This is a genomic window from Methylotenera sp. E1MeOHC1, assembly GCF_058745595.1.
In genome coordinates this window covers 2,476,719-2,533,112 of record NZ_CP196025.1, presented here as the reverse complement: position 1 = coordinate 2,533,112, position 56,394 = coordinate 2,476,719, and the positions used below count along the sequence as shown (strand labels likewise).

Annotated in this window: 64 protein-coding genes and 2 tRNA genes (2 of these 66 running past the window's edge); 54 read left to right on the top strand and 12 right to left on the bottom strand. The window is 44.6% G+C overall.

Translation table 11 applies throughout. The features are described 5' to 3' along the window. The 10 genes from ACSSU7_RS11990 to ACSSU7_RS11945 all read left to right on the top strand — a co-directional run. Positions 1-450, top strand: partial view of a deoxyguanosinetriphosphate triphosphohydrolase family protein gene (locus tag ACSSU7_RS11990; RefSeq protein WP_492516693.1) — the 3' portion only. The gene continues 999 nt to the left of window position 1, outside the view; 450 of the gene's 1,449 nt are visible here — the last part of the coding sequence; its start codon lies beyond the left edge, outside the window; its stop codon occupies positions 448-450. After that, positions 443-1,165, top strand: coding sequence for a hypothetical protein (locus ACSSU7_RS11985; protein ID WP_492516692.1), 723 nt, complete (start codon positions 443-445; stop codon positions 1,163-1,165). The genes ACSSU7_RS11990 and ACSSU7_RS11985 overlap by 8 nt, the downstream gene beginning before the upstream one ends. 334 nt (positions 1,166-1,499) lie before the next feature. Continuing rightward, positions 1,500-3,275, top strand: a complete 1,776-nt coding sequence (locus ACSSU7_RS11980) for a P-loop ATPase, Sll1717 family (RefSeq protein WP_492516691.1) — start codon at positions 1,500-1,502, stop codon at positions 3,273-3,275. Between the two features lie 211 nt (positions 3,276-3,486). Next, positions 3,487-3,876 carry a hypothetical protein gene (locus ACSSU7_RS11975; RefSeq protein WP_492516690.1) on the top strand — a complete coding sequence of 130 codons (390 nt, stop codon included), beginning with the start codon at positions 3,487-3,489 and terminating at the stop codon, positions 3,874-3,876. A 65-nt stretch (positions 3,877-3,941) separates the two neighbouring features. After that, positions 3,942-4,613, top strand: a complete 672-nt coding sequence (locus ACSSU7_RS11970) for a hypothetical protein (protein WP_492516689.1) — start codon at positions 3,942-3,944, stop codon at positions 4,611-4,613. A 20-nt stretch (positions 4,614-4,633) separates the two neighbouring features. Further along, positions 4,634-4,963, top strand: a complete 330-nt coding sequence (locus ACSSU7_RS11965) for a heavy-metal-associated domain-containing protein (RefSeq protein WP_492516688.1) — start codon at positions 4,634-4,636, stop codon at positions 4,961-4,963. After that, a complete protein-coding gene (locus ACSSU7_RS11960) occupies positions 4,964-5,374 on the top strand; it encodes a hypothetical protein (protein ID WP_492516687.1) in 411 nt (136 codons plus the stop codon). Between the two features lie 716 nt (positions 5,375-6,090). After that, positions 6,091-6,408, top strand: coding sequence for a flagellar transcriptional regulator FlhD (gene flhD / locus ACSSU7_RS11955; RefSeq protein ID WP_019897544.1), 318 nt, complete (start codon positions 6,091-6,093; stop codon positions 6,406-6,408). A 12-nt stretch (positions 6,409-6,420) separates the two neighbouring features. After that, positions 6,421-7,788, top strand: coding sequence for a flagellar biosynthesis GTPase FlhF (gene flhF, locus ACSSU7_RS11950; RefSeq protein ID WP_492516686.1), 1,368 nt, complete (start codon positions 6,421-6,423; stop codon positions 7,786-7,788). Beyond that, positions 7,781-8,614 carry a MinD/ParA family ATP-binding protein gene (locus ACSSU7_RS11945; RefSeq protein WP_492516685.1) on the top strand — a complete coding sequence of 278 codons (834 nt, stop codon included), beginning with the start codon at positions 7,781-7,783 and terminating at the stop codon, positions 8,612-8,614. Before flhF ends, ACSSU7_RS11945 begins: the two co-directional genes overlap by 8 nt. Before the next feature lie 105 nt (positions 8,615-8,719). Here ACSSU7_RS11945 and ACSSU7_RS11940 read toward each other — a convergent pair whose 3' ends face one another. Then, complete coding sequence (locus ACSSU7_RS11940; RefSeq protein ID WP_492516684.1) at positions 8,720-9,136, bottom strand: BLUF domain-containing protein; 417 nt, start codon at positions 9,134-9,136, stop codon at positions 8,720-8,722. Between the two features lie 225 nt (positions 9,137-9,361). On the opposite strand from ACSSU7_RS11940, the gene ACSSU7_RS11935 reads away from it, so the two are divergent. Further along, positions 9,362-9,649 (top strand): EF-hand domain-containing protein, encoded by a 288-nt coding sequence (locus tag ACSSU7_RS11935; protein WP_492516683.1) that lies wholly within the window; start codon positions 9,362-9,364, stop codon positions 9,647-9,649. Between the two features lie 180 nt (positions 9,650-9,829). Here ACSSU7_RS11935 and nhaA read toward each other — a convergent pair whose 3' ends face one another. The 3 genes from nhaA to ACSSU7_RS11920 form a co-directional block, all read right to left on the bottom strand. Continuing rightward, positions 9,830-10,996, bottom strand: coding sequence for a Na+/H+ antiporter NhaA (gene nhaA, locus ACSSU7_RS11930; RefSeq protein WP_492516682.1), 1,167 nt, complete (start codon positions 10,994-10,996; stop codon positions 9,830-9,832). Positions 10,997-11,058: 62 nt separating this feature from the next. Beyond that, on the bottom strand, positions 11,059-12,186 hold the full coding sequence (locus ACSSU7_RS11925) for a GNAT family N-acetyltransferase (RefSeq protein WP_492516681.1): 1,128 nt from the start codon (positions 12,184-12,186) through the stop codon (positions 11,059-11,061). Between the two features lie 202 nt (positions 12,187-12,388). After that, entirely contained in the window at positions 12,389-12,946 is a 558-nt protein-coding gene (locus ACSSU7_RS11920; protein WP_492516680.1) for an EF-hand domain-containing protein, read from the bottom strand. A gap of 328 nt (positions 12,947-13,274) precedes the next feature. On the opposite strand from ACSSU7_RS11920, the gene ompR reads away from it, so the two are divergent. Both ompR and ACSSU7_RS11910 read left to right on the top strand, forming a co-directional pair. Further along, positions 13,275-14,003: an osmolarity response regulator transcription factor OmpR gene (gene ompR / locus ACSSU7_RS11915; protein ID WP_492516679.1), complete on the top strand. Its 729-nt coding sequence runs from the start codon at positions 13,275-13,277 to the stop codon at positions 14,001-14,003. Between the two features lie 75 nt (positions 14,004-14,078). Further along, complete coding sequence (locus ACSSU7_RS11910) at positions 14,079-15,386, top strand: ATP-binding protein (RefSeq protein ID WP_492516678.1); 1,308 nt, start codon at positions 14,079-14,081, stop codon at positions 15,384-15,386. 11 nt (positions 15,387-15,397) lie between these two features. Here ACSSU7_RS11910 and cysG read toward each other — a convergent pair whose 3' ends face one another. Then, positions 15,398-16,786, bottom strand: coding sequence for a siroheme synthase CysG (gene cysG / locus ACSSU7_RS11905; RefSeq protein WP_492516677.1), 1,389 nt, complete (start codon positions 16,784-16,786; stop codon positions 15,398-15,400). Positions 16,787-16,947: 161 nt separating this feature from the next. Between cysG and miaB the strand changes: the two genes are divergently transcribed. The 6 genes from miaB (at position 16,948) to ACSSU7_RS11875 (ending at position 21,541) form a co-directional block, all read left to right on the top strand. Beyond that, the gene (miaB, locus tag ACSSU7_RS11900) at positions 16,948-18,231 is read left to right on the top strand and encodes a tRNA (N6-isopentenyl adenosine(37)-C2)-methylthiotransferase MiaB (RefSeq protein ID WP_492517800.1); all 1,284 of its coding nucleotides are present in this window, start codon (positions 16,948-16,950) and stop codon (positions 18,229-18,231) included. A 2-nt stretch (positions 18,232-18,233) separates the two neighbouring features. Further along, positions 18,234-19,181 (top strand): PhoH family protein, encoded by a 948-nt coding sequence (locus ACSSU7_RS11895; protein ID WP_492516676.1) that lies wholly within the window; start codon positions 18,234-18,236, stop codon positions 19,179-19,181. Positions 19,182-19,273: 92 nt separating this feature from the next. Continuing rightward, positions 19,274-19,693, top strand: a complete 420-nt coding sequence (locus tag ACSSU7_RS11890; protein ID WP_135278511.1) for a phosphate-starvation-inducible protein PsiE — start codon at positions 19,274-19,276, stop codon at positions 19,691-19,693. 8 nt (positions 19,694-19,701) lie between these two features. Beyond that, entirely contained in the window at positions 19,702-20,139 is a 438-nt protein-coding gene (ybeY, locus tag ACSSU7_RS11885) for an rRNA maturation RNase YbeY (RefSeq protein ID WP_492516675.1), read from the top strand. Positions 20,140-20,150: 11 nt separating this feature from the next. Next, on the top strand, positions 20,151-21,023 hold the full coding sequence (locus tag ACSSU7_RS11880; protein WP_492516674.1) for a CorC family transporter: 873 nt from the start codon (positions 20,151-20,153) through the stop codon (positions 21,021-21,023). 131 nt (positions 21,024-21,154) lie between these two features. After that, on the top strand, positions 21,155-21,541 hold the full coding sequence (locus ACSSU7_RS11875; RefSeq protein ID WP_492516673.1) for a hypothetical protein: 387 nt from the start codon (positions 21,155-21,157) through the stop codon (positions 21,539-21,541). A gap of 64 nt (positions 21,542-21,605) precedes the next feature. On the opposite strand, the gene mscL is transcribed toward ACSSU7_RS11875, so the two are convergent. After that, the gene (gene mscL, locus ACSSU7_RS11870; RefSeq protein WP_492516672.1) at positions 21,606-22,028 is read right to left on the bottom strand and encodes a large conductance mechanosensitive channel protein MscL; all 423 of its coding nucleotides are present in this window, start codon (positions 22,026-22,028) and stop codon (positions 21,606-21,608) included. Positions 22,029-22,223: 195 nt separating this feature from the next. Here mscL and lnt point away from each other — a divergent pair, with 195 nt between their 5' ends. The 4 genes from lnt (at position 22,224) to gmhB (ending at position 27,505) form a co-directional block, all read left to right on the top strand. Next, positions 22,224-23,732, top strand: coding sequence for an apolipoprotein N-acyltransferase (lnt, locus tag ACSSU7_RS11865; protein ID WP_492516671.1), 1,509 nt, complete (start codon positions 22,224-22,226; stop codon positions 23,730-23,732). Positions 23,733-23,796: 64 nt separating this feature from the next. Then, entirely contained in the window at positions 23,797-24,753 is a 957-nt protein-coding gene (gene glyQ, locus ACSSU7_RS11860) for a glycine--tRNA ligase subunit alpha (protein ID WP_492516670.1), read from the top strand. Between the two features lie 3 nt (positions 24,754-24,756). After that, on the top strand, positions 24,757-26,868 hold the full coding sequence (gene glyS / locus ACSSU7_RS11855; protein ID WP_492516669.1) for a glycine--tRNA ligase subunit beta: 2,112 nt from the start codon (positions 24,757-24,759) through the stop codon (positions 26,866-26,868). 94 nt (positions 26,869-26,962) lie between these two features. Beyond that, a complete protein-coding gene (gene gmhB / locus ACSSU7_RS11850) occupies positions 26,963-27,505 on the top strand; it encodes a D-glycero-beta-D-manno-heptose 1,7-bisphosphate 7-phosphatase (protein ID WP_492516668.1) in 543 nt (180 codons plus the stop codon). A gap of 19 nt (positions 27,506-27,524) precedes the next feature. On the opposite strand, the gene ACSSU7_RS11845 is transcribed toward gmhB, so the two are convergent. Then, positions 27,525-27,680 carry a hypothetical protein gene (locus ACSSU7_RS11845; protein WP_492516667.1) on the bottom strand — a complete coding sequence of 52 codons (156 nt, stop codon included), beginning with the start codon at positions 27,678-27,680 and terminating at the stop codon, positions 27,525-27,527. Here ACSSU7_RS11845 and ACSSU7_RS11840 point away from each other — a divergent pair. Together ACSSU7_RS11840 and ACSSU7_RS11835 are read left to right on the top strand one after the other, a co-directional pair. Then, entirely contained in the window at positions 27,679-28,251 is a 573-nt protein-coding gene (locus ACSSU7_RS11840) for a lysophospholipid acyltransferase family protein (RefSeq protein ID WP_492516666.1), read from the top strand. The two genes, ACSSU7_RS11845 and ACSSU7_RS11840, sit on opposite strands and share 2 nt — an antisense overlap. After that, a complete protein-coding gene (locus ACSSU7_RS11835; protein WP_492516665.1) occupies positions 28,248-28,955 on the top strand; it encodes a M48 family metallopeptidase in 708 nt (235 codons plus the stop codon). Before ACSSU7_RS11840 ends, ACSSU7_RS11835 begins: the two co-directional genes overlap by 4 nt. A 70-nt stretch (positions 28,956-29,025) precedes the next feature. On the opposite strand, the gene ACSSU7_RS11830 is transcribed toward ACSSU7_RS11835, so the two are convergent. Continuing rightward, complete coding sequence (locus tag ACSSU7_RS11830; protein WP_492516664.1) at positions 29,026-29,601, bottom strand: SCO family protein; 576 nt, start codon at positions 29,599-29,601, stop codon at positions 29,026-29,028. A 182-nt stretch (positions 29,602-29,783) separates the two neighbouring features. On the opposite strand from ACSSU7_RS11830, the gene ACSSU7_RS11825 reads away from it, so the two are divergent. Genes ACSSU7_RS11825 through ACSSU7_RS11815 form a run of 3 tightly spaced genes read left to right on the top strand, consistent with a single transcriptional unit; the run spans position 29,784 to position 31,459 of the window. Next, positions 29,784-30,728: a branched-chain amino acid transaminase gene (locus ACSSU7_RS11825; protein ID WP_135278522.1), complete on the top strand. Its 945-nt coding sequence runs from the start codon at positions 29,784-29,786 to the stop codon at positions 30,726-30,728. Between the two features lie 54 nt (positions 30,729-30,782). Next, positions 30,783-30,974 (top strand): zinc-finger domain-containing protein, encoded by a 192-nt coding sequence (locus ACSSU7_RS11820; RefSeq protein WP_492516663.1) that lies wholly within the window; start codon positions 30,783-30,785, stop codon positions 30,972-30,974. Between the two features lie 41 nt (positions 30,975-31,015). Further along, on the top strand, positions 31,016-31,459 hold the full coding sequence (locus tag ACSSU7_RS11815) for a GNAT family N-acetyltransferase (protein ID WP_492516662.1): 444 nt from the start codon (positions 31,016-31,018) through the stop codon (positions 31,457-31,459). Here ACSSU7_RS11815 and murI read toward each other — a convergent pair. Further along, positions 31,454-32,266 (bottom strand): glutamate racemase, encoded by an 813-nt coding sequence (gene murI, locus ACSSU7_RS11810; RefSeq protein ID WP_492517799.1) that lies wholly within the window; start codon positions 32,264-32,266, stop codon positions 31,454-31,456. The genes ACSSU7_RS11815 and murI overlap by 6 nt on opposite strands. A gap of 121 nt (positions 32,267-32,387) precedes the next feature. Between murI and ACSSU7_RS11805 the strand changes: the two genes are divergently transcribed. The 12 genes from ACSSU7_RS11805 (at position 32,388) to ACSSU7_RS11750 (ending at position 41,606) form a co-directional block, all read left to right on the top strand. Next, entirely contained in the window at positions 32,388-32,936 is a 549-nt protein-coding gene (locus ACSSU7_RS11805) for a cob(I)yrinic acid a,c-diamide adenosyltransferase (protein WP_492516661.1), read from the top strand. Positions 32,937-33,052: 116 nt separating this feature from the next. After that, positions 33,053-34,495, top strand: a complete 1,443-nt coding sequence (pcnB, locus tag ACSSU7_RS11800; RefSeq protein ID WP_492516660.1) for a polynucleotide adenylyltransferase PcnB — start codon at positions 33,053-33,055, stop codon at positions 34,493-34,495. Next, positions 34,492-34,998, top strand: coding sequence for a 2-amino-4-hydroxy-6-hydroxymethyldihydropteridine diphosphokinase (folK, locus tag ACSSU7_RS11795; protein ID WP_492516659.1), 507 nt, complete (start codon positions 34,492-34,494; stop codon positions 34,996-34,998). The genes pcnB and folK overlap by 4 nt, the downstream gene beginning before the upstream one ends. Positions 34,999-35,006: 8 nt before the next feature. Next, complete coding sequence (locus tag ACSSU7_RS11790; protein ID WP_492516658.1) at positions 35,007-35,654, top strand: deoxynucleoside kinase; 648 nt, start codon at positions 35,007-35,009, stop codon at positions 35,652-35,654. A 17-nt stretch (positions 35,655-35,671) separates the two neighbouring features. Then, positions 35,672-36,484 carry a 3-methyl-2-oxobutanoate hydroxymethyltransferase gene (panB, locus tag ACSSU7_RS11785; RefSeq protein WP_492516657.1) on the top strand — a complete coding sequence of 271 codons (813 nt, stop codon included), beginning with the start codon at positions 35,672-35,674 and terminating at the stop codon, positions 36,482-36,484. 20 nt (positions 36,485-36,504) lie between these two features. Then, positions 36,505-37,356, top strand: a complete 852-nt coding sequence (gene panC / locus ACSSU7_RS11780; protein ID WP_492516656.1) for a pantoate--beta-alanine ligase — start codon at positions 36,505-36,507, stop codon at positions 37,354-37,356. Positions 37,357-37,401: 45 nt separating this feature from the next. Continuing rightward, positions 37,402-37,782 carry an aspartate 1-decarboxylase gene (panD, locus tag ACSSU7_RS11775; protein WP_492516655.1) on the top strand — a complete coding sequence of 127 codons (381 nt, stop codon included), beginning with the start codon at positions 37,402-37,404 and terminating at the stop codon, positions 37,780-37,782. Next, positions 37,783-38,172, top strand: a complete 390-nt coding sequence (gene rsfS, locus ACSSU7_RS11770; protein WP_492516654.1) for a ribosome silencing factor — start codon at positions 37,783-37,785, stop codon at positions 38,170-38,172. Between the two features lie 81 nt (positions 38,173-38,253). Further along, on the top strand, positions 38,254-38,721 hold the full coding sequence (gene rlmH, locus ACSSU7_RS11765) for a 23S rRNA (pseudouridine(1915)-N(3))-methyltransferase RlmH (RefSeq protein ID WP_492516653.1): 468 nt from the start codon (positions 38,254-38,256) through the stop codon (positions 38,719-38,721). 137 nt (positions 38,722-38,858) lie between these two features. Then, complete coding sequence (locus tag ACSSU7_RS11760) at positions 38,859-39,119, top strand: hypothetical protein (protein WP_492516652.1); 261 nt, start codon at positions 38,859-38,861, stop codon at positions 39,117-39,119. 88 nt (positions 39,120-39,207) lie between these two features. Further along, positions 39,208-40,629: a cryptochrome/photolyase family protein gene (locus ACSSU7_RS11755; RefSeq protein WP_492516651.1), complete on the top strand. Its 1,422-nt coding sequence runs from the start codon at positions 39,208-39,210 to the stop codon at positions 40,627-40,629. A 224-nt stretch (positions 40,630-40,853) separates the two neighbouring features. After that, on the top strand, positions 40,854-41,606 hold the full coding sequence (locus ACSSU7_RS11750) for an MlaA family lipoprotein (RefSeq protein WP_492516650.1): 753 nt from the start codon (positions 40,854-40,856) through the stop codon (positions 41,604-41,606). A gap of 203 nt (positions 41,607-41,809) precedes the next feature. Here ACSSU7_RS11750 and pmbA read toward each other — a convergent pair whose 3' ends face one another. Then, positions 41,810-43,150, bottom strand: a complete 1,341-nt coding sequence (gene pmbA, locus ACSSU7_RS11745) for a metalloprotease PmbA (RefSeq protein WP_492516649.1) — start codon at positions 43,148-43,150, stop codon at positions 41,810-41,812. A 66-nt stretch (positions 43,151-43,216) separates the two neighbouring features. Here pmbA and yjgA point away from each other — a divergent pair, with 66 nt between their 5' ends. Next, entirely contained in the window at positions 43,217-43,807 is a 591-nt protein-coding gene (gene yjgA / locus ACSSU7_RS11740; protein WP_492516648.1) for a ribosome biogenesis factor YjgA, read from the top strand. 138 nt (positions 43,808-43,945) lie between these two features. Beyond that, positions 43,946-44,176 carry a sulfurtransferase TusA family protein gene (locus tag ACSSU7_RS11735; RefSeq protein WP_492516647.1) on the top strand — a complete coding sequence of 77 codons (231 nt, stop codon included), beginning with the start codon at positions 43,946-43,948 and terminating at the stop codon, positions 44,174-44,176. 174 nt (positions 44,177-44,350) lie between these two features. Here ACSSU7_RS11735 and ACSSU7_RS11730 read toward each other — a convergent pair whose 3' ends face one another. After that, a complete protein-coding gene (locus tag ACSSU7_RS11730) occupies positions 44,351-45,085 on the bottom strand; it encodes a PDZ domain-containing protein (RefSeq protein WP_492516646.1) in 735 nt (244 codons plus the stop codon). A gap of 111 nt (positions 45,086-45,196) precedes the next feature. Between ACSSU7_RS11730 and mog the strand changes: the two genes are divergently transcribed. The 4 genes from mog to ACSSU7_RS11710 are packed head-to-tail and all read left to right on the top strand — an operon-like array spanning position 45,197 to position 47,727. Continuing rightward, entirely contained in the window at positions 45,197-45,796 is a 600-nt protein-coding gene (gene mog, locus ACSSU7_RS11725) for a molybdopterin adenylyltransferase (protein WP_492516645.1), read from the top strand. 11 nt (positions 45,797-45,807) lie between these two features. Continuing rightward, entirely contained in the window at positions 45,808-46,758 is a 951-nt protein-coding gene (thiL, locus tag ACSSU7_RS11720) for a thiamine-phosphate kinase (RefSeq protein ID WP_492516644.1), read from the top strand. After that, positions 46,751-47,248 carry a phosphatidylglycerophosphatase A family protein gene (locus tag ACSSU7_RS11715; RefSeq protein WP_492516643.1) on the top strand — a complete coding sequence of 166 codons (498 nt, stop codon included), beginning with the start codon at positions 46,751-46,753 and terminating at the stop codon, positions 47,246-47,248. Before thiL ends, ACSSU7_RS11715 begins: the two co-directional genes overlap by 8 nt. Beyond that, complete coding sequence (locus tag ACSSU7_RS11710; protein WP_492516642.1) at positions 47,227-47,727, top strand: CinA family protein; 501 nt, start codon at positions 47,227-47,229, stop codon at positions 47,725-47,727. Before ACSSU7_RS11715 ends, ACSSU7_RS11710 begins: the two co-directional genes overlap by 22 nt. Positions 47,728-47,743: 16 nt before the next feature. Here ACSSU7_RS11710 and ACSSU7_RS11705 read toward each other — a convergent pair whose 3' ends face one another. Continuing rightward, the gene (locus ACSSU7_RS11705) at positions 47,744-48,058 is read right to left on the bottom strand and encodes a hypothetical protein (RefSeq protein ID WP_492516641.1); all 315 of its coding nucleotides are present in this window, start codon (positions 48,056-48,058) and stop codon (positions 47,744-47,746) included. A gap of 203 nt (positions 48,059-48,261) precedes the next feature. Here ACSSU7_RS11705 and recA point away from each other — a divergent pair, with 203 nt between their 5' ends. The 8 genes from recA to ACSSU7_RS11665 all read left to right on the top strand — a co-directional run. After that, positions 48,262-49,290, top strand: coding sequence for a recombinase RecA (recA, locus tag ACSSU7_RS11700; RefSeq protein WP_492516640.1), 1,029 nt, complete (start codon positions 48,262-48,264; stop codon positions 49,288-49,290). Continuing rightward, complete coding sequence (gene recX / locus ACSSU7_RS11695) at positions 49,283-49,738, top strand: recombination regulator RecX (RefSeq protein ID WP_492516639.1); 456 nt, start codon at positions 49,283-49,285, stop codon at positions 49,736-49,738. Before recA ends, recX begins: the two co-directional genes overlap by 8 nt. A 23-nt stretch (positions 49,739-49,761) precedes the next feature. Then, on the top strand, positions 49,762-52,398 hold the full coding sequence (alaS, locus tag ACSSU7_RS11690; RefSeq protein WP_492516638.1) for an alanine--tRNA ligase: 2,637 nt from the start codon (positions 49,762-49,764) through the stop codon (positions 52,396-52,398). 132 nt (positions 52,399-52,530) lie between these two features. Then, positions 52,531-53,757, top strand: a complete 1,227-nt coding sequence (locus ACSSU7_RS11685) for an aspartate kinase (protein ID WP_492516637.1) — start codon at positions 52,531-52,533, stop codon at positions 53,755-53,757. A 75-nt stretch (positions 53,758-53,832) separates the two neighbouring features. Next, positions 53,833-53,926, top strand: a tRNA-Ser gene (locus ACSSU7_RS11680). 72 nt (positions 53,927-53,998) lie between these two features. Then, positions 53,999-54,075 (top strand) — tRNA-Arg (locus tag ACSSU7_RS11675). A gap of 333 nt (positions 54,076-54,408) precedes the next feature. Next, on the top strand, positions 54,409-55,617 hold the full coding sequence (locus tag ACSSU7_RS11670; protein ID WP_492516636.1) for an NAD-dependent formate dehydrogenase: 1,209 nt from the start codon (positions 54,409-54,411) through the stop codon (positions 55,615-55,617). Between the two features lie 399 nt (positions 55,618-56,016). Next, a protein-coding gene (locus tag ACSSU7_RS11665) for a hypothetical protein (RefSeq protein WP_492516635.1) crosses the window boundary here: on the top strand, positions 56,017-56,394 show its 5' portion. 138 nt of this gene lie beyond the right edge of the window; 378 of the gene's 516 nt are visible here — the first part of the coding sequence; its start codon is at positions 56,017-56,019; its stop codon lies off the right edge, out of view.

Below are 56,394 nucleotides of genomic sequence, written 5' to 3'. Positions count from 1 at the left end.
AGTAATATTAACATTTTCATTGATGGCTCATCAGATAAAGGACTTTTAGAAATTAGTGAAGGTGAAAACCTTAGAAAGCACTTAAAAGACTTTGCTAAAAAAAATGCTTATAAGAATAAAGAAGTGTTAAAAGTCGAATTAGGGGGATACAATGTAATCCGAGGATTGATGTATATATTCTGGGCAGCTATTGTTGATCGTAAGAAAGAAGATGATGTAAGCTCTCCACGCAATAACCCATTTACAAAATTTGTTTATGGACGAATTTCAGAAAACTATCGCAGAGTATTTGAGGACAATAAAAATACTATGCCAACTCGTTATAAAGAATGTCAGCTTTTAACGGATATGATTTCTGGTATGACCGACTCTTATGCAACTAATCTTTTTGAAGAGCTTTCTGCAATAAAAGGCGATTTTGATCCTAAATCTATGCTAAAAAATGATTAAACATAGTAAATTAACTAATCAGATAACTAATTATCTTAATTATGACTCGCCCGAGAGACATCTAATTAAGTCTACACTTCTCGAAATTTCAACAAAATTACCTGAAACCGCTATTTTTGGTGGCATGCTTAGGGAGTTCGCCTTAGGAAAAGCAAGAGAATTTTCATCAGATATTGATTTGGTATCGTATGCTAGTCAATATGAAATTTATTCAGCAATCAAGCAATACAACCCTAAAAAAAATAAATTTGGTGGCTACAGATTTGCAGTTGAACACCGTATGTATGATATTTGGTCGTTAGATGACACGTGGGCTTTCCGCGAGGGTATTATCAAAGGCACTCAGTTTAAGGATTTATTAAATACTACTTTCTTCAATTTAGATTCGGCAATATTTCATTTGGGTAAAGAAGAGTGTTATGTACCCGATGGCTATAAGGAATGGATTGAAAAATACTTATTAGAAATAAATATGCAGGAAAATCCTTCTCCTGCAAATATGGCAAGACGTGCTATAAATATGGCAACAAATAAGCAACTCAATATTGGGCCAAAACTTAGTTCATTTATATTTAGTCAAGAAGCTGACTTATCCAAAGATTTAATTACTAAATTATTTATCAAGGGGCTTAAAATTCACCTGGATAAAACTCCAGAAGCAAAATATGTCTTTCAACCACAAGAGTCAATTTTTTCTACTCTACATAAACTCTAAAAAATACTACTAGCAATAGTAATTGACGGTATATTTGACGGTATATGTAATTTTAAATATCAAAAGACATATATTCAACAAGGAATATAGGGAGATGTTTGGTTGACTCTTTCCCACCAATAAAGACGCCTCATTCGAAAGAATGGGGCGTTTTTCTTTTCTGCATTTTCTCGATTAGTAGCCATCTAGTAGCCAGTAGGAACATTATAAAGCTAATTTTAAGGCGTTTGATAGAGCTACTGAGCACGAATAAATAGCATTCTAAATCTCTACATCTCACGATAAATGAAATAATTAAAATTATCAGTATTATTTAGTCACAGTACATCATAAAATGATATTAGCAACTAACAATATCAAAGAACCAATAATTAAGATGTTTTATAAAAAAACAATTAAACCCGTCCACTTCGATACACAAAAATTATCTGACTTTCACTTTGGAACAGCCGATGCGCAATCTGATGAAGTTTTATCTTATTGCTTCCAAAAAATAAGCGGCGTCACTGAGTTCCTTGGCGGAACTAAAAGTATAGTACTAGGCGAAAGAGGGGCTGGTAAGTCAGCACTTTTCAAGTTAATTTCTGATAATACAATCCAATTCAACACTAAAAGAAGTAACTCAAGAATAGATTTAATAGTACCTTTAAATGATGATCTTGATTACATTTCAATATCTCAGGCAATTGATACAAGATTTATTGGAAAATCAGTAAAACCTCATTCTAAATATAGATTTTTATGGGAGCTCTACATTTTAGATAGAGTAATTAAACGCCTTGAAGAATCGAAAGTAGAAAAGAATTTAGAGTTTGAAGAGCTCAAGAATGATGTCGAAAGAGCTCTAGGGTCAGCCAATCAAAAGAAAGGGTTTTTTGAATCTATCAAAAATACTAAATTTACCGCATCCACAAAATATGACCCTGTCACGGCATCAATCACTCCATCTTTCAGTGCTGAGCCTTCTGCAAATGCAACAACAAATGGCATCGAAATTAGCGATAAAGACATTTCCCAAATAAGCAAACGGTTGCGAAAGTTTATCGACAAAAACACAAACTATGCAGTAACAGTCTTAATCGACAAGATTGATGATTTTGTTGTCGATATTGAATATGAAGAACAACTTAAGAACGTACAAGCTATTGTTGAATGCGCAAACGACTACCGATTCCCTCAAATCAAAGTCAAATTATTTTTACGATTAGATTTATTCAACAGGTTAAATTTTGAAAGAATCGGATATGACAAAATATACAGCCAAACAACAACTCTCGAATGGTCAAAAGAGGACATATGTGAGTTTGTAGCAAGACGTCTAATCTACAACTTTTTCGAAAATGAAGTTCCCATCAAACTTGATATAGACTTCAAGGCTTTAGATTTGGACTTAACATTACGAAACCAATTAATTAATTTAGCGCAATCAAGCGATAAAGATTTTTTTTCAAAAATAAAAACTAATACCGAACAAATAATCTTAAAAGTGAAAGCTCAATGGGCTATCTTCAGGAAGACCTCTCACACTGCTAGAAAAACAAACTTAGCACAGGAAATGTCTCTTACTGTAATTTCAAAAATATTTCCTAGAAAAACAAATCATTTCACTGTTAAATGTAAAAAAGAGCTTTTAAATATAGATGATTTTTTTGCTAGTCATTTTAAATTTGGGAGCAACAACCCAAACCCTAGATTGGTTCTGATGTTCCTTAACAACGTATTTGAATTAGCAAATCGGTATTATTACAACAATTCAGACTTAAGGATACTTGAGCTTAATTCGGACAATGGTTATGAGTTGATACTCAAAGATCACATTGATGAAGCTTATAAAATTTTACAAACCACTAGCAGAAAAACAGTTGCAAATTTCAACACCTCTTGGAAAAGAAATATTGATCAATTTTTTTCCAATCTTGGGGCTCCAATCAAATGCTCAGGCTTAACTATTGATGATATAAAAGAAAAGGCTGGACTCGAAGATGATGAAAACGAAATAAGAAGGTTCATTGCTTTCTTTTCACATATTGGATTATTTATAACTGAGAATCCTAACGCCCCGTTTGAATCTAGAAAATTCGAAATCCCCACTTTACTAAGAATGTGCTAACAATAATCAATGGTTTTCGTTCTTAAATGTCCTTTATATCTAGTCTAAAGAACAAGCCGCAATGTACTCAGTCCGCCGCTGACACGTGCGGGCGGTGCGCTTCTCGCCTTGCCTGAAATGGCGCTGGTAAAATGTTACGTTCAATAGGGAAATATATTTGTATAGCCACTTCAGTTTGCAACTTTTCTAACTTAAGTGCATCATAAGGGCTGTGAGAAAACAATTTTTACATTTACTGGTGGCACTTTTAGTATTGCTAATGCCAATGCAGGCTGTTTCTATGCAAATGGCAATGAACCAAGCTAACAGTGTAGAAACTGGTCACCACACCGCGATGCTTAGTGAGCAAGACTCACAGCAAAGTACGGCGATGAGCGAACATTGTAAAATGCAAATGCATCATGGCAAGCAAACTCAGCAAAAGCCCGCTTATTGCTTAGGTAGCACTTGTTCAGTGATATGTGCTGGCTTGGTGCTAGCTATGCCATTTTTTACTTTAGCAACTAGCCCGACTGTAAATGATTTCACCTCTTTTGTTGCCCCCCATTTTCACTCTCAGGCACCTGACTCCTTAGAACGACCTCCTCGCACCTTTAGTTAATTTCTCTTGATGCCAGCACTTTTTGCTGGCCATTAACAATTTAGAAATTGATTAGGAGTGCCATCATGCAACTTTCCAGTTGCTTCAAGTTTTTACTTAAGCTTGGACTTTTTGTATCCAGCTTTAATGCAGCCGCCGGCCCCATGGGCTTTAAAGATTCATTTATGGCAATGGGTGACTTTAATAGCAACTGGCGTGAGGCCTTTGTGAATTACGCCATCACCCCTCGCGATGCTTTTGGTGTCGGTGCGACTTATATGCGCTCTGATGATGAAACCAAAACACGCACACTAGAAGAGTTCACCTACACCAGCTTACTCAAGCGCTGGAACTTGCCTAACTCGCAAGCCAACTTATGGTTTACAGGTGGCATTGGTGCAATACAAGGTGAAAACGATTTAGTTGGGAAAGACCATCATTTTGACAAAGTGATGGTCACCCCAGGGGTTCAGTTTGATTATGAAACCACCCGCGTTTACTTTGCTGCAGCGCATCGCCTATATCGTGCGGAACATATTAATCATGATTTCACTAGCGTGCGAGCTGGCTTCTCATTTTATGAAACCGATTACGACAAAACTCAACCATGGGCAATTTTAGAAGCCCGCAACATGAATGGCTTATCGGACAAGATTGAAGTCACGCCCATGTTGCGCCTCATTAATAAAAGTTATTTTGTAGAGGCCGGGGTTAATAACTCTGGCCAGCCACGCTTTAACTTTATGTACATATTTTAATGATTATTAAGGAATTTATTATGAAAAAACTATTATTAGCATCAACCATTATCGCTGCATTATTTAGCCAAGCCGCATTTGCCACACAAACCATTAAAGCCAATGTAAACGGTATGGTGTGTGCATTTTGTGCACAGGGCATAGAGAAGAAAATGCGCGCTCTTTCACAAACCAAAGACGTTTATGTCAATTTAAAGCAGCGTATCGTGGCAGTAGAGCTTAAAGAAGGGCAAACTTTATCTAACGACACGGTAAAAGACTTGATCAAAGATGCAGGTTACGAAGTGACTAGCATTGAGATCAGCAGCCACCCGATTGAACACATTAAAGCAGAAATGGAGTCAAAATAAATGTTACCTACTTCTGCCAACCAAGAAATGGCTAGCCTTAGGAAAACAAAGTCCGCGTCATTTATCTCTCTATTTACCAGTGGCGGCACGCTGATTTGTTGCGCACTACCCGCCACATTGGTGGGGCTGGGTGCCGGTGCGGTGATGTCGTCATTAGTAAGCAATGTGCCGCAATTGGTATGGTTTTCTGAGCATAAGCTAGGCGTGTTTATATTTGCTGGCGTGATGCTTGCGCTATCAGGTTATTTGCAGTGGCAGGCACGCAGCCTGCCATGCCCAGCAGATGCAGAGCTAGCGGCGGTATGCATACGTACACGCAAAACCTCCCTGCGGGTATATATCGCATCCGTCATCATCTTTTTAATCGGAGGGTTCTTTGCTTTTATAGCGCCTTTAATCTTATACGCTTAACATGTTGCGTATTTGCATTACAGAAGCGCATGTAAATAATAAATAGAGACTTTAAAATTAAATTTGACTGAGTATCAATAAATTTACAATGATAAAGTTAGTGCTAAAGAACTAGTTTGCTAACAAAGACGCCTCATTCCAAGGCATGTGGCGTCTTTGTTTTATGCCAAAATTTGGCTAAAAGACTATTACAGAAGCATATAATTTTTTCACAATTGAAACAATTAGTTAACCATCTGAAATAATTCATTAATTACTGGCCAGTATGATAGCCACATATATTGAATTGATTTGCAATATATACTCTCTCAAAGTTTGTAGCGCTTTTTTGCAGAAGCGCTATTTTTTTGCCCGCTTTTTGGGTAATCTCCCAATTTTTAATTTTAGCGCCTAAACGTTAAGCCAACTAAAAGCGCACCATCTACGCTCAAAGCATCAAATTTTAGTTACATGACGCCTTAATTCACTGCTTAAAACACCAATTTCTGTTCTAATTTATTAATAGTTTACATACGCTAGGTCAGCCATCTACGCGGGTTTGCAGGTTTATTGGCATATAGAACAATGTCTCCCAAATACCATCGAAACAATGTAAGACAAACACCTACAAAATAAATAGACAAATAGCCATTGGTTGAATCGGACTAAAGAGTTACATTTCACCAAGCCAATTGCAGCATGGTTTTTACAATAGAAACAACGAATTAGGAAGCAAAATGAATGTAAAAGATATGATGTCCGAAATTAAGGACGCAAATCTCAACTATTTGATGATGGCTAAGCAGCTCATCAGTTCAGATAAAGCGACCGCCATGTTTCTTTTAGGCATCAGTAAAGAGATTGCTGATTTGCTAGAAAGCCTAAGTAATATGCAGGTTGTAAAACTGAGCAGTACAAATATGATGCTGACTCGTTTCCGATTTGACGACAGTGCAGTACTAGGTATGCTGACTAATTACTCAAAAGATCGCGATCAGGCGCATTTACACACATCTGTTCTGCTGGCGAGTCAATCGGCTGAGCAAATTTCCTAATAAGAATTAAGTATGAATATAAAGCAATTTTTTGGTATTAACTCTCGCGAAGCGCTCAAACAGGTGCGTATGGAGCTTGGCGAGGATGCCATTATTTTATCCAACCGCGCAGTAGATGGCGGCAATAGAATCACCGCATTAAAAGAGGAAGATTTAGACGCGATTGTTGACAACGCAGCCACTATGGAAGCGTCATACCGTACCCACACAGAAGGTTTTGGTGAAGACAACCCATCAGCGTTAATCTCAGTAATCAATAAAAAAATTGAGGGCTTTCATAGCAATCAGGCGCAACCTTTTGCGCCGAGCATGATGGAGCCAGAAACTCCTGCAACCAAAACGCAAGCCGAGCCAGCATTTACACAGCCAGCACCAGACACCATCATGCAGGCATCTATGTTAGATGCTAGCCAAAAAATGACTGAGATTTTGAACGAGATGCGCAGCATGCGTGATGTGTTTGAATCTCAACTCACTACGATTGCCTGGAGCAACACACAGCAGCAATACCCAACAAAAACAAGAATACTAAACATACTGCTGTCTTCTGGCTTTAGTGCTGCACTTGCCAGAATGTTATCTGAAAAAATGCCTGCAAATCTCAATGAAGCCAAAGCGCTTGCTTGGGTAAAGGCAATTTTAAGCAAAAATCTGGACAGCATCCCTAACGAAATGGGTATGCTTGACCAAGGCGGCATTTTCGCACTCATCGGCCCTACGGGCGTTGGCAAAACAACCACCACAGCTAAACTAGCCGCACGCTATGTAATGAAACATGGCACTGAGAGCTTAGGCCTAATTACTACCGATGCTTATCGTATCGGGGGTCACGAACAACTTAGAATATATGGCAAGATTCTTGGTGTGATGGTACACGCAGTTAAAGACGAAGCCGATCTTAAAATCGCACTTAACGAACTCAAAAACAAACGTACGATTTTGATTGATACCGTTGGCGTGAGTCAGCGCGACACAATGGTAACAGAGCAAATTGCAATGCTCTCTAACACCAACGCCGGCATTAAAAAGCTGCTTTGCCTTAACGCCACCAGCACAGGCGAGACACTCACTGACGTAATTAGAGCTTATAGAGGCAAGGGCTTGGATGGCACCATCATTACCAAGTTGGATGAAGCTGTCACCATTGGCGGTGTACTCGACGTTATTATCAGAGGCAAGCTAAAGCTTTATTACTTGGCCAATGGTCAACGTGTGCCTGAAGATATCCATTTATCAAACAAGAGTTACTTGATTCAAAAAGCACTAAAAATTGGTGCAGATGGCCACTCATTGCAGTTTAAAAATGAAGAGTTGCCATTTATCATGGCTAATACCAGACCATCAGTAAATACTTTATCTACAGAGATTAGCCGTGGTTAGTTTCAAAAATGATCAAGCGGCGGGCCTACGTCGCATCATGGCAGCGCCAAAACCTCGTGTAGTGTCAGTGATTTCAGCCTCATCTGCAGATCAGTCACGCATGATGATTAACTTGGCAGCATCCATTCGTGCGCAAGGCAGTGATGTATTGATAGTGCATGCATCAAGTACTACGCGCGAAGCTAGTTATGAGGTTGATAAAACCCCTACGCTCCTAGAAGTTGCTAAAACATCAGCGTCGCTATCTGTAGCAATTAAAAACACCAAGCAAGAGTTCGCCGTAGCTAAACTACTACCTAAAAATCAGGTAAGCACGCCGCTCAACAGCAAAGCTGGTGCAGTACTGAACCAATTATTTGATGAATTAGTCGTGCAATATGAAATTGTATTGGTCGATGCAACACTAAATAACGATGACTTGTTGCCGCTACAAACACTCAATAACAGCGACATTTTGATTCAACTCACACGCGAGCCAGAATCAATTAAAGATGCATACACGCTCATTAAACGCATTTGCAGCCAGCTTGGCAGACGCTCTTTTGGCATTATTGTAGATGATGCCAATGACGCACAAGCAGAAGTCGTTTTTAACAATATTGCGCAAGTAGCCAAACGTTTTATGCAAATCGAACTAGAGTTCTTTGGTGCAATTCCAGCAGATGTACATTTAGGCAAAGCTGCAAAACTTGGGCGCCCAGTCATTGATGCATTCCCACTCACCCCAGCCTCAAATGCATTTAAACAAATTGCTCAACGTTTAAACAGCAAAAGCACACGTATCGCGGATATTGACATGCTATACAGCACTAGCGCCATGGTTTAGCTACTGCTTTAACTGACACATAAAAATGGCTCCGCTTCACTGGAGCCATTTTTTATTGCGCATTAAAAGCCAACACTGACAGTTAACCCTGCATAACGAGAGAGCCTAGCTATCTCTTTTAGCGTTATTTAATCTACGCAAAAAATCACGCATCGTATCTCTAAAGCAATCTGGCTCAATGGTTTCAGTTGCCCTTGAATTTAAATCAAATATCTTTTGATAGGCAATTGGATCACACTGAATCGTACCCATCGACCAATCACCAAACATACGCTTATTGGTATAAGTAATATAAACAATCTGATTAAGACTATTGCGGGCATCTTCACAAATAGTGACATACAGCCTTAACACAGCAAGCTCAGGGCCTTCTAGCACCTGCATAAACAGCTGGCCACCATATAACAAAACGCCCGTAACATCTGCCTCATGATTATTTTTCTGAGACTTTTTTAATATATCGGCAATGTCCTGCTCAGTAATATCTTGTGCAGCCTGGCTACTGTATAACAATCTAATCATAAAACCCCTGCTTTACCCTCTACAGACTGCGTCAACCATATCAGAATCAGCCCCAACGACGCGCTAATTTAAATACAAAATAGCTACATTAGTGATATTGAATGCTAAATCTTTAATTAGCACCTCCATCACGAAATCTTTATATCAAACACGTGTCAACAGTATACTGACTGTCACGTTAATTGAACTAGCAGTTGCTTGCTAGTTTATTAAAAAGGAGTTTTCATGAAAATTACACAAGTTTTACTCACGACTACGTTGCTGTTTGGTCTAACGCAAGCGGCCTACGCTAATCATCATGGTGTCGAAGATGGCAAACAGGGTTGCCATAAAGCGGATACCAACAATGATGGCGCGATATCACGTGACGAGTTTATGGCAAAGCATCAGGCACGTGCTGAAAAAATGTTCACAAAATTAGATACAAATAAAGACGGGAAAATTGATGCTGATGAACGCAAAGCAGCGCACGCAGCAATGGAGCGCCACCACACTCCACCAGAAAAGAAATAGCAATACAGCAAAGATAGAGCCTCTTCCTAACAGCTAGGAAGAGGCTCTATCTTTCCCCCAAGTATAAGCACTCTTACGGATATGAGAAACTTATACGTCACATTTTAAGTTGACTTAACATCTTCATCTAACACAACTTCTGCGTAGCGCATGAGAGCCAATGCAAAAATTGGCTGTATTTTACACCCTGCTCTTGCCTAACACCCTCAGCCAAAGGAAACCTAAGACTCCAGCAGTCAATGACGCTAATAGAATCGCCATCTTGGAGGTGTTTATCACTTCAGGGCTACCTAGAAAAGCTAGATTAGTAATAAAAATAGACATAGTAAAGCCGATGCCACCGAGCATGCCTGCGCCAGTGATATGCGACCACTTAAGATCAGTAGGTAACTGACATATGCCGATCAAAACTGCAAAGTAACATATTAAAACAATACCTACTGGCTTACCGAGAATTAAACCCATGGCAATACCAAGACCATTTAAACTTGTCAGACCGCTGAGCCAATTTGAGTCGAAGGTAATGCCTGTATTCGCCAATGCAAAAATTGGCAAAATAATAAATGCCACAGGCTTATGTAGAAAACTCTCTAATCGATGCGAAGGGGATTGCTTGTCATTATCTTTCGCTGCGAATGGAATCGCAAAAGCCAACATGACGCCTGCAATCGTTGCGTGAATGCCTGATTTGAGCATGAAAAACCACATAAGCAGACCGCCAATAATGTATGGCAAAAGTAACATTACTTTGAATGCTCGATTAAGCATCACGAGCAGTGCCATTACAACAAAAGCACCGGCAAGATATACAACCGAGAGTTGGGCCGTATAAAACAAAGCAATAACTACAATTGCGCCCAAATCATCTATAACGGCAAAAGCAACAACAAATACTTTCAGCGAAGCTGGTATACGTTTACCAAGAATCGCCAATACTCCTAATGCAAAAGCGATATCGGTTGCCATTGGTATACCGATACCATCCTGCGTTGGCGTGTCATGATTCAGCATGAAATAAATAAGTGCAGGGACGAGCATCCCACCTATAGCAGCAACAATAGGAAGTAGCGCGCTTTTAAAGTTAGAAAGCTCACCTATATAGAGTTCACGCTTGAGCTCCAATCCAATAAGCAGAAAAAACACAGCCATCAAGCCATCGTTAATCCAGAGCTCCAAACTTAATCCACTAAATTCTACTTGCCAGAAATTTAAAAACGCATGGCCAATTGATGAGTTGGTCATCAGAATTGCGATTAATGTACAGAAAATGAGCAAAATTCCGCTCGATTTTTCTGATGCGAAAAAGTTATTAAAGGTGTTAGATAGTTTTACTGATGCTGGAATCATTTGCTACTCGTTATTTTTAATCTACTGAATAATATATGTATTTGCTAACTTGCGCTGGCTGATTAACTTTGCGATTTAAATGGCGCACGTTCATCTAGCTCATTGGTATAAGCCGCTAGCCCTGCGGACTCCTGCGCAACAAAATCTTGGATAGCTGCCGCAAAGTCTTGGTTTGCAATAAAGTGAAAAGAACAAGTCGGCCTGGCTTTAAAGCCACGGGCCAGCTTATGCTCGCCCTGCGCACCGCCCTCAAAATATTTTATATTTTCTGCAATACAAAACTCTTGGGCTTGATAATAGCAAAGTTCAAAGTGCAGATTGGGAACATACTGTAGCGCACCCCAGTAGCGGCCATACAGTGTAGTTTTATCGTAAATATTTAAAGCTGCGGCAACTGGATTGCCATCTAAATAAGCAATGATTAACAAGATATGCTGCGGCATACTACTGCCAATAATCTTGAAAAATTCACGCGTCAAATACGGTGTGGATCGATGCTCATGGTAAGTATTTTCATAACACTGATAGAAAAAGTCCCATTGCTCAGCCGTAACTTCTCCACCTTTAATTGACTTACATACCACGCCAGAAGCAGCGACTTTCTTCCGCTCTTGCCTAATCTTTTTGCGTTTATCATGGCTTAATTGGCTTAAGAAGTCATCAAAATTGGCATAGCCATGATTGTGCCAACGAAACTGTACGCCATGCCTTTGCATCCACCCGGCCTCTTCAAATGCCTTTGCAGAATCATTATCAGGGAACAACACATGCGCAGATGACATTTTATTTTGCTGCATAATTTGCAACAACGCATTGATGAGCAACGGCTTCGCATCAGGATCACTAGTAAGTAAACGGGTGCTGGTAATTGGGGTAAATGGAATCGCTGAAACAAGCTTGGGGTAGTAGTTAAGACCGTTACGTTCATACGCCTCAGCCCATGCCCAATCAAACACATATTCGCCATATGAATGATACTTCACATAGAGCGGCATAGCGCCGATCAATTGCGCATCATCATACAGCAGTAGCGGAGAAGGCTGCCAACCGGTGCCGCCACCGACAGATTTTGACGTCTCGAGCGCACTCAAAAAAGCATGTGCTAATAGCGGCATACCATCAAGCAAGCCATCCCAAGCTTTGGCAGGAACTCGTGCTACACCATCGCCAACTTCAAGCCTTAACGCCATACACCAGCACCATATCTGTTCATGATTGATACCTAATTATGCATCAAGGCACAGGTAATACGCTTAACTTTAAAGATGATTTTTTAAGGCAAGGAAAAACAGAAATTTGCACCAATGTCGATAAAATCAACATGAAGAATATATCAAAGGGGGCTGAACAATGAGAGTGGCTGGAGGCGTGGTGACTGTTGTCAGTGCAGCTCTATAGCGCTTTTTTTTTGGAGGAATTTGTTGCCTGTTTATTCTTTGCTTTAGCGTCTTCTAACGCTTCGGCCTCAATGGCTTTTCTTTGCTTCTCTAACTGTATTGCCGCCTCAGCAGCTCTGCGACGCTCTAGGATTCTCGCCTGTGCTTCTACCAGTTCGTTTAAAGAAATGACGCCATCCTGATTGGTATCTACACTGTTGAAATGTCTGGCGATTTGCGGCAGTTTCTCTGTGGCTTCTTGTCGATCTATCGTGCTGTCATTATTTGAGTCTGCTTCAAAAAAGCGCGCTTCAATGCTTTCTTGCATCGCGCGCCTGCGCTCTTCAATTTGGTCATGGCTAGGGTCAATGGAGCGGGCGTAATCTTCAAGTGCTTTACGTAGCATTTCTCTACGCTCAGGGCTAAAGTTCAGGTTTAAAGTCTTTTGGTAGCCTTCTTTAGCCTCATCTTCAGCGGCACGCTCGCCATCTGTCGCACGTCTAGGCTTTTCAGCTGCCGCAGACAGATTGTTCCTACTGCCAGGGTTAGCGCTTAAAGTTAGACTTAAGCTCATGCATAAAACTAGGCACGCGTACTTGGTCAATGACATATTGTTTAGCAAAATCAAATCCAAAAGATCAAGGTTCCAATATTGAGCATTACGATTGAAGTTGCATTATCATGAAGCACGTTTGTTAATTGAATGTTTCATTAAACGGTGAAATTGTAAGGAATTGTAAATTTTTTCGACATAAATCGTGAGACTGTAGATAAAATTGCAAGTTCAAGCACATAAAATTTAATATAAATATAAATTTAGCATACACTTTGCAGTTATTGAAAATAATATTGTTTTTACAATTACTCAACACAACGCTATTAAAAATTAAGGTTTAAACATAATGATGGCCGATCAAAATAAAAAAATCTTAGTCGTAGATGATGATGTCCGTTTACGTGAGCTATTGCAACGCTACCTCACCGAGCAGGGGTTTACCGTTAAAACGGCCAATGACGCTAAAGAAATGGACAGCATACTTGCCAACGATGCGATTGATTTATTAGTGCTGGATTTGATGTTACCGGGTGAAGATGGCTTATCTATTTGCCGCAGGATGCGCGGTAGTGCCGCAATGATGCCAATTGTAATGCTCACTGCGCGTGGCGATGAAGTAGATAGAATTATTGGCTTGGAAATGGGTGCTGATGATTACTTACCGAAACCATTTAACCCTAGAGAGCTATTAGCACGCATTAATGCGGTGCTACGCAGACACGAGCGCTTGGTACCGAGCGCACCCGCAAATGCAGCAGAGAATATCACCATCGGCGACTTTGTGTTCAATGCTTCGACGCGCTCACTTAGCCGTCAAGGCACAGCCATTGCTATTACCAGCGGTGAGTTTGCATTATTAAAGGTGTTTGTTGACCATCCGCGCCAGCCGCTATCACGTGACAGGCTGATGCAGCTGGCACGCGGGCGTGAATTAGATGTGTACGACCGCAGTATTGATGTGCAGGTTTCTCGCTTACGTAAGTTAATTGAACCTGACCCGGCTCACCCACGCTACCTGCAAACCATGTGGGGCTTTGGCTATGTGTTTATACCAGATGGTGAAGCTGACAACTAAAAATCTCAAGACAGGCAATTGCACTCCCACAACTGCCTGACCAAATGCTAACTTTTATCATTTAAGCCAACCACATTGCGCCTGTTACCCAAAAAGCTACTCTCAAGAATCATGTTGCTTATCGCCGTTTTATTAGCGATAGGCCAGTTTGCATCTTTACAGATTTTTGAGTACTTTGAGCGTGAACCACGCGCGCAAGCAACAGCATTACAAGCCGTTACAGTTGTTAATTACACACGTGCATCGCTGATTGCATCGCAAGAAAACCTGCGCTTAGCATTGCTCTCAGAATTAACCGGTAAAGAAGGTGTTCGTATTTATTACGCCGACTTTATGGAAGAAATTGCCCCACTCCCTGATGACCCATTCATCCACTTGGTGGCAGATAAGATTAGAGAGCGCCTTGGTGAACAAACCATTATTACCACCAAGCACTATGGCATCAGTGGCTTATGGGTCAGTTTTGGCATTGACCAGGATGACTTCTGGGTCGTAATACCGAACGTACACGTAGAGCGCCCGTTCCCTTGGCAATGGCTAGGCTGGATTGCCTTAGTCTTGAGTTTATCGTTAGCGGGCGGCTATTTACTTGCCGCACGTATTAACAAGCCACTAAACCTGCTGGTGAGCGCTGCTGACAAACTACGTAAAGGTGAGCAGCCAGAAAAACTTCCAGAAGACAGCGTGACTGAGCTACGCGAAGTAAGCACCACTTTTAACAAGATGGCTGAGTCGCTAGCAGAACTCGATGCTGAAAGAACGCTTATTCTTGCCGGTGTCTCTCACGATATTCGTACGCCCTTAGCGCGATTACGTCTTGCGGTAGAAATGCTACCTGAAAAAGATTGTGGCTACCTGAAGTCTGGCATGGTGCAGGATATTGCCGACATGGATAATATTATCCATCAGTTCTTAGATTTTGTTCGCGGCACAGAAGGCGAACCAACGCTGATGGTGGATATTAACACCTTGCTGCAAGCGCTGTATGAGAGACAACAGCGCGCTGGGCGCGACTTGGTAATTCAGCTGGCCCCCACTTATAAAGTGCCAATTAAGCCACTGGCAATGCAACGCTTATTAGACAATTTGGTAGGTAATGCTTACAACTATGGCGGCGGGCAAGTTCGCGTTAGCAGCCAGATACAGGCTGACTGGATTGTGATCAGCATTTTTGATAATGGCCCGGGGATTCCCGAAACCCATCTACAGAAATTATTACGCCCATTTGAACGGCTGGATACCGCACGTAGTAACGCAGGCGGCAGCGGTCTAGGCTTGGCAATTGCAGACCGCATTGCAAAGCTGCATCACGGTAAACTTGAGCTGATTAACCGGCCTGAAGGCGGCCTAGAAGCTAGGCTGAGCATTCCAATCAAGAACTAGCGACTGACGCATTAAGCGCCAGGCTCAAACCAAGCCAATTTCTCACGCAGATGCACCACTTCACCAATAATGGTGAGGCATGGTGCTTTTAGGCCAGCTTCAATCACCTTCTCCGATAGGTCTGCCAAGGTTGCAGTCACTACTTTCTGGCGTTGAGTAGTCCCTTGCTGCACTACCGCCACTGGCATATCCGGTGAAACACCATGCTTAATGAGCTGCTCACAAATCTGCGCCAAACCAACCAAGCCCATATAAATGACGACGGTTTGCCTTGGGCGTGCCATCGCCTCCCAATCCAAATCCAAGCTACCATCTTTTAAGTGCCCAGTAATAAACAAGCAAGCTTGTGAATAATCACGATGGGTTAGCGGGATACCTGCATAACTGGACACGCCGTTAGCCGCGGTAATCCCCGGCACCACCTGGAATGGGATGCCATACTCCATCAAGGTTTCGATTTCCTCGCCACCACGACCAAAAATAAACGGGTCACCACCTTTTAGACGCAGTACGCGCTTGCCTTGCAATGCCAACTTAGCAAGTAACACATTAATTTCTTCTTGCGGCAGCGTATGCTGATCGCGTGATTTACCTACATAAATCAGCTCAGCATCGCGGCGCACCAGCTCCATCACCTCTGGGCTTACCAATTTATCGTAGACACATACATCACACTGCTGCATCAAACGTAACGCTCTAAATGTGAGCAGGTCTGGGTCGCCAGGTCCACCACCAACCAAAAACACTTCACCCTTGTTGACGGTGCCATTTTCTTGATCAATTAAATCTTGCAGCAAAGCACGTGCCGACTGCTCTTGCCCTGACAAAACACGCTCCACTAGCGGGCCTTGTAGCACATCTTCCCAGAAGCGGCGGCGCGCTTGTGTGGTGGTAAATTTTGCTTTTACTTTATCCCGGAACTCGCCAGCAATGCCTGCAATACGGCCGTAGCCGGCAGGCAGCATGGTTTCAATTTTAGTACGGATGTAACGTGCCAATACCGGCGCATTACCTTCACTGGAAATCGCTATCACCACGGGGCTACGCTCAATAATTGAGCCCATGGTAAAGGTACATAAATCTGGTGCGTCTACCACGTTAACCGGAATACCCAATGCTTTTGCATCAATTGACACCGCTTTATTCACGGCTTCGTCATCGGTTGCGGCAATTACCAAGCATGCGCCATCAAGCTGATGCTTGCTGTAGGTTACCTGTACACATTGAATTTTTTTCGCGTCAGCCAACGCTTGCAGCTCATGACAAATTTCCGGTGAAATCAAGGTCACCGCTGCGTTTGCCTTTAACAGCATGCTAACTTTACGAGTGGCGACATCTCCACCGCCAATCACCACACATAATCGATTGGTGATATTGATAAAAATAGGAAGTGCTTGCATGTTTTGAATGACTATCTATACATTAAGTTAATCATTTTACCTTGTAGTGAACAACTTTGCGTGAGGCAAGTGAGCAAATACGTTAAAATCATATTTTGCGTTTTGGCTATAACACCTTGAATACACCTAAAAAAGTTTTTATTAAGACCTTTGGCTGCCAGATGAACGAGTACGATTCATCGCGGATGGCAGACATGCTGTCTGCGTCTGACGGCATGGTAGAGACACTGACGCCGGATGACGCTGATGTCATTCTGCTCAACACGTGTTCTGTGCGCGAAAAGGCGGAAGATAAAGTATTTAGCCATTTGGGGCGTTTTATTCCATTAAAAGAGAAAAACCCGAACCTAGTGATTGGCGTGGGTGGTTGCGTGGCATCACAAGAAGGCGACAACATTATTAAGCGTGCACCTTATGTGGACGTGGTGTTTGGCCCGCAAACCTTGCATCGCCTGCCAGAAATGATTAAAAACAAACAGGCCAGCGGCACTTCACAAGTAGATATTAGCTTTCCTGAAATAGAAAAGTTTGACCACTTGCCGCCACCGCGTGTAGAAGGCGTTAGTGCGTTTTTAAGCATTATGGAAGGCTGCAGCAAATACTGTAGCTTTTGTGTAGTGCCCTATACGCGCGGGGAAGAGGTTTCCCGCCCATTTGCCGACATTCTGACCGAAGCCGTACAATTGGCAGAACAAGGCGTAAAAGAAATTACGCTACTAGGCCAAAATGTTAACGCCTACCGTACCGAATATGACGGTGTGGAGGCTGATTTAGCCATGTTGATTGAAACCATTGCAGAAATCCCGCAGATTCAGCGCATCCGCTTTACTACCAGCCATCCCAATGAAATGAATGAGCGCTTAATTAATTGCTTTGCTACTGTACCTAAGTTGGCAGCACAATTACATCTACCGGTGCAGGCTGGCAGCGACCGTATTCTGATGGCGATGAAGCGCAATTACACCGCGCTGCAATTCAAATCCATTATTCGCAAGCTCAAAGCAGCCAACCCTAACTTAACGTTCACGTCAGACTTTATTATTGGCTTTCCGGGTGAAAGTGATGCAGATTTTGAAGCCACGGTAAAACTGATGCAGGACGTAGGCTTTGACGCAAGCTTTAGCTTTTTGTATAGCCCGCGCCCCGGTACACCGGCTGCATTTTTAAAGGATGACACCACACAAGAAGTTAAACTGGCACGCTTAGATAAGCTACAAGCGATTAACGAAGCACAGGCCAAAGCTATTTCTGAAGCCATGCTGGGCAGCACACAACGCGTACTGATTGAAGGCGCATCGTGGAAAGATGCTAGTTTGCTGGCTGGCAAAACTGATAATAATCGCGTGGTTGATATCGCCGGTGATACAAGCTTGGTGCATCAGTTTGTGACTGTAAAAATTACCGACGTTTCTAACCCAAGACGCTTAATTGGCGAGATCGTATAACCATGGAAATTACCCTAACCCCTGAAGACAATGCTCGCCTTGCTAATCTATGCGGGCCGCTGGATGAAAACATCAAGCAAATTGAAACCGCACTCGAAGTTAACATTAACCGCCGCGGCAGCACGTTTAACGTCAGTGGCAAACTGGACAACACACGTCTTGCGGCACAACTGATTGAAAACTTTTACGTCCGTGCCAAAAAACCTATCGAGCTAGAAGATGTACAACTGGGCTTAGTCGAAATCGACAAACTCAAACCTGAGGATGTGGTTTCAACTGCAATGCCTGTACTCATGACACGCCGCGGTGATTTGCATGGGCGCACACCACGCCAAGTGGCATATTTGCAGCAAATACAAGAGCATGACATTACGTTTGGCATTGGGCCGGCCGGTACAGGTAAAACTTATTTAGCCGTTGCCTGCGCAGTAGATGCGATGACGCGTGACCGCGTTAAGCGTATTGTGCTAGTGCGCCCGGCGGTTGAGGCTGGCGAGCGCTTGGGCTTTTTGCCTGGCGATTTAAACCAAAAAGTAGACCCGTACTTACGCCCATTATACGATGCATTGTATGACCTAGCAGGTTATGACACCGTGAACAAAATGTTTGAACGTGGCGCCATTGAGGTGGCACCACTCGCTTACATGCGCGGACGCACTTTGAACCAAAGCTTTATTATTCTGGATGAAGCGCAAAACACGACACCGGAACAAATGAAAATGTTCCTAACGCGTATCGGCTTTGGTACTAAAGCAGTCATTACCGGTGACGTGACACAAATCGATTTACAGCGACATCAAAAAAGTGGTTTGGTCGAAGCGCAAAAGGTATTAAAAGATATCAAAGGCATTGCCATGACCCACTTTTTATCTGGCGATGTGGTACGCCACCCCTTGGTACAAAAAATCGTCAATGCTTATGAAGAATACGAGTCGCACCAAAAAAATTAACGGATATAAAGCAAGCACATAGCATGGCATTACCGCGCTAGAATAGCGCAAGGTATAATCGAAATAACAATGCATAATTTTTGAGATAAAAAATGACACCAAATAAATACAGCAAGATTTTGCAAAAAGGCTTAAGTATTGTTGAGCAAGTAGTATTGATTGTGATTGGCATTGCCACGATTTTTGGCGTGCTTCAGGCAATTCTAAATATTTGGGATGAACGCACTATTCACGTTGGCGACCTATTGCTGCTGTTCCTATACCTTGAGGTGATGTCAATGCTTAGCCACTACCTCACAGCAGGCAAACTGCCGGTCAGGTATCCGCTATATATTGGCATTATCGCCCTAGCCCGATTTCTAGTGCTGGACATCAAAGAGCTCGACGCGATGACCATGTTTGCACTTTCTGGCTCCATCCTATTGATTGCGCTGGCCATTTTAGTGGTGCGCTATGGTCACGTGAAGTTTCCGTACACTGATGGCACAGACTTACAATCTAAAACCGATTAAGACTACCTATGCCTAAATTAGCTGCAACCATTCAATATGCCAGCGTCGCCGACAGCCTTCCTAGTGCTAGTCAGTTTCGCAAATGGGCAAAAGCTGCGCTACGAGTAGATACCGAAGTGACCATCCGCATCGTCGATGCTGAAGAGGGCCAACTGCTCAACAACACCTATCGCGGCAAAGATTATGCAACAAACGTGCTGACCTTCCCGCTTACCGAAGAGCCCCACCTGATGGGTGACATCATCATTTGCGCATCGGTAGTAGCCACGGAAGCCAAAGCACAGCAAAAAAGCCTAGAAGCACATTATGCGCATTTAACGGTGCATGGCATATTGCATTTGCACGGCTACGACCATGAAACCGATGCACAGGCTGAGCTGATGGAAGGCCTAGAAACTGCAATTGTCACGAAATTAGGGTATGCTTCTCCCTATCTCATTACATAGGACGCCAACTAATGGCAACCGAGTCGGAAAAACCAAGTAACCATAAATCAAGTAACAAGCCCAGCTTGTTGGAACGTTTAAGTAATTTCTTATTGCGGGAACCCGAAGACCGCGAACAGCTGGTCGAGCTACTGCACAGCGCATATGAAAATAGCTTAATGGATGCGGATTCGCTCGCAATGATTGAAGGCGTGCTGCAAGTAAGTGAAATGCAAGTGCGCGACATCATGATTCCGCGCTCACAAATGGATGTTATTGACATCACCGAGCCTCCCGAAGTATTTATCCCCAGTGTGATTGAAACCGCACACTCGCGCTTTCCTGTGATTGAAGGTAATAAAAATGATGTCATCGGCATTTTGCTGGCAAAAGATTTGTTACGTTACTATGCGGGCGAAGACTTTGAAGTCCGCGACATGTTACGCCCTGCCGTGTTTATCCCAGAAGCCAAACGCCTCAACGTATTGCTGAAAGAGTTCCGCAGCAACCGCAACCATATTGCCATTGTGGTAGATGAGTACGGCGGTGTGGCTGGCATGGTAACCATTGAAGACGTGTTGGAGCAGATTGTTGGCGATATTGAAGACGAGTACGATTACGACGAAGATGAAGACAATATTATTCAAAATGCAGATGGTCAGTACCGAGTTAAGGCACTCACCGAGATTGCAGACTTTAATGAAATTATAGGCACAGACTTCAGCGACGAAGAGTTTTCCACCATAGGTGGCTTGATTGTTAGCAAATTTGGCCACTTACCAAAACGCAATGAAGAAGTTAGTTTCAACGGCATTCACGTAAAAGTATTACGCGCAGATAGCCGCCGTCTGCACACCATTTTAGTTTCGGTTAAAACAGAGCCGGCTACCGAGAATAAAGACTAACAAAAACTAAGTTTAATTTCAACTATTCCATTTTAAATTAGGTAGATAGGGAACTAAGTCTAGAGATTCATTTCATAACTCTGTGTTGTCGTGAATCTCAATTCTTTAGTCCAATTTAACTGGAGTTCGTTATGAAGCACTTATTGTTTGTTTGTCTTTTTGTTGCGCAGGCACTATTGGTACAAACTGCAATGGCAGAGGAAGCCACGAGCAGCAAGGCTACCATCCCCACGATAGAGCAGGACTTTGTAAAGTCAATCAATCAATTTAGTAAAGCCCAAATTATTGAACAGTTTGGCGAGCCCGCAAAATCAGACGATGTAAAAGTAAAAGGCTCGGGTAAAGTGGTAGCTTCAATTTGGCTTTACCATTTTATCAATACGGCTGCTGACGGTTCTTATTATGAAACTACCGAGTTAGATTTTATTGATGACAAAGTGGTGATGGTTGCGTTTTTAAAGAATGATGGCAGTGAAGGGGCTGAAGCGGGCCAACATTATGAAGTGCCACTTCAATAACTTGCACACATAAAAAAGCGCCGTTCAAGGCGCTTTTTTACTTTCAAATTACCAAGATTTAAGTCTATTTTTTCAGTGCGTCACGAATCTCGCGTAACAAAATAATATCTTCTGCCGTTGGTGCAGGCGCCGGTGCGGGCTCGGCTTTTTTCAGACGATTCATTTGTTTCACTAACATAAAGATCACGAATGCTAAGATGACAAAATTAATCACGATGGTTAAAAAATTACCATAAGCAAGCATCGGCACTCCCGCTTGCTTAAGTGCCGCATACGTCCCCGCATTCCCTTCCGGTATTGCTGCTAATGCAACAAACATATTAGTAAAATCTACATTACCCACAACCTTACCAATCAGCGGCATGATGATATCGCCCACTAAAGAATCGACAATCTTTCCAAATGCAGCGCCAATGATGACACCCACTGCTAAATCCATGACATTGCCTTTTAAAGCAAATTGTTTAAATTCCGACGCGATACTCATGCATTTCTCCAGTCATAAAGTTGTACAGACAGATGCAACATCTGTAACGGGTATGGTTAACTTCAAATATTTTTCTTACTTGGTAATTAAATATATGACTTATATAGCCACCATGTCAACATAAGCTAATCCGCGCAGCACAATTTAGATGTTAATCTTTGTTATCTAAGGCACTAACAAGCTACAATTCGCAGCATGCTATTTCCTATATCCAACCCTGCAATAAAAACCGCAACGCTCTTTGCACTAGGTGCTTTTGGTGTGCTTGGTTTTGCGCCCTACTACTTTTACCCTGCCAGCATACTCTCGCTGATTGGCGTTATCTATTTCATTAGCTTAAGTGACTCAGCCAAGTCTGCCGCTATCAACGGCTTTACTTATGGCTTAGGCCTATTTGGTGTTGGCATTTACTGGATTTACATTAGCCTGCATACCTATGGCGGCATGCCTGGCATCATGGCAGCTTTTTCTACTTTTGTATTAGCGGCATTTTTGGCGTTATTTCCGGCCGCGGTCGGTGCCTTGAGCAAAAAAATGGGGCAGCAGCCTAACTCCATTATCATTGCCATTCCGGTATTTTGGGCACTCGCAGACTGGGTAAGAAGCTGGATATTTACTGGATTTCCGTGGCTCACGATTGGCTACAGCCAAGTCCCAGCCAGCCCTTTAGCCGGCTATATGCCAATTACCGGTGTTTATGGTGTGACTTTCATTACAGTGCTGATTGCCAGCGTGATTGGTGTTTGGCTAGCAAATAAATCCAAAGCACCCGCCTGGCAACGTGGCGCAATCGGCACGCTGTTATTACTCATCTCCACCGGTTATGGGTTAAAACAGATTGAATGGACGACACCGATTGGCAAACCGCTCAGCGTGAGCTTGCTACAAGGCAATATTGAACAAAACCTGAAATGGGCACCAGAGCTTGCTGAACACACCATGCAGCAATACCTGACCATGACGGAACAAAGTAGCGCAAAATTAATTGTACTGCCAGAAACAGCGCTGCCAGTGATTGCCAGTGAGGTTCCGCACGAGTTAAAAACAAGGTTACTTGCACACGCACATAAAAATCAGGGCGACATCTTGGTTGGGATGATTGAGCGTGAGGATGGTGAATACTTTAATAGCGTACTGAGCTATGGCAGTAAGCAAACACTGACGTATCGTAAATCGCACCTTGTACCATTTGGTGAGTTTATTCCACTGAAAGTGGCATTTGGCTGGGTATATCGAGACTGGCTCAATATGCCTTTGAGCGACTTATCTCGCGGTGCAAAATATCAGCAGCCTATGCCTGTTGCAGGTGAAAAAGTAGCGGTCAACATCTGCTATGAAGACGTGTTTGGTGAAGAGATCATTCGCCAACTACCGATGGCCTCGTTATTAGTTAACGTCAGTAACGACGCATGGTACGGCGAATCTTACGCGGCAGACCAACACTTGCAGTTTTCTCAAGCACGCGCGCTTGAAACAGGCCGCATGATGTTACGCGCCACTAACACAGGGGCGACTGCGATTATTGACCAAAAAGGTTATCTCACAGCACACGCACCACACTTTGTGCAAACCTCACTCAATGGATACGCCCAAGGCTACACTGGCACAACCCCTTATGTATACTGGGGAAACTGGCTATTTCTAACCATATGTTTCGGCTTATTGCTGCTCATATGGAAACGTAACAGAATGTCATCAAGATAAAACCTATTGCAAGACTACAAAACCAAGTAAAATTGCACTTTTCGCCAATTTCAACGAACATATCATGGCTTTAACATTTCAAGAGATTATTCTCACCCTGCAAAAATACTGGAGCGACAAAGGCTGTGCGCTTCTACAATCTTACGACATGGAAGTTGGTGCTGGTACTTCGCACACTGCAACGTTCTTACGTTCATTAGGCCCTGAGCCTTGGAAAGCAGCTTACGTGCAACCAAGCCGCCGCCCTAAAGATGGTCGTTATGGCGAAAACCCAAACCGTTTACAGCATTACTACCAATTTCAGGTGGTATTAAAACCAGCACCAGCAGACATTTTGGAGCTGTACCTAGGCTCGCTAGAAGCGCTAGGTTTTGACTTAAAGCAAAATGACATTCGCTTTGTAGAAGATGACTGGGAAAACCCAACACTAGGCGCATGGGGTTTAGGCTGGGAAGTTTGGTTAAACGGCATGGAAGTGACTCAGTTTACTTACTTCCAACAAGTAGGCGGCATTGACTGCAAACCGATTACCGGCGAAATCACTTATGGCTTAGAGCGTTTAGCCATGTACCTGCAAGGGGTGGATAACGTATACAACCTGACTTGGACACGTGATGAAAATGGTAAAGCCTTAAGCTATGGCGATGTATACCTACAAAACGAACAAGAGCAAAGTGCTTACAACTTTGAGCACTCAGATGCTGACTTCTTGTTTACCGCATTCAATGCGCATGAAAAACAAGCCAAGCATTTGATGGAAAATCAATTAGCGCTACCTGCTTATGAGCAAGTGCTTAAAGCAGCACATACCTTTAACTTGCTTGATGCTCGCGGTGCAATTTCTGTGACTGAGCGCGCAGGCTATATTGGCCGCATTCGTAACTTGGCACGCGCTGTTGCTGCCAGCTACCTAGACAGCCGCGCCAGACTTGGCTTCCCGATGGCGCCAAAAGATTGGGCAGATGAAGTGCTAGCCAAGCTTGATAAAGAAAAACAAGAAAAAGATAAGAAGGTTGCTTAAATCATGTCACAACAAAACTTACTTGTAGAATTATTTGTAGAAGAGCTGCCGCCAAAAGCACTGAAAAAACTAGGCGACGCATTCAGCAGCACATTATTTGAAACCTTGAAGCTTCAGGGCTTATCTGCTGAAAACTCAGTCGTGACTTCTTTTGCAACACCGCGCCGTTTGGCAGCGCACATTACCGCTATTGAGGCGCAAGCTAAAGACAAGCAAATTTCACAAAAGCTGATGCCTGTGAGCGTAGGGTTGGATGCAAACGGCAATGCCACCCCTGCCCTAATTAAACGCTTAAATGGCATGGGCTTAGACGAAGCCGCAGTTTCACAGCTAACCAAGCAAATGGATGGCAAGAACGAAGCCTTGTTTTTAGAAGTGACGCAAAAAGGCGCTGTGCTCAACGATGGTTTACAAAAAGCCATTGAAGAAGCCATCCAAAAACTGCCTATCCCTAAGGTCATGACCTACCAGCTAGCAGATGGCTGGAGCAGCGTTAACTTTGTGCGCCCAGCACATGGCTTAATCGCCCTGCATGGTAGCGATATTGTTGCAACCAGTGCGCTAGGGTTAAACGCTAGCAACCAAACGCAAGGGCACCGCTTTGAGGCTAAGTCAGCTAATGTGGTGATTAAAAACGCAGACAGCTACGCAGAGCAACTTAAAACAGAAGGTGCAGTGATTGCCAGCTTTGCTGAGCGTCGTGCTGAAATCGTACGTCAACTCACGGCAGCAGCAGCTAAAGAAGGCCTGAAACCAATTGACGATGATGCATTACTGGATGAAGTGACTGCATTGGTAGAACGCCCAAATGTGCTACTTGGTCAGTTTGAAGAAATCTATTTAGAAGTACCGCAAGAGTGCTTGATTCTTACCATGAAGGCGAATCAAAAGTACTTCCCATTGTTAGATAGCAATAACAAGTTAACAAACAAGTTCTTAATCGTATCTAATATTTGTCCTGCCGACCCATCTGCAGTGATTGGCGGTAACGAGCGCGTGGTACGTCCGCGCTTGGCCGATGCTAAGTTCTTTTTTGACCAAGACCGCAAAAAAACGCTGGAATCACGTATTGCTAGCTTAGAAAAAGTGGTTTATCACAACAAACTAGGCTCACAAGGTCAGCGTACAGAGCGCGTAGTTGCGATTGCTAAATTGATTGGCCAACAACTAGGTGGCGACGCATTGGCAGCACAGGCTAGCCTAGCTGCACAATTGGCAAAAACCGACCTTATCACGGACATGGTAGGTGAGTTTCCTGAGTTGCAAGGCATCATGGGGCGCTACTATGCGCAACATGAAGGTTTAGATAACGAAGTTGCTTTTGCAATTGAAGACCATTACAAACCACGTTTTGCTGGCGATGACTTGCCACGCAATCAAGTGGGTATCACCGTTGCATTGGCAGATAAACTCGAAACCCTAGTTGGTTTATTCAGCATTGGCGAAAAACCTACGGGCGATAAAGACCCGTTCGCATTACGCAGGCAAGCGCTAGGCATCATCCGCATGCTGATTGAAGGCAAACTATCATTAGCTTTTGAAGCACTGATTCAAGATGTACTGTCAGCGTTTGAGCACGATGCAGCTAGTACCAAAGCTACTGTACAAGCCATCAAAGAGTTTTGCTTTGACCGCTTGAGCGTCAACTTACGTGAGAATGGCGCCACAGCGCAAGAGGTAGATGCAGTACTTTCACTAGACCCTGCTATGCTCAGTGAAATTCCACAACGCCTTGCCGCTGTACGCACGTTCTCTGAGCTTGCCGAGGCGCCAGCATTGGCGGCAGCGAACAAACGCGTCAGCAATATCCTAAAAAAAGTGGAAGGTGAGATCCAAGCGCAAGTGAATGTGAGCTTGCTACAAGAAGCCGCTGAAATTGCATTGAATAACGCACTACTATCAGTCAAACCAGAAGCAGACAAACACTTTGAGAGCGGCGATTACACAAACTCATTAAAGGCACTGGCGGCATTAAAAGCGCCTGTGGATGACTTCTTCGACAACGTCATGGTCAATGCGGACGATGCCGCACTTAAGGCAAACCGTTTAGGTTTACTTGCCACATTGCACCAAACCATGAACCGTGTCGCTGATTTATCTAAACTGGCAGGTTAATAATCCATTCACCACGCTCATCACACTAAAGCATGACTTAAAATTTCTTTAGTAAAATGAGCGTGTATAACATTGAGATAAGATTGGTTACCTTATGAAGTTAGTGATATTAGATCGCGACGGTGTCATTAATCAGGACTCCGCCAATTTCATTAAAAATCCTAATGAGTGGATTGCGATTCCTGGTAGCCTTGAAGCTATCGCCCTATTGAACCAATCCGGGTTCAGAGTAGTGGTTGCAACCAACCAATCAGGCGTGAGCCGTGGCTTATTTGACATGGCTACCCTCAACAGCATTCACGACAAAATGCACCGCGAGCTGTCACTAGTCGGCGGGCGCATTGATGCAGTGTTTTATTGCCCGCACTCGGCTGATGACAACTGCAACTGTCGCAAACCAAAAACTGGCATGATTAAAGAGATTGGCAAGCGCTTCTCTGTAGATTTAAATCAGGTATGCGGTGTGGGTGATGCATTGCGCGATTTACAGGCGTTTGCCAATGCAGGCTGCCAACCCATCTTAGTGCGCACCGGCAAAGGTGAAACCACGCTAAGTTCTGGTGAGTTACCAGCTAATACCATCGTATTTGCCGACTTAAGTGAAGCTGCTCAATATATCATTGCTGAAAATATCTAACTCAGAATACATCTAAACTTTAGAACACACCTAAGCCCATGCTGCTGTTACGCTCCACTTTATTTTTACTCGGGCAGATCATTACTGCACCCATTTTCACATTGATTGCATTGCTCTCAATGCCACTGCACCCTGTCACACGTAACGTGCTGATCTCAGGCTGGGCGCGCAGCATGATTTGGTGGCTACGTATTACTTGCAATATCCGCCATGAAATTAAAGGGTTAGAGAATATCCCAACCACGCCCAGCATCATTCTGGCAAAGCATCAGTCCGCTTGGGAAACCTTAGCATTTCAGGCCATTTTCCCTACGCAAGTTTACGTGCTGAAACGTGAGTTATTGTGGATTCCAATATTTGGCTGGGGTTTGGCAATGTCATCCCCGATTGCAATTGACCGTAGTGCAGGGCGCGAGGCGCTGAAAAAACTTGTGGCCCAAGGTAAAGCTAGGCTAACAAAAGGATTATGGGTGGTCATTTTCCCTGAAGGCACGCGCAAGGCGCCGGGTGAGCGCGGCAAATATCATATTGGCGGCGCATGGCTCGCAACCCATACCGAAACACAGGTGGTGCCGGTTGCACACAATGCAGGCAAGTTCTGGGCTAAAAATTCATTTATCAAAAAGCCAGGTGTGATTCAGATACACATAGGCAAAGCAATACAAACCGTCAATATTAAAACCGATGCATTAAACAGCCAAGTTGAGCATTGGATAGAGTCTGAAATGGCAACGCTGCCGGAATGAGTCACACCATCCAACTCCCCTCTGGCGAGAAAATCCACTACACGCTGGAACACAGGCAGCGCCGCACCGTTGGCCTCAAAATCACACAAGAAGGCCTAATCATCCATGCACCCAAGCGCATCGCGCAAACCTATCTGGAAAGCCTGATTGTACTGAAAGCTGATTGGATTCTTAAAAAACTAGAGGCACGTAGCGCCAACCAGCACCCGCCGATGCAATGGCAAGATGGCAACCAGCTTTTATTGCTAGGCAACCCAATTACGCTAGTGACAAAACAGGATATTCGCTCCAGAGCGGTTGAATATACACCGGGCTTTTTACAACTGGCTATGCCCAATCACGATGAGCCAAGCGCTGTGGAAAGAAAAGTACTGCAATGGTATAAAAAACAGGCACTGACTGATTTTTCCAGACGCTTATCGCTGTTTGCCACCAAACTAGGTGTACCTACCCCTGAATTATTCCTATCCAACGCGCGCTCGCGCTGGGGTAGCTGCAACTCCAAAAAAGAAATTCGGCTAAACTGGCGCCTGCTGCAGGCTCCGCCGCACATTATCAATTACGTGGTGTGCCATGAGCTAGCGCACTTAAAAGAGATGAACCACTCAGCAAAATTTTGGGCAGTGGTTGCCAGTATTTTCCCGGATTACAAAGCAGCAGAAAAAGAACTGAAAGCGTGGTCGCCTAAGCTACACGTCATCTAGATTACTTGGGCTAGGCAGCTTGGCGTATTTGCATCCTGCGCACACACCATCCGCTAAAGCAATGCCGCAGCTACAGCAACTTCTGAATATCACTCGCAATCATATCCGGCTTAGTACCATAATCCACATACAGGCGAATCTTGCCGGCTTTATCAAACACATAGACACCCGCGCTATGGTCTATGGTGTAACCGCTACGCCCTTTATTTTCAACTTTTGCTGCAAAAATCTTAAAGTCTTTAAGCACTGCCGCGGTTTGCTCTTTAGTCCCATACAGGCCGATAAAGCTAGGATCAAAAGCCGGCACAAATTGCGCCAGCAATGGCTGCGTATCACGCTCAGGGTCCAAAGTCACGAACAGCACTTGTAACTCACTAGCGTTAGCCCCTAGTAACTTCATGCTTTGTTTCATATCATTAAGCGTGGTTGGGCACACGTCTGGGCAATGCGTATAACCAAAAAATAACGCAACAACCTTACCCTTAAAATCACTCAATGTGCGCGGCTTGCCAGTGTGATCGGTCAGATTAAGCGCGTTACCGAAGTCCGCCCCAGTAATGTCTGTAGTATTAAACTTTTGCGCATTATTTGCAGGGCCGCAGCCCACCAGCAACGGCAGTAACAGCACCAGCCATATTAATCTCATGAATTTATTCACCGAATCCCACCTTTGCAGCATCATTAATAGGTAAAGATTCTACCATGCACAATAAATTCAACATGTTGCATGATAAATTTATCTACAAATCAGATAAATTACTGCAAACCAAGTGCGCACTCGTTTACAATATTACTTTTGCAAAACTTCAAGCATTTTAAGGACTCAGCATGGCTAACCCTGCAGCAACTTCTGGCGGTATGGCAGACCGCGACGGCGTAATTTGGTATGACGGTAAAATGGTGAACTGGCGTGACGCCACCACTCACGTTCTAACACACACATTGCACTACGGCATGGGCGTGTTTGAAGGTGTACGCGCCTACAAAACAGACAAAGGCACTGCAATTTTCCGCTTGAAAGAGCATACAGACAGATTATTCCGCTCTGCGCATATCTTAGGCATGAAAATGCCTTACAGCAAAGAAGAGCTAATCGAAGCGCAAAAAGCAGCAGTACGTGATAACAATCTAGAATCTGCTTACATGCGCCCAATGGCGTTTTACGGCGCAGAAGCAATGGGTATCTCTGCAAAAACACTTTCTACCCATGTTATCGTGGCTGCATGGAAATGGGGCGCTTACATGGGTCAAGATGCTCTAGATAACGGTATTCGCGTGAAAACATCATCATTCTCACGTCACCACGTTAACATCACCATGTGTAAAGCCAAAGCAAACGGTAACTACATGAACAGCATCTTGGCTCACCAAGAAGCTGCGCAAGATGGCTATCAAGAAGCATTATTGCTGGATGTAGACGGCTTTGTTGCAGAAGGCTCTGGCGAAAACATTTTTATCGTTCGCAACGGCAAACTGTACACACCAGACCTGACCAGCGCGCTAGAAGGCATCACGCGCGACACTATCGTGCAATTGGCGACTGAATTAGGTATTCCAGTGATTGAAAAACGCATCACGCGCGACGAAGTTTATGGCGCTGATGAGGCATTCTTCACCGGCACAGCCGCTGAAGTAACGCCAATCCGTGAGCTAGATAACCGCGCAATCGGTGCAGGCACTGCAGGCCCAATCACTAAGCAATTACAAAAACTATACTTTGATGTAGTGACAGGTAAGTCTGCAAAACACGCAGACTGGTTAACATTAGTATAAAAACTAACACGCCCATTCCCGCGCAAGCGGGAATGGTGAAATAAGGATATTTTAATGTCTAACGCGAATGAAATCGAAGTATCAGCTAAAGACCTGCCGTTGCACTGCCCAACACCTGAGGTGGCATTATGGTCATCTCATCCACGTGTATTTCTAGACGTAGCAAAAACAGGCCATGTGGCCTGCCCTTACTGTGGAACAAAATATAAATTAAAAGCTGGCGAAGTGGTTAGCCACCATCACTAGCCGCTTGAGATAGCTGCGAATCAGTTGTTATTGCATCAGCAATGATTTCAGTGCGCCCCATTGCTATATCCGACTACACAAGCTGGTGTAGTTTGTACGCAGCGTATGCGGAGTTTTATCAAGTAACACAGACCCAAGAGATGCGCGACCAAGTTTGGTCTTGGCTGCATAATACCAATCACGAGATGAATGGTTTAATTGCCATCAACCACGAAGGCGTTGCGGTCGGCCTGGCGCATTACCGGCCATTTGCTCGGCCACTGTCAGCCTCCACCGGTGGCTATTTGGATGACTTGTTTGTCACCCCTTCCGCCCGCGGCAACGCGATAGGAACAAAGCTGATTGAAGCTGTCACGCACATTGCGAAAGAGAAAAACTGGTCCGTACTGCGCTGGATTACTACCGAAAACAACGCTCAAGCAAGAAACACATACGATAAGCTTGCCATGCAAACCAAATGGGTAACTTACGATATCAAGCTATAGCAAACTAACTTCGGCTGACTGCTTCCACAAACTATCCACCACCTGTTTTGCATTTTCTGCGGCACTATTTGTCCAAAACCGCACGCTCCCCAGCTGCGACTCGCTAGTGAGCAAATCAAGCTCGGCTAATCGCTTTTGCAACTGTTTAGCTACTGCAGCGCCAGTATCAATCAGGCTTACCTGCTCGCCTACTACCTGTTCTATCAATGGCCGCACAAAGGGGTAGTGCGTACAGCCAAGCACGATGGTATCTGCACCTTCATCCAGTAATGGCTGGCAATATTTTTTAACCAATTGCAAAGTATTATCGGCCTGCAACTCTCCGCGCTCTACACACTCCACCAAACCAACACATGCCTGCGTGACGACTTTTACATTGCGGCCATAGCTTTCTAACAGGCCTGCAAATTGGGCACTTTTTAAGGTGCCGGTGGTTGCCAGCACACCGACAATGCCATTTTTTGAGGCCGTTGCCGCAGGCTTGACTGCTGGCTCCATACCAATAATAGGTAGCGTATATTTCTCTCGCATCATATCAATGGCGGCGGCAGTCGCTGTATTACACGCCACCACGATGGCTTTGGCATAGTTTGCGATTAAAAAATCGGTAATCTCGATACAGCGCGCTTGAATTTCTGCCGGACTTTTATTACCGTAAGGCGCGTACTTGCTGTCAGCCACGTACAGCAATTGCTCATTAGGCAACAATGCATGAATATGTTGTAAAACCGAGATGCCGCCCACTCCAGAATCAAAAACAGCGACTGGCCTTTGCTTGATATCATGCATATTGGATTGATCGGTCATCATTAAGCGGTTAAGTTACAATGCACACATTATAAACCGTTGAGATAATTAAATGCTCAACCGCATACCGCAACATAACATAGCATCAGACATCACAGGCGCATAAGAAAAAGGATGAATAATGGGTAACCGTTTAAGTAAAATTTACACGCGCACAGGCGACAGCGGCACCACAGGACTGGGTGATGGTAGCCGCATAAGCAAGGATAGCATCCGCGTAGAGGCGATGGGCGATGTAGATGAACTGAACTCAGTCATCGGCTTAATCTTGGCAGAGGGGGTCTCTTCCCACTTGCAAACTACACTCACTAAAATTCAGCACGATTTATTTAACCTAGGCGGAGAGATTTGCATTCCTGGTTATGTACTATTAACAGCATCGTGCGTGGATGATTTAGAGCATCACATAGACACACTAAATGACGGGCTTAGCCCATTAAAAGAGTTTATATTGCCCGGCGGCACTAAAAGTGCAGCCTTTTGCCATTTAGCACGCACCGTATGCCGCCGCGCAGAGCGCAAACTCATTGAATTACACCGCAATGAGAAAGTAACTGAAGTTTCCCTGCAATATTTAAATCGACTCTCTGATTTATTATTTGTGATGTGTCGTATTATTAACAAAGAAGCTGGCGTAAGTGATGTATTGTGGAAAAACGAGCGCGCTTGAACAGCAGCGTGCCACTACCTCACGCCGCTCAACACGCGATCTCATCAGCACGGCCAGCATCCACCCATGCATCATTCAGATTTTAGAATCAATATAGGTTAAGCTATAATTTCAACATGATAAGAAAACTGTTCAACAAAATCTTTAAGCCTAAACTAGCTAAAACCGAGCATGAAACATCAGCGCGAGCCAGGCCAGAAAACGCAAAATCGCAGCATGCAACGCGCCCTGTCTTAGGTACAAAGAAATCTGCCAAAAGAAAAGGCAGCAACACTGATAACGCGAACAGCATTCCGCTCAAAAAGCACCAAATTGACCGCAGACTGCTAAGTAATGCCGCCATAAAAACTATTGAAGGTCTGCAAAAAGCAGGGTTTGAAGCGTATATCGTTGGCGGTGCCGTGCGCGACTTACTGCTACAGCGTGTCCCCAAAGACTTTGACGTAGCAACAGATGCCACGCCTGAAGAAGTTAACCGTGTATTTAGACGCTCACGCATTATTGGCAGGCGCTTTAGGCTAGTACACGTGTTGTTTGGTGATGAAACCATTGAGGTATCTACATTTCGCGGCCACCATGAAGCCAAAGGTGACGCTCACACCAATGAAAGCGGCCGCATCATTCGCGATAATGTATTTGGCAGCTTGGAAGAAGACGCCACACGTCGCGACTTTACTGCCAATGCCTTGTATTACGACCCTACCAGCGAGATCGTACTAGACTTCCATCAAGGGTTTGCCGATATTCAGGCCGGCATACTGCGCATGATAGGCAAACCAGAAACACGTTATGCCGAAGACCCAGTGCGTATGCTACGTGTAGTACGTTTATCTGCAAAGTTAGGGTTAAAAATCGACCCAGCCACCATGGCGCCTATCGCCAAAATGGCAGACTTACTGCAAGACGTACCGCCCAGCCGTTTGTTCGATGAAATGCTCAAGCTATTTTTATCGGGCCACGCTATTGAAAGCGTCAGTGCATTGCGCAAACAACATCTACATCACGGCCTGCTCCCTATGCTAGATGTGGTGTTAGAGCAGCCCATGGGCGAGCGCTTTGTCATGCTCGCACTCAAAAATACAGACGAGCGTATTTTGTCAGGCAAATCCGCCAACCCGAGCTTCCTGTTTGCCACCTTGCTATGGCATGAAGTACTCGCGGCGTGGGAGGTCTATAAAAAAGATGGCAACCCACCTATCCCCGCACTGCACATGGCGATGAGTGAAGTTTTAGCCTCACAAGCGGAAAAACTGGCGATTCATAACCGCTACACCGCAACCATGAAAGAAATTTGGGGCATGCAGCCGCGCTTTGAACAGCGCTCAGGCAAACGTCCATTTGGCTTACTCATACATCCGCGCTACCGCGCCGGTTACGACTTTCTGCTACTGCGCTGTGAGTCAGGCGAGTTGCCAGCAGAACTAGGCACATGGTGGACCGCATTTGCAGAAGCGGATAACGAAACACGCCAAGCGATGCTGGAGGCGGACACCGCTCCTAAAAAACGTAGAAAAAGAAATCGCAAAAAACCAAGCGGCAGCGCACCATCTGAATCATGATAAAACGCGCATTTGTTGCACTTGGAAGTAATCTGGAAAACCCAAAAGTGCAGGTGGAGCGTGCATTGATTGCATTAAACCACTTGCCGGGGACTCGATTACTAAAGCAATCATCGCTCTACCAAACAGCGCCGATTGATTGCGTTGATACCGCACCTGACTTTATCAATGCTGTGGCTGAAGTGGAAACCACGCTCTCACCTGAGGCGCTACTTGACGCTATTCTCAACATTGAAAATATTGCGGGACGGGAGCGCCCTTATATCAATGCGCCGCGCGTATTGGATTGTGACTTGCTGTTATATGAAGATGTAACGCTGAACACACCCAAACTCACCCTGCCGCACCCGCGCATGCATACACGTGGTTTTGTTTTATTACCATTATTTGAAATTGCGCCGGATATTTCCATCCCAAATCATGGCAAAATAGCCGCGTATATGACGCCAGAGTTATTGTTTGGCATCAACAAATTACCATCTGCAGAAAATTACCCTCAGTAAGTTAAAACATGAGCATTTTTAATAAATTTCCATACATTGTTGTTGAAGGCCCAATTGGCTGTGGCAAAACCACGCTTTCTAAAATGCTGGCGGATAAGTTCCCAGTGGATTATCTGTCCGAAAAAGCAGAGGCCAACCCTTTTTTACCACGCTTTTATCAAGATGCGCAACGTTATGGCCTACCGACACAGCTGTTTTTCTTATTTCAGCGTGCCAATCAAATCAAAGAGTTAAGCCAGCGCGATATGTTTGCAAAACCGATAGTTGCCGATTTCTTTTTAGAAAAAGACCCGTTATTTGCCAGACTCAATTTAGATGATGAAGAATATGCGCTGTATCATCAGATATACCAGCACCTGCAGCTCAAAGCGCCCAAGCCTGACCTGGTGATTTATCTGCAAACACCAATTGACTCATTAATGGAGCGTATTGAAGAGCGTAGCGTCAGCTACGAACAAGATATCCCAAGAGAATATATCGAACGACTATCCAACGCATACAGTGACCTATTCCACAATTACGACACATCCCCAGTGTTGATCGTCAACAACGAGAAGCTTAATATTGTTAAAAACCACAGCTCTCTAGACTTGTTGCTCGACCGCATCTTGCAGATTAAAGGACAGCGCGAGTTCTTTAATCCTAACTTTGAATAACCTTTGGGTATACATACATGACATTACCTAAGCTCAATGAAATGGCAGCCAGCGGCGAGAAAATAGCCATGCTCACGTGCTATGACGCCACTTTCGCTAAGTTGATGGCGTATGCTGGCGTGGACATTCTACTAGTAGGCGACTCTCTCGGCATGGTATTACAGGGTGCTGAAAATACCCTCAATGTAAGCATGCATCACATGACGTACCATACCAAAAGCGTTGCGGCAGGCGCACCTAATAGCTTGATTATTGCCGATATGCCCGTAGGCAGTTACGAGCACGATAACGAAGCTGCTTACAAAAACGCGGAGTGGTTGATACGCTCCGGCGCGCAAATGGTTAAATTTGAAGGTGGCGGTGACCGTGTAGAAACCGCACGCTACCTTATTGAGCGAGGCATCCCTGTCTGTGCGCACTTGGGCTTCACGCCGCAGTCGGTCAATCAACTTGGCGGCTATAAGATTCAAGGAAAAACTGAGGAAAGCGCCCATCAAATCATGCAAGACGCCATAGATATGAGCAATGCCGGCGTGAGCATGATGGTGCTGGAAATGGTACCCGCAGCATTAGCAAAGCAGATTACAGACAGCATTAAAGCACTGACCATCGGGATAGGCGCTGGCGTAGACTGCGATGGGCAAGTACTCGTTATCCAAGATGTGCTGGGCATTTATAATGGCGCAGCTAGCAAATTGCCTAGTGAATTTAAAGCACCGCGATTTGTAAAAAACTTTTTAGCTGATACCAACAGCGTGCAACAAGCTGTGAGCAACTATGTAAAAGCCGTGAAAGATAAAAGCTTTCCTGCGCTCGAACATAGCTACTAAACCTCAACTGTCGCTAAAACATGCAACGCATCCACACCGCTGATCAACTCAGACACACACTCAAGGCACACAACAGCATAGCCTTTGTTCCTACCATGGGCAACCTGCATGATGGCCACATCGCGCTGGTGAGTTTAGCCAGACAACATGCGCAATGTGTAGTCGTCAGTATTTTTGTCAACCCGTTACAGTTTGGCCCTAATGAAGACCTAGCCAACTACCCCCGCACCCTAGAGGCCGATTGCAAACGACTAGAAGACGCAGGCGCTGATATTGTGTTCATCCCTAGCGTAACTGAAATGTACCCGGATTTTGATGGTGAGCAACTAAACCAGACCATGACTATTTCCGCGCCGTCAATTGCCTCAGAGCTATGCGGCGCCTCACGCCCCGGGCATTTCTCTGGCGTGGCCACGGTCGTCATGAAGTTATTTAATTTAGTTATGCCGCAAGTGGCGATATTTGGTAAAAAAGACTTTCAGCAGGTATTTGTCATTAAAGAACTGGTGAGACAATTTAACTTACCGATACAGATTATTGCCGGTGATACGGTGCGCGAGCCAAGCGGCCTCGCCATGAGCTCACGCAACGGCTATCTAACACCGGCACAAAAAGCAGAGGCGGCACAACTGCACCAATGTTTAGTGAATATCGTTAATCAGATCAAGCAAGGCAATACCAATTTTGCAGATTTAACCCATTCTGTATCACAAACCTTGGTGCAAAAAGGCTGGTTAGTGGACTATATATCAGTACGTGCGGCCTGCACTTTACAGCCTGCAAAGAACCAAGATAGCCAGCTTGTTGTCCTGATTGCTGCAAAACTTGGTAATACCAGACTCATCGATAATATTGATTTTTGCGCTAAGTGATTGAAAAGACTATAATGCAATCCCTTTTGAAAATCGGTTAAGCACATGCAAAGAACCATGCTTAAATCTAAGTTGCACCGCGTACACGTCACGCACTCTGAATTACACTACGAAGGTAGCTGTGCGATAGATGAAGAATTACTCGAAGCGGCGAATATTCACGAATACGAGCAGATTAGTATTTACAACGTCACCAATGGTGAGCGTTTTTCTACTTATGCGATTCGTGCTGATCGTCATTCAGGCATTATTTCAGTGAATGGTGCTGCCGCACACAAGGCAGACCCTAAAGACATCATTATTATCGCCAGTTATGCGAACTATAATGAAGCCGAACTAGAAAACTACACGCCACAACTTATTTATGTGGATAACGAAAACCGCATAAAATCTCAACGTAATGCAATACCAGCACAGGCCGCTTAAATGACACAAGACACAAAGAAAGCAGCTTCTAACAATTTAGATTTAGAAGCTATGAAAAACGCAGTAGTAGATGCAATTGAAGATATCAAAGGTTTTGATATCAGCGTCATGGATGTACGCAAACTCACCAGCATGACAAATTACATGATTGTTGCATCAGCAAACTCTAGCCGCCAAGCGAAAGCTGTTGCAGACAACGTAAGAGAAAAAATCAAAGAAAAAGGCTTTGCGATTCGCGGTACTGAAGGCGAAAAAGAGGGAGAATGGGTTTTAGTAGACTTAGACGATATCGTTGTACACATTATGGTACCGGCAACTCGCGCATACTATAACCTTGAGCAACTATGGGGCGAGGCAGAAGCACGCCGCAGCCACATTAAACCAGTGTAAGTGACCACAAGGACCCTGCGCCGCTAGGTGGCAGGGTTCAGCTTTCGCAATGCCCCTCACCAACCATCCCCCTAAAGCCACTTGAAACTTCGGATTATTTCTGTCGGTCACAAAATGCCTAGCTGGGTAGAGACCGCTTGCGCAGAATATATTAAGCGCATGCCGCGTGAACTCAGTGTTGAGATTGTTGAAATCAAACCAGATAAACGTGCAGATGGCAAAAACAGCACCGTGGTGCAAGAAGCGGAAGCTAAGCGTATTCTGGAAGCCGCAGGCCGAGACTTTCTAGTGGTCTGTGATGAGCGAGGACAAGAAGTCACCACACTGCAACTCGCCGAGAAAATGCAGTTTTGGCAATCACTAGGCAAAGATATCAGTATTGTAGTCGGCGGCGCCGACGGCATTCATGCCAGCCTCAAACAGCAAGCCAATTGGCTGTGGGGTTTATCCAAGCTCACCTTACCGCATGCCTTTGTACGTGTACTCCTATGCGAGCAACTCTACCGCGCGCACTCTGTCATTCAAAACCATCCATACCACCGCGAATAACCCCACCCTTCTGGCATGCTTAATGCTTAGTTTAGAGATATCAACAAGATAAGTGCCTAATTTAACTAACCTATGCACCATTAAATTGCATTTGTAGCTAATTAGCACTTTTTTAGAAAAATTCTCTGGGAGCCATTATGGATAATCAATGTTTAGTTGTATTGTCAAAATTCTCTGTAGCAGCTAGAAAAGTAATAGGCGCAGTCAACCCAGCAAAACTAATTAAAGACCGCCAATATGCGACTGAGGTCTTTGAGCGCGTAGATGCACTGGGCGATGAAGAGCTAATTCTACTATCACTAGACTTACAACTACTCCTAGGCTTACTCACGCCTTCCAGCAGCAATGAAACTACTTCTATCCCACCACAAAAATACATGATGGGCGCAAGAAGCTAAGCAAAATGGCAACACGCTATCGTTGTAATCAAAACTAGTGAGATAACTGGAGTAAAATCACTACACCTTAATTGACAAGTGGTAGCGCATGCAATATTCAACCTCCCTAGTCTGGTTCCGTCGTGACCTGCGCGACTATGACCATGCCGCACTCTATTACGCGCTAAAAACATCACAGCAAGTCTACTGTGTATTTGTTTTTGACACCGAAATCTTAAACAACCTGCCGGATAAGTCAGACCGTCGTGTAGAGTTTATCTGGGAAAGCGTGAAAGAACTCAAAGCAGCACTCCAGCAACACGGCAGTGATTTAATCGTGCTACATGGCAAGGCACAGCATGAAGTGCCGCAGTTAGCGCAAACGCTGCAAGCTCAGGCGGTGTTTACCAATCACGATTACGAACCCAGTGCGATTGCACGTGATACTCAAGTTGCACAGCAACTGCAAACGCTGCAGATTGATTTTCATCATTACAAAGATCAGGTCATCTTTGAAAAAGATGAAATACTAACCATGGCACACAAGCCATATAGCGTATTTACACCTTACAAAAACACTTGGCTCAAAACTGTTAACGACTTTTACCTCAAGCCTTATCCGGTTGATCGCTACTTACATAACCTTGCCAAAACTCAACCACAAACCTTACCGAGCCTAGAGTCGCTAGGGTTTCTGCGCACCAATTTATCCAGTATGCGCCTACCCACAGGCATGAGCGGCGCAGCAACACTGTTTGCTGACTTTATAGAGCGCATCAAACATTACAAAGAAGCACGCGACTTCCCCGCCGTCAAAGGTGTATCTTATCTATCCGTACATTTACGCTTTGGCACTATCTCCATCCGCCAACTGGCAAGAACTGCGCTGCAAATCGGCGGCTTCGGTGCAGAAACTTGGGCTTCAGAACTCATCTGGCGCGACTTTTACTTTCAAATACTGCATCACAATCCACAACTGCAAACAGGTAAAGCATTTAAACCGGAGTTCGAGGCTATTCCCTTCCCTAACGATAGTGCACTGTTCTCCGCATGGTGTGAAGGAAAAACTGGCTATCCACTGGTCGATGCCGCAATGCGACAGCTTAATAACACAGGCTTTATGCATAATCGCCTTAGAATGGTCGCGGCCAGCTTTTTAGTAAAAGACCTGCTTATAGACTGGCGCTGGGGTGAGCGCTATTTTGCAGAAAAACTGATTGATTTTGATTTCAGCGCAAATAATGGCGGATGGCAATGGGCAGCCTCTACTGGTTGTGACGCCCAGCCTTGGTTTAGAATTTTCAATCCAATCACGCAAAGCGAGCGCTTTGACGGACATGGTAAATTTATCCGTAAATATGTGACAGAGCTAGCACACTGCAACGATAAAGAAATTCACGCGCCATGGCTAATGTCGGCACAGCGTCAGACTAGCATCAACTCCGTTATTGGGCAGGATTACCCCAAACCGATTGTAGATCATGCTACGCAGCGTGAACGCGTACTCAGCTTATACAAGAACACAGTTTGACTTAAATGATTGGGTCAATATACCGCTTGGCATTCCAGCACAGATCATCAACACCGTAGAAATGCTAAGAAAACAGCGCCTGAATTTTTGTTGCATAAATGTAACAAATGGTTTATTTTACAAGCGTTAATTATCGTCATGCACCACTATCAATATTTACTTATCAATAAATTGGTATAATGGCTCACTACTTTTCGACAAGTCTTTAAATAAGAAACATAAAAATGTATAAAAAAATATTCTATTTATTCGCCTCATGCCTATTGGCTGCGATGGTTACTGGCTGCGCGTCCCAAGCTAATAAAGACCCGTTGGAGAGCATTAATCGCGGCGTTTACAAATTTAACGATGTTACTGACCGCGCTGTATTCAAGCCTGTCGCCACTGCTTACAAAACAGTCGCACCTACGCCTATCCGCACTGGTGTAAACAACTTTTTCAATAACCTAGGTACACTTACTAACGTATTGAACAACTTACTGCAGTTTAAACTTGCTAATGCATTCAGCGAAGCAGGCCGCTTTGTTATCAATAGCACATTCGGCATAGCAGGCTTTATTGATGTTACTGGTATGGATAAAATCCCAGTGCATAAAGAAGATTTTGGTCAAACACTAGGTTACTGGGGTGTAGGTCCAGGCGCTTACTTGGTACTGCCATTTGCAGGACCATCTACCGTCCGTGATACCACGGGCTGGATTGTCGACCTTTCAACTACTGACCCGATCACTTACACCCACAATATCGGTGAAGTTCGCCTACACAATCAGTTACGTGCTGCGCAATTCATAGACAAACGTACTGAGTTGCTAGATGCAAAAGATTTAGTAGATGATGCATCATTAGACCCTTACGCGTTCATGCGTGACGCTTATCTGCAACGACGTGCAAGTCTGGTGCAAGATGGTTTAGTGCCAAGTGATTTAATCAAAGACGAGTTCTTTGAAGATGAAAAAGAAATTAAAGAGACTAAGTAAGCTCTAAATAAAAAAGCCCACTGAGTAGTGGGCTTTTTTTATAGCAAAACTATTTCATTATCAGCGGAATATACCGCTCAGCCAGCGATTAGCATCGCCGCTTCACTAAAGGGCTAAAGCCCTAAGTGGAAGCGCGAAAGCAGATTATTCACACGCCTAAAACCGTAAAGGTCTTGTCCGTGGAATATATCTGCTAAAGCAGATTATTCACACGCCACAGTCATTCGTTCGATTAAGATAGAACCCACTTGTTTTGAACCTTGCACCAAAACATCATTGCCAACGGCTACAATCATTTTTAGCATTTCTGCCATATTGCTAGCAATGGTGATTTCTTCTACAGGATGCACAATCACACCATTCTCCACCCAGTAACCTGCAGCACCACGTGAGTAATCACCGGTTACCATATTCATACCGTGCCCAAGTAACTCAGTCACTACCAGCCCGGTTCCCATTTCCTTTAATAAACCAGCAAAATCCAGCGCACCAGACTGCACGATTAAATTATGGTTACCGCCTGCATTACCGGTAGTTTTAAGCCCTAGCTTTCTGGCTGAGTAGCTGGAAAGCACATAGCCTTGCAACACGCCGTCTTTCACTAACTGACGCGCACTGGTGGCTACGCCTTCATTGTCAAACGGGCTACTGGCCAATCCTTTTTTAATAAAAGGATCTTCATAGATATTCAGTAGCGGTGAAGCGATTTGTTGCCCCAAGCTATCAAGCAAGAAGGATGATTTACGATATAAGTTTCCGCCAGAAATCGCGCTGATTAAAGTAGAAATTAACCCGCTGGCTAACGATGCCTCAAACAGCACCGGCACTTGGCAGGTTTTAATTTTTCTCGAATTTAGACGTTTAACTGTACGCTCACCAGCCAACCTGCCAATCTCCACAGGTGATTGCAAGTCTTCTGCGGCGCGTGCCGTAGCATACCAATAATCGCGCTGCATGCTGTCATCTGACTCAGCAATCACGGAGCAACTGATGCCATGACGTGAGCTTGGATATCCGCCCGTAAAGCCATGACTATTGCTATACGCAAAAAAACCTGTGCCTGTTGAAACACTAGCGCCTTCTGAGTTAGTAATGCGCGCATCCACCGCCAAGGCGGCCTCTTCACATTGTTGAGCCAGTAACGCCGCTTCATCTACTGAGAGCTGCCAAGGGTGATGCAGGTCTAAATCTGGAATGTCGTTAGCCATTAAATCTGCATCTGCCAATCCGCAAAAATCATCCTTGGCGGTATATTTTGCAATATTACAAGCAGCGGCAACGGTATCTTTCAATGCTTGAGGCGATAAGTCTGAGGTACTGGCGTGACCTTTTTGCTTACCGAAATAAACCGTGACCGACATACCTTTATCGCGGTTATATTCAATATGCTCGACTTCCTTCATGCGCACGGAAACATTTTGCCCAATACTCAAGCTCAGTTCAGCCTCAGCTTGGCTCGCACCAAGATTTTTGGCTACTTTAAGCACGTCTTCTGACATCTGCTTAATTTCGTCTAATGTATAACTAAACCCGGAATCTGACATAACGCTTTCTACTATAAAAAAATGTACTTTTATCACTCAACTGCATAACTGATATAATACCTCAGCATGAAACCTAAAAAGACAACTAAAGATACAGAATTAAGTAACGATGCAATTTTAGATGCAGACTTACCTACGAGTAAAACCAAATTAAAAGCTGAGGCAGATGCACAGCAGGCGCTGGGCGTTAAACTATCTGCACTTTCTAAAGACAAGCTTAACAAACTTAACCTGCCGGATGAGTTGCTCACAGCCGTACTCGATACCAAAAAAATTACTGCCAACGGTGCTATTAGGCGCCATCGGCAATATTTAGGCCGCTTAATGCGCGACGTTGATACTGCACCGATTATTGAGCAGCTATCACGCTGGGAAGGCAAAAATACCGCCGAGAACGCCTACTTCCACGGACTTGAACGCTGGCGCGATCGACTAATCAGCGAGCCTAATGCATTATCTGAATTTATGGCGTTGCATCCAAGCACAGATAGTCAGCAACTGCGCGCCCTTATTCGCAATGCGCAAAAAGAGCATCTAACCAATAAGCCACCTAAAAGCAGTAGAGAAATTTTTAAACTACTGCGCGAGATAACCAGCAGCGGAACCACATCCGACTCAGATGAGTCTGACGTATCAGACGAGTCGGAAGCAGAGTGATACTTCTGAACTAAGGCTCTGTACTAACGTCCAGCACCAGCCAGCGTCCTGGCTGGCAATCTTGCAGCATTAAAATCAATCGCATACCGTTGCCAGCGCATTTGCTTCGGTATGCCCTAAAACAAGGTAGTAAAAATCATGACGATGAATTTCGATACTGTACTTGATGTACGCCATGAAGATAGCCCGATTCCAACCATCCGCACAAAAGAGGCATTAGATGCCTTACCGCTAGGTAACGTCTTGAAAGTGATTACCAGCAAAGAAAGTAGCGTTAGAAACATACGCACATTGGTTGCAAATAATCCATTTACATTGTTGCAAGAACTAAAAACTGCAGAAGACTACATCTTCTTTATTCAAAAGTAACTTTATTAAAACTGATAGCCTCCACTCAGCGGGATTGACTACCAATCTTAGCAGGTAAAACAAGTTTTACTTGTGATGGCTACTCGCTGAACTCAATACACCAGTTCAATAAAGTTAATTTTAAATAATCTTTAACAGATTAACTGAGGCACTCTGCCTGCTTAACTATCCGCTTTATTTACGTGCGTTTAATTGCACAAACTGCGTCATTACTTCATCCCCGCGCTGCAGTTCTACCGCCACCTTTTGCCCGGCGTAACGTTTTACTGCCGCGAATAAATCATCCGCACTATTTAGTGTCACATCACCTAATTTCAATATAGCATCACCTCGCACCAAGCCCATGTTGTAAGCTGGGGATGCTTTTATCACTGCAATCACCTTCAAGCCAGGCAACTCTTTAGGCGCGGCTTCGTTTGCACTCTCCTGTTTCAGCTTAATCACATGCACGCCAAACAATGGCATAGGTAATTTAGCCCAGTAACTCGCATGATACTGATATTGTGTGGGGCCTTCTTCTAAATCATTCGGGTCAATTTCCCCTCCTTTTTTTGCAGCTTCTTTGATTAACTGTAGCTTCGAGCTTGCAGTTTGAGCAGACTCATATTTTTGATACACCATCACGATATCGGCTTTAATCGATTTGGCATGTTGCAACGCAAGCCCTGATGCTGCCTCTCTCGCCGAAAACCCAGAGGTACCCATCAAATCGTAACCATCTTCTAGCATGGTAATGTTGTCTTCATTTTTATGATTTCCAACAAACATCTTGGTATTTGGCACAGGCTGTAGTGAACGCAAATCACCTGCATTCTGCTTTTTGTAATTCTGCTCATACGGGTTCTGCTCCGCAGCATAAAGCTGATGTGTGAACAGCACAAACCCTATACTTGCCAAAGAAAACAGCATGAACTTTACTAAACTAGCATATGAATTATTGGTGCTAACCGCTGGCATAAAATATCCTTTGAGCTTGGTAATGGTATGATTTAGTCTTGCTTAAGTACTAGTGACTCAAAAATGACCAAAGAATTCATTAAAATCGGATTAGTTTCAATTAGCGACCGTGCAAGTAGCGGCGAATATGAAGATAAAGGGATTCCTAGCCTGCGCACATGGCTGGCGCAAGCTCTTACCTCACCGTTTAGCCTTGAGGCACGATTGATTCCGGATGAGCAAGACGAAATTGAATCCACCCTGATTGATTTAGTCGACTTTCAAGGCTGCCATCTGATTCTGACCACCGGTGGCACTGGCCCATCGTTACGCGATGTCACACCAGAAGCAACCATAGCGGTTGCCGATAGGGAAATGCCGGGCTTTGGTGAGCAAATGCGCCAGATTAGCCTGAACTTTGTACCCACCGCCATTTTATCAAGACAAGTTGCCGTAACGCGTAAGCAATGTCTGATTATCAACTTACCAGGCCAACCCAAAGCGATTGCACAAACCTTAGAAGGGCTGAAAGATGAGGCAGGCAATACGCTAGTACACGGTATTTTTGCTGCGGTACCATATTGTATAGACCTACTTGCAACGCCAGATAGCCCCATGCCAAGAATAGAAACCAATGAAGCGATTGTTAAAGCGTTCAGACCAAAATCTGCACCCACAGCCTAATTGATTAGCAAATGTCAGAGTTTAATTTAATTGCCAAATACTTTACCCGCCCTGCCAAACACGCAGATTTAGGCGTAGGGGATGATGCCGCATTGATTCGTGTGACTCAAGGGCAACAGCTCGCAATCTCGGCAGATATGCTGGTAGCTGGCACTCACTTTTTTCACGATGCTTCACCCTATAGCATTGGCTGGAAATCCTTAGCCGTGAACGTATCAGACATGGCGGCGATGGGAGCACAGCCCAAGTGGGCAACACTTGCGATTGCCTTGCCAGAAGTGAACGAGCCATGGCTGACAGAGTTCTCCCAAGGTTTTTTTGCATGCGCTCAAGCATTTAACGTGGACCTCATCGGTGGCGACACCACAAGAGGCCCGTTAACGCTGAGCGTGCAAATCATGGGGGAAGTCCCGCGGGGTAAAGCAATTCAACGTAACGGAGCAAAAGCTGGGGATGATATTTGGGCATCGGGGGTAATAGGTAGCGCAGCACTTGGGTTGGCTCACCTGCAAGGTAAAGTGAACCTCACGGAGCCAACCACATCACACTGCCTAACCGCATTAACCACCCCTACGCCACGCGTAGCGCTAGGTTTAGCACTGCGCGGTGTCGCCAATAGCTGTATTGATATTTCCGATGGTTTAACAGCAGACCTCAGCCATATACTCAAAGCATCTAACCTAGGCGCAAAGCTCGCACTAGAAGATATCCACTGTGACGATTATTTACGTACACGCTTAAATGATGGCAATATTCAGCAGTGCATCTTGGCAGGTGGTGATGACTATGAGCTTTTATTTACCGCACCTAAATCGCAACGCGATCACATTCAGCAATTAAGTCAGCAATTAGAGTTACCAATCAGTTTAATTGGCGAGGCTACACCACAGTTAGGATTGGTAGTCAGCCACCACCAGCAAACTTTAGACATCACCAAAAAAGGGTTTGATCACTTTGGCTAACAACCCTCTACAACCTACGTGCAAATTATTGCTTGCACATCCGGCACATTTTTTTGCGCTGGGCTTTGGTAGCGGACTGGCCAAAAAGGCGCCCGGCACCTTTGGCACAGCGGTGGGTTTGCCTCTATACTGGCTAATTGACGGCTATACACTCACAACACAATTAACACTTATTGGCCTACTGTTTTTAGTAGGCATTTATTTCTGCGACAAAACAGGTAAAGCCTTGGGCGTATCCGATCATGGCGGCATCGTGTGGGACGAAATTGTCGCCATAATGTTAGTACTTACTTTCATCCCTAACCAATGGCAATGGTGGTTAATCGCATTTTTACTATTCAGGTTATTTGACATCTGGAAACCATTCCCCATTCGCCAATGCGATGCCAAAGTGAAAGGTGGTCTAGGTGTGATGCTAGATGACCTGCTGGCTGCTATTTACGCCATCCTTAGTCTAAAGGCTTTAGCATGGACAATCACTCAACTTTAGCCACAACTCTCGGCCTCGCACTCAAACAGCGGGGTTACTTACTAACGCTGGCAGAATCCTGCACCGGCGGCATGGCAGCACAAGCCATCACCAGCATTGCTGGCAGTTCAGATTGGTTTGACCGTGGATTCGTGACTTACAGTAATGCCGCTAAAATAGAAATGCTAAATGTCGCCAGCACCACGTTAGAAACCTATGGTGCGGTAAGCGAACAAACCGCAACAGAAATGGCAATTGGCGCCTTAAAGAATAGCCACGCGCAGATTGCCGGCAGCATCACAGGCATCGCCGGCCCAAGTGGCGGCAGTGTAGAGAAGCCAGTAGGCACAGTATGCTTCGCACTGGTCGGCACTCACCTACCAATGTTCACATGCACCCAAAGATTTACGGGTGACCGTACGGCAATCAGACAGCAAGCCACCGCATTTATGTTAACCAAGCTTGCTGAACAACTCAATCTGCAAAACGGGCTAACTTAACACTCCATACAAAGTATTATCTGCGATAACCATCGCGGTGACCGTACCCTCGATGATGGTGATGCCCAGAATAATAGCCGCCATATACACCATAACCGCCACGATACACAGTTGCAGGGTAATAATATTGGTAAGCTGGCGCATCGTAATAAACGCTGTACCCTGGATAATAAGCCACAGGCGGCGCAACATACAGCACCTCTGCTGGATATGCATAATAGCCAGGGGCACCAATATTAAGTGAAAAACTGACAGAATCCCGCGCTTGTGCACTAGACAAAGTGGCGGCACCTATTGCCAATACCACTAATAGTGAACGAAATACTTTCATTGCCACTCTCCTTAACATTACACAACTACGCTCACACTTAACGAATCACAAAGCATCTCGTTGACTTCAAACGCAAGATTATTATTTTCATCATGATTACCATAAATACACATGGTTAAACGCCTATGATACTTACGCTAAACTGTAAAATATGGAATAATTGAAAGCTAATTTAAGCACTTCAAAATAAAGGTAAAAACCCAATGGATGACAATAAAGCCAAAGCACTCTCTGCCGCACTTTCACAAATTGAAAAACAATTTGGCAAAGGGTCCATCATGCGTATGGGCGACAGTGATATTGGCGAAGATATTCAAGCCGTTTCAACTGGCTCCCTCGGTCTTGATATTGCTTTAGGCATCGGCGGTTTACCACGCGGCCGTATCGTAGAAATTTACGGTCCTGAATCTTCAGGCAAAACCACACTGACCCTGTCAGTGATTGCACAAATGCAAAAATTGGGCGGCGTGGCGGCATTTATTGATGCAGAACATGCGCTAGACCCACAATACGCAGCGAAATTAGGCGTGAATGTGCCTGATCTATTAATTTCACAACCAGACACTGGTGAACAAGCGCTTGAAATTGCAGACATGCTAGTGCGTTCAGGCTCTGTAGATATTGTGGTAGTTGACTCGGTTGCAGCATTGACTCCACGCGCAGAGATTGAAGGCGAAATGGGTGATTCACACATGGGCTTGCAAGCACGCCTGATGAGCCAAGCACTACGTAAGTTAACAGGTAACATCAAGCGCACTAATACGCTGGTCATTTTCATTAACCAAATCCGTATGAAAATCGGCGTGATGTTTGGCAACCCAGAAACAACCACTGGCGGTAACGCGCTTAAGTTCTATGCTTCTGTACGTTTAGATATTCGTCGTACTGGTGCGATTAAAAAAGGTGATGAAGTTACAGGTTCAGAAACACGCGTCAAAGTGATTAAAAACAAAGTGGCGCCTCCGTTCAAACAAGCTGAGTTTGACATCATGTACGGCGAAGGCATTTCTCGCTTTGGTGAAATCATTGAACTTGGTGCGAACATTAAACTGATTGAAAAAGCCGGCGCTTGGTATAGCTACAATGGCGAAAAAATTGGCCAAGGTAAAGAAAATGCAAAAGAGTTCTTGCGTGAGCATCCAGAAATTGCAGCAGACTTGGAAGCAAAAATCCGCGCCAATGCTAAATCGCTAAATGAAGCAATGGTAGCGCCACGCGGTGAGGATGAGTAAAGAGTTTGTCGCTAAGTCATTACGGCAGCGGGCTTTAGATTATTTAGCCAAGCGCGAGTATTCTTATACCGAGCTTGGCAAAAAACTAAAAACTTACGCGGATGAAAATGATGACATTCAGGCATTACTGGATGACTTTAAAGCAAGAGGTTGGCTTTCAGACCAGCGATTTACTGAACAAATTATTCACGCAAGAAAAGCCAAGTTTGGGTCAGCCAAAATAGCACATGAATTGCGTGAAAAAGGCATTGCAGACCAATTAATTACGCATGCAGTAGCAACATTAAAAGCAACAGAATTAGATAACGCCACTGAAGTGTGGCGTAAAAAATTCAAATCCTACCCACAAAATCGTGAGGAATGGGCAAAGCAAGCAAGATTTTTACAAAGCCGAGGTTTTGGCTTTGAATTGATTAAAAAAATACTAACCGTTAATGATAACGATTAAACAAGCGATTAAAACTAAACTTTATGACCATACAACTTAGCAGCACCCCAAGCAGCAACGAAATTCGTCAGGCATTTCTTGATTTCTTTGCATCAAAAGGCCACGAGATTGTCAGCTCTAGCTCACTAGTACCGCACGGCGACCCTACCCTCTTATTCACAAATGCTGGGATGAACCAATTCAAAGACGTGTTTCTAGGCTTTGACAAACGCCCATACACACGCGCTACTTCAAGCCAAAAATGTGTACGCGCTGGCGGTAAACATAATGACTTAGAAAACGTAGGCTACACCGCACGCCACCATACATTCTTTGAAATGTTAGGTAACTTTAGCTTTGGTGATTACTTTAAAGAAGATGCCATCAAATACGCATGGGAACTGCTTACCGACGTATTCAAACTACCTAAAGACAAGCTAACCGTCACGGTATACGCTGAAGATGATGAAGCTTATGCCATCTGGAACAACATTATCGGCGTACCAGCAGAGCGTATCATTCGCATTGGCGATAACAAAGGCGCACGTTACGCGTCTGATAACTTCTGGATGATGGGTGACACTGGCCCTTGCGGACCATGTACCGAAATTTTCTACGACCACGGTGCACACCATTTTGGCGGCCCTCCAGGCAGCCCAGATGAAGACGGTGACCGCTTCATCGAAATCTGGAACAACGTATTTATGCAGTTCAACCGCGATGAAGCCGGCGTCATGCACCCGCTACCAAAACCGTCTGTAGATACTGGTATGGGTTTAGAACGCATTTCAGCCGTGCTACAACACGTGCATGCTAACTACGAAATCGATTTATTCCAGACCTTAATCGCAGCCGCAGCACGTGAAACCAAAACAGCAGACTTAAGCAGCCCATCACTCAAAGTGCTAGCTGATCATATCCGTGCCTGTAGCTTCCTAATTGCTGATGGCGTGATTGCAGGTAATGAAGGCCGTGGTTATGTACTGCGCCGCATTATTCGCCGCGCAATTCGCCATGGTTACAAACTCGGTGTACGCAGTGCGTTCTTCCACAAAATCGTACCGGATCTAGTGGCTGAAATGGGTGGCGCTTATCCTGAGCTTACAAGTAACCAAGCACGCATTACAGAGATTTTAAAACAAGAAGAAGACCGCTTTTTTGAAACCATTGAAAATGGTATGGCGATTTTAGAGTCAGAGCTTGCTAATACACAAGGCGTATTCAATGGTGAAACCGCATTCAAACTGCACGATACTTACGGTTTCCCACTCGACTTAACTGCCGACATTTGCCGCGAGCGCAATGTAGCGGTAGATACCGATGCATTTAATGCGGCAATGGCGCGCCAAAAAGAGCAAGCGCGTGCCGCAGGTAAATTCAAAATGGCCACCAACCTGGAATATGATGGTGTCGCGACCAACTTTCATGGTTATGACAAGTTAGAAACCAGCGCTACGATTACCGCACTATATAAAGACGGCGTAGCAGTCACAAAATTGGCAGAAGGTGAAGTCGGTGTAGTGGTACTCGACAATACCCCATTCTATGCAGAATCTGGCGGCCAGATTGGTGATTGCGGTGAACTACGCGGTGCAAACGGTATTTTTGAAGCAGAAGATACGCAAAAGATTCAAGCAGCAGTATTCGGTCATCATGGCATGTTAAAAACAGGGTCATTAAATATTGGCGACCAAGTAAGTGCGCGCGTAAATACACAAGCGCGAACCAGCACCATGCGTAATCACTCTGCTACACACCTGATGCATAAAGCACTACGTGAAGTACTTGGTGAGCACGTGCAACAAAAAGGCTCCTTAGTCGACACAGATAAAACCCGTTTTGACTTCGTGCACACTGCACCGATGACCGATGATGAAATCGCTAAAGTTGAACAAATTGTCAACGCAGAGATTTTAGCTAACGCAAGCTGCCAAGCCCGTGTGATGGATATTGAATCTGCTCAAAAAACTGGCGCGATGATGTTGTTTGGCGAAAAATACGGTGACGAAGTGCGCGTACTAGACATCGGCACCAGTCGCGAACTATGTGGCGGCACCCATGTCAACCGTACTGGTGATATTGGCTTATTCAAAATTACGTCTGAAAGCGGCGTAGCCGCAGGTGTACGTCGTGTTGAAGCCACCACAGGCGAAAGTGCTTTAAAACTGATTAACGCTCAACAAGCATTAATTTCAACATTAGCGAATGATTTAAAAGCACCAGTCAGCGAGTTAGCCTCTAAAGTGGCGCAACTCAGCGACCATGCTAAATCATTAGAAAAAGAATTAGCACGCCTAAAATCAAAACTGGCTTCTTCACAAGGTGATGACTTAGCGACACAAGCTGTTGAAGTTGCCGGGGTAAAAGTCTTAGCCGCCACATTGGATGGTGCGGATGCTAATGCGCTGCGCGAGACCATGGACAAACTAAAAGACAAATTAAAATCTGCAGCGATTGTGCTGGCTAGCGTGAGTGATGGCAAAGTAAGCCTAGCTGCTGGCGTTACTGCTGATTTAATCAGCAAAGTGAAGGCTGGCGAACTAGTCAACTTTGTTGCAGGTCAAGTAGGTGGTAAAGGCGGTGGCAAGCCTGACATGGCAATGGCTGGTGGTAGCGATGCAAGCAAGCTTCCACAAGCGTTAACCAGCGTAACGGATTGGGTAGCCAGCAAACTAAATTAAAATACCAGTATCTGGTTGGCAGTAAATCGCTAGCCAAATACTGGAAAATGCACTATCAGCTTCACCTAACAGCATGCGTTGTTAGCAAAATTAAACACAGTTAAAACAGTTAATAAGGTTAAAAGAACTTTTATGGCACTTATTGTACAAAAATACGGCGGCACCTCTGTTGCCAATCCTGAGCGTATCAAAAGCCTTGCTGCGCGCGTTGCCCGCTACAAGGCACTAGGCCACCAAATTGTCGTCGTTGTTTCTGCCATGTCAGGTGAAACCAACCGACTGATTGCATTAGCTAAAGAAATCATGCCGGATCCAGACCCGCGCGAACTGGACGTAATGGTTGCTACGGGCGAACAAGTTACGATTGGCATGACAGCACTAGCATTGATGGAACTTGGCATCAAAGCAAAAAGCTACACTGGCTCACAAGTTAAAATTCTGACTGATGACTCGCACACCAAAGCGCGTATCTTGAGCATTGATGAACACAACATCAAACAAGACCTAGATGACGGCTACGTAGTTGTAGTGGCTGGCTTCCAAGGCGTAGATGCTGATGGCAATATCACCACGCTTGGCCGCGGCGGCTCTGACACCACAGGTGTAGCGCTGGCTGCAGCATTGAAAGCTGATGAATGCCAAATCTACACAGATGTAGACGGCGTTTACACCACAGACCCGCGCGTAGTCCCTGAAGCGCGTCGCCTAGATAAAATTACGTTTGAAGAAATGCTAGAGCTAGCCTCTCAAGGCAGCAAAGTATTACAAATTCGCTCTGTTGAGTTTGCAGGCAAATATAAAGTTAAATTACGCGTGTTATCTAGCTTTGAAGAAGAAGGCGATGGCACACTAATCACATTTGAGGAAGAAAATACAATGGAACAACCCGTTATTTCTGGCATTGCCTTTAACCGCGACGAAGCCAAAATCACTGTATTAGGCGTGCCGGACAAGCCTGGTATTGCTTACCAGATTCTTGGCCCAGTGGCTGAAGCAAATGTTGACGTGGATATGATTATCCAAAACACAGGTGCAGACGGTACAACCGACTTCACATTCACTGTGCATAAAAATGAAATGAACAAAGCTTTAAGTATCTTGCGCGATAAAGTACAAGGCCATATCGGCGCACGCGAAATTAATGGCGACGATAAAATTGCTAAAGTTTCTATCGTTGGCGTCGGCATGCGCTCACACGTAGGCATTGCAAGCCAAATGTTCCGCACACTAGCGGAAGAAGGCATTAACATTCAAATGATCTCTACCTCTGAAATTAAGATTGCAGTAGTGGTAGATGAAAAATATTTAGAGCTTGCTGTACGTGTTCTACATAAAGCATTTGAATTAGAAGCAGCATAATTGCAAGTTAACGTTGATTTTTAAAAGCGTTTAGCGTAGTATCACGCCCTCGTAAGAAGCGTAATTGAAGTAAACGGAGAGCTGGCCGAGTGGTCGAAGGCACTTCCCTGCTAAGGAAGCATACGGGCTTAAATCTGTATCGAGGGTTCGAATCCCTCGCTCTCCGCCAAGTTTTATAAGTGTGAAATATTTTATTATTTTGCTGGAAAAAATCCCAGCTTCGAGTATAATGCACGCTTTCGCGCCCGTAGCTCAGCTGGATAGAGTACTTGGCTACGAACCAAGGGGTCAGGAGTTCGAATCTCTTCGGGCGCACCAAATAAACAAAGGCTTACAGTTTAACGACTGTAAGCCTTTTGTCTTTTATACATCCCGCATGCAACCTAAACCTCCCAGAATTTATTAAGAACTACAATGTCGAACTGTATGAGGAGGTTTGGATGCGCTCGTTACATGAGAATTCAATACTTGGCTTCTGCTAGGCTCAATTGCGTAACAGTTTACTAGTTATTGAAAATATGTTCCGACGCCAGATAAAGATAGAACATGCGGGGAAGCCTGCAACAAGCATTAAATACTAAGCTCAAGGCTAGCATTTAACACCAAGAAAGGCTCTCTGGAGTTTCTGTCGTTTATCGAAAGGAGGCTAAAATGAGCAAAATTCTTTGTGTACTGTATGACGACCCTGTCTCGGGGTATCCAAAATCATACCCGCGTGACGGAATACCCGATATCAAGACTTACCCTGGCGGGCAGACCTTGCCTACGCCAGAAGCCATTGACTTCAAGCCCGGCCAGTTGTTAGGTAGCGTATCGGGTGAACTCGGGTTACGAAAGTTTCTAGAATCACGCGGCCATCAGTTAGTGGTGACTTCTGACAAGGATGGCCCCGACTCACGACTGGAGAAAGAGCTACCAGACACCGATATCATTATCTCCCAGCCATTTTGGCCGGCTTACCTGACTGAAGATCGCTTTACCAAGGCACCAAAATTAAAGTTGGCAATCACTGCAGGTATAGGCTCGGACCACATAGACCTACAGGCTGCCATCAAACATGGCGTCACCGTTGCTGAGGTTAGCTATAGCAACAGCATCAGCGTTTCTGAGCATGTGGTGATGATGATTCTAAGTTTGGTGCGCAATTACATTCCTTCGTATCAATGGGTCGTGAGTGGCGGCTGGAACATTGCCGACTGCGTGACCCGCTCTTATGATTTAGAAGGGATGAATGTCGGCACTGTGGCCGCCGGCCGTATCGGTTTGGCTGTGTTAAGGCGACTTAAACCTTTTGACGTAAAACTGCATTACACCGACCGGCATCGGTTATCACCAGACATTGAAAAAGAACTACACCTCACGTTCCACCCCAATGTGGAATCTATGGTGAAAGTGTGTGATGTGGTGACGATTAATTGCCCATTGCACCCTGAAACAGAACATATGTTTGATGATGCGTTGATTGCTAAGATGAAACGAGGTGCTTACATTGTGAATACTGCTCGTGGAAAAATATGCGACAAAGACGCAGTAGCGCGAGCATTAAAAAGCGGTCAATTAGCTGGTTATGCAGGCGATGTGTGGTTTCCACAACCTGCACCTAAAGACCACCCATGGCGCACTATGCCATACCACGGGATGACACCACACGTATCAGGCACTAGCCTCAGCGCACAAGCGCGGTATGCCGCTGGTACACGTGAAATTCTGGAGTGCTGGTTTGAAGGCAAGCCTATTCGAGAAGAGTATCTTATTGTAGATGGCGGTCATTTAGCTGGTGCAGGTGCGCACTCCTATAGCACAGGTAACGCCACTAAAGGCTGGGAGGACGCAACACGGTACAGTGCGGCAGCAAGGTAGAGCAAAGGGTGTATTTATATCGTTCCCTGATAGAGATCAGGGAACGATATTGGCGTCTTTCACCATCACACTAATCAGAACTTTGATTAGTGAATGGTGTCCGACTTTAATTGGCGTAACTTATGCATTTGTCGCGAGTAAACAGTCTACGTGCTCAGATTGAATGGCACATTACTAATGGTATTGATAAGTGTGAGTAGTCACTTTGCCAATATGTTAATTTATAAATTGGTTATTTATTAAAATAACCGTTTATAAAGTACAGCAATCAATAAAAGCGATTGTTAAAAGGTGGTGGATAACTAAGCTAGTTAAGCAAGCATTAATGAATCTCAGCTAATTAATCTAAGTTAACCAACCTAGGCTGAATCCTAACTGCAAAATACATAGGAGAACGCGATGAGACGTAGACTTTATTTCGTGTTACCAGATATTAAAAGTGCGCAAGTGATGATGAACGAATTATTGCTAGCGCGCATTGACGCTAATCATATTCACTTTTTGGCTAGACCAGATAAACCTTTGGGCGACCTGCCTGAGGCAAATGTAATAGAGAGATCAGAACTCGTTTTTTGCGCAAGTGTAGGCATGTTGCTAGGCGCGGTACTAGGAGCATTGGCTGGAGTTCTAGCCATCATGGTTCCATGGTGGTTTGGCTCGGTTTCTACAGCCATTATCCCCTACACCATGTTGATTGGTGGGGTGGCGAGTGCGATTTGGGCGGGGACTTTAGCGACTGGAGTCCCAAACCATAGGCTAGAGCCATATAAAAAACCA

Coding starts and splice junctions, on each gene's coding strand:
- ACSSU7_RS11920 (WP_492516680.1), bottom strand. CDS start 12,946: ATGAGCTTAAGTCTAACTTTAAGCGCTAACCCTGGCAGTAGGAACAAT.
- ACSSU7_RS11965 (WP_492516688.1), top strand. CDS start 4,634: ATGAAAAAACTATTATTAGCATCAACCATTATCGCTGCATTATTTAGC.
- mog (WP_492516645.1), top strand. CDS start 45,197: ATGACCAAAGAATTCATTAAAATCGGATTAGTTTCAATTAGCGACCGT.
- alaS (WP_492516638.1), top strand. CDS start 49,762: ATGACCATACAACTTAGCAGCACCCCAAGCAGCAACGAAATTCGTCAG.
- ACSSU7_RS11880 (WP_492516674.1), top strand. CDS start 20,151: ATGGCAACCGAGTCGGAAAAACCAAGTAACCATAAATCAAGTAACAAG.
- ACSSU7_RS11750 (WP_492516650.1), top strand. CDS start 40,854: ATGTATAAAAAAATATTCTATTTATTCGCCTCATGCCTATTGGCTGCG.
- ACSSU7_RS11755 (WP_492516651.1), top strand. CDS start 39,208: ATGCAATATTCAACCTCCCTAGTCTGGTTCCGTCGTGACCTGCGCGAC.
- ACSSU7_RS11685 (WP_492516637.1), top strand. CDS start 52,531: ATGGCACTTATTGTACAAAAATACGGCGGCACCTCTGTTGCCAATCCT.
- panD (WP_492516655.1), top strand. CDS start 37,402: ATGCAAAGAACCATGCTTAAATCTAAGTTGCACCGCGTACACGTCACG.
- ACSSU7_RS11985 (WP_492516692.1), top strand. CDS start 443: ATGATTAAACATAGTAAATTAACTAATCAGATAACTAATTATCTTAAT.
- recX (WP_492516639.1), top strand. CDS start 49,283: ATGAGTAAAGAGTTTGTCGCTAAGTCATTACGGCAGCGGGCTTTAGAT.
- yjgA (WP_492516648.1), top strand. CDS start 43,217: ATGAAACCTAAAAAGACAACTAAAGATACAGAATTAAGTAACGATGCA.
- miaB (WP_492517800.1), top strand. CDS start 16,948: ATGAACGAGTACGATTCATCGCGGATGGCAGACATGCTGTCTGCGTCT.
- ACSSU7_RS11760 (WP_492516652.1), top strand. CDS start 38,859: ATGGATAATCAATGTTTAGTTGTATTGTCAAAATTCTCTGTAGCAGCT.
- ACSSU7_RS11705 (WP_492516641.1), bottom strand. CDS start 48,058: ATGAAAGTATTTCGTTCACTATTAGTGGTATTGGCAATAGGTGCCGCC.
- thiL (WP_492516644.1), top strand. CDS start 45,808: ATGTCAGAGTTTAATTTAATTGCCAAATACTTTACCCGCCCTGCCAAA.
- cysG (WP_492516677.1), bottom strand. CDS start 16,786: ATGCAAGCACTTCCTATTTTTATCAATATCACCAATCGATTATGTGTG.
- ACSSU7_RS11980 (WP_492516691.1), top strand. CDS start 1,500: ATGATATTAGCAACTAACAATATCAAAGAACCAATAATTAAGATGTTT.
- recA (WP_492516640.1), top strand. CDS start 48,262: ATGGATGACAATAAAGCCAAAGCACTCTCTGCCGCACTTTCACAAATT.
- ACSSU7_RS11935 (WP_492516683.1), top strand. CDS start 9,362: ATGAAAATTACACAAGTTTTACTCACGACTACGTTGCTGTTTGGTCTA.
- panB (WP_492516657.1), top strand. CDS start 35,672: ATGACATTACCTAAGCTCAATGAAATGGCAGCCAGCGGCGAGAAAATA.
- flhD (WP_019897544.1), top strand. CDS start 6,091: ATGAATGTAAAAGATATGATGTCCGAAATTAAGGACGCAAATCTCAAC.
- ACSSU7_RS11845 (WP_492516667.1), bottom strand. CDS start 27,680: ATGCTGCGCGCCCAGCCTGAGATCAGCACGTTACGTGTGACAGGGTGC.
- ACSSU7_RS11960 (WP_492516687.1), top strand. CDS start 4,964: ATGTTACCTACTTCTGCCAACCAAGAAATGGCTAGCCTTAGGAAAACA.
- ACSSU7_RS11835 (WP_492516665.1), top strand. CDS start 28,248: ATGAGTCACACCATCCAACTCCCCTCTGGCGAGAAAATCCACTACACG.
- ACSSU7_RS11805 (WP_492516661.1), top strand. CDS start 32,388: ATGGGTAACCGTTTAAGTAAAATTTACACGCGCACAGGCGACAGCGGC.
- ACSSU7_RS11940 (WP_492516684.1), bottom strand. CDS start 9,136: ATGATTAGATTGTTATACAGTAGCCAGGCTGCACAAGATATTACTGAG.
- ACSSU7_RS11670 (WP_492516636.1), top strand. CDS start 54,409: ATGAGCAAAATTCTTTGTGTACTGTATGACGACCCTGTCTCGGGGTAT.
- ACSSU7_RS11830 (WP_492516664.1), bottom strand. CDS start 29,601: ATGAGATTAATATGGCTGGTGCTGTTACTGCCGTTGCTGGTGGGCTGC.
- panC (WP_492516656.1), top strand. CDS start 36,505: ATGCAACGCATCCACACCGCTGATCAACTCAGACACACACTCAAGGCA.
- ACSSU7_RS11875 (WP_492516673.1), top strand. CDS start 21,155: ATGAAGCACTTATTGTTTGTTTGTCTTTTTGTTGCGCAGGCACTATTG.
- glyQ (WP_492516670.1), top strand. CDS start 23,797: ATGGCTTTAACATTTCAAGAGATTATTCTCACCCTGCAAAAATACTGG.
- ybeY (WP_492516675.1), top strand. CDS start 19,702: ATGCCTAAATTAGCTGCAACCATTCAATATGCCAGCGTCGCCGACAGC.
- ACSSU7_RS11735 (WP_492516647.1), top strand. CDS start 43,946: ATGACGATGAATTTCGATACTGTACTTGATGTACGCCATGAAGATAGC.
- flhF (WP_492516686.1), top strand. CDS start 6,421: ATGAATATAAAGCAATTTTTTGGTATTAACTCTCGCGAAGCGCTCAAA.
- rsfS (WP_492516654.1), top strand. CDS start 37,783: ATGACACAAGACACAAAGAAAGCAGCTTCTAACAATTTAGATTTAGAA.
- glyS (WP_492516669.1), top strand. CDS start 24,757: ATGTCACAACAAAACTTACTTGTAGAATTATTTGTAGAAGAGCTGCCG.
- murI (WP_492517799.1), bottom strand. CDS start 32,266: ATGACCGATCAATCCAATATGCATGATATCAAGCAAAGGCCAGTCGCT.
- ACSSU7_RS11730 (WP_492516646.1), bottom strand. CDS start 45,085: ATGCTGTTTTCTTTGGCAAGTATAGGGTTTGTGCTGTTCACACATCAG.
- ACSSU7_RS11840 (WP_492516666.1), top strand. CDS start 27,679: ATGATTTGGTGGCTACGTATTACTTGCAATATCCGCCATGAAATTAAA.
- lnt (WP_492516671.1), top strand. CDS start 22,224: ATGCTATTTCCTATATCCAACCCTGCAATAAAAACCGCAACGCTCTTT.
- ompR (WP_492516679.1), top strand. CDS start 13,275: ATGATGGCCGATCAAAATAAAAAAATCTTAGTCGTAGATGATGATGTC.
- pmbA (WP_492516649.1), bottom strand. CDS start 43,150: ATGTCAGATTCCGGGTTTAGTTATACATTAGACGAAATTAAGCAGATG.
- ACSSU7_RS11815 (WP_492516662.1), top strand. CDS start 31,016: ATGATTTCAGTGCGCCCCATTGCTATATCCGACTACACAAGCTGGTGT.
- ACSSU7_RS11790 (WP_492516658.1), top strand. CDS start 35,007: ATGAGCATTTTTAATAAATTTCCATACATTGTTGTTGAAGGCCCAATT.
- ACSSU7_RS11825 (WP_135278522.1), top strand. CDS start 29,784: ATGGCTAACCCTGCAGCAACTTCTGGCGGTATGGCAGACCGCGACGGC.
- ACSSU7_RS11970 (WP_492516689.1), top strand. CDS start 3,942: ATGCAACTTTCCAGTTGCTTCAAGTTTTTACTTAAGCTTGGACTTTTT.
- nhaA (WP_492516682.1), bottom strand. CDS start 10,996: ATGATTCCAGCATCAGTAAAACTATCTAACACCTTTAATAACTTTTTC.
- folK (WP_492516659.1), top strand. CDS start 34,492: ATGATAAAACGCGCATTTGTTGCACTTGGAAGTAATCTGGAAAACCCA.
- ACSSU7_RS11710 (WP_492516642.1), top strand. CDS start 47,227: ATGGACAATCACTCAACTTTAGCCACAACTCTCGGCCTCGCACTCAAA.
- ACSSU7_RS11890 (WP_135278511.1), top strand. CDS start 19,274: ATGACACCAAATAAATACAGCAAGATTTTGCAAAAAGGCTTAAGTATT.
- gmhB (WP_492516668.1), top strand. CDS start 26,963: ATGAAGTTAGTGATATTAGATCGCGACGGTGTCATTAATCAGGACTCC.
- pcnB (WP_492516660.1), top strand. CDS start 33,053: ATGATAAGAAAACTGTTCAACAAAATCTTTAAGCCTAAACTAGCTAAA.
- ACSSU7_RS11820 (WP_492516663.1), top strand. CDS start 30,783: ATGTCTAACGCGAATGAAATCGAAGTATCAGCTAAAGACCTGCCGTTG.
- ACSSU7_RS11925 (WP_492516681.1), bottom strand. CDS start 12,186: ATGGCGTTAAGGCTTGAAGTTGGCGATGGTGTAGCACGAGTTCCTGCC.
- mscL (WP_492516672.1), bottom strand. CDS start 22,028: ATGAGTATCGCGTCGGAATTTAAACAATTTGCTTTAAAAGGCAATGTC.
- ACSSU7_RS11895 (WP_492516676.1), top strand. CDS start 18,234: ATGGAAATTACCCTAACCCCTGAAGACAATGCTCGCCTTGCTAATCTA.